The 57,671-nt window shown below is 70.1% G+C and carries 49 protein-coding genes and 1 pseudogene (1 of these 50 running past the window's edge); 14 read left to right on the forward strand and 36 right to left on the reverse strand.

The window, feature by feature from the left end; translation table 11 throughout:
• Together AB0H50_RS18055 and AB0H50_RS18060 are read left to right on the forward strand one after the other, a co-directional pair.
• On the forward strand, nt 1-899 hold an 899-nt coding region (locus AB0H50_RS18055), incomplete at its 5' end, for an AMP-binding protein (RefSeq protein ID WP_357453534.1).
• A gap of 465 nt (nt 900-1,364) precedes the next feature.
• Nucleotides 1,365-1,793 (forward strand): Rieske (2Fe-2S) protein, encoded by a 429-nt coding sequence (locus tag AB0H50_RS18060; protein WP_357453536.1) that lies wholly within the window; start codon nt 1,365-1,367, stop codon nt 1,791-1,793.
• Between the two features lie 2 nt (nt 1,794-1,795).
• Here the strand turns inward: AB0H50_RS18060 and AB0H50_RS18065 are convergent, their stop codons facing one another.
• The 3 genes from AB0H50_RS18065 to AB0H50_RS18075 all read right to left on the reverse strand — a co-directional run bounded on the left by AB0H50_RS18065 (nt 1,796) and on the right by AB0H50_RS18075 (nt 4,012).
• Nucleotides 1,796-2,263 carry a VOC family protein gene (locus AB0H50_RS18065; protein ID WP_357453538.1) on the reverse strand — a complete coding sequence of 156 codons (468 nt, stop codon included), beginning with the start codon at nt 2,261-2,263 and terminating at the stop codon, nt 1,796-1,798.
• Nucleotides 2,264-2,354: 91 nt separating this feature from the next.
• Entirely contained in the window at nt 2,355-3,068 is a 714-nt protein-coding gene (locus AB0H50_RS18070; RefSeq protein WP_357453540.1) for a hypothetical protein, read from the reverse strand.
• Nucleotides 3,065-4,012, reverse strand: a complete 948-nt coding sequence (locus AB0H50_RS18075; RefSeq protein ID WP_357453543.1) for a hypothetical protein — start codon at nt 4,010-4,012, stop codon at nt 3,065-3,067. The genes AB0H50_RS18070 and AB0H50_RS18075 overlap by 4 nt, the downstream gene beginning before the upstream one ends.
• 117 nt (nt 4,013-4,129) lie before the next feature.
• On the opposite strand from AB0H50_RS18075, the gene lspA reads away from it, so the two are divergent.
• The 3 genes from lspA to AB0H50_RS18090 all read left to right on the forward strand — a co-directional run bounded on the left by lspA (nt 4,130) and on the right by AB0H50_RS18090 (nt 6,598).
• Entirely contained in the window at nt 4,130-4,804 is a 675-nt protein-coding gene (lspA, locus tag AB0H50_RS18080; RefSeq protein ID WP_357453546.1) for a signal peptidase II, read from the forward strand.
• Nucleotides 4,801-5,727, forward strand: a complete 927-nt coding sequence (locus AB0H50_RS18085; protein WP_357453549.1) for an RluA family pseudouridine synthase — start codon at nt 4,801-4,803, stop codon at nt 5,725-5,727. Before lspA ends, AB0H50_RS18085 begins: the two co-directional genes overlap by 4 nt.
• 211 nt (nt 5,728-5,938) lie before the next feature.
• Nucleotides 5,939-6,598, forward strand: a complete 660-nt coding sequence (locus tag AB0H50_RS18090; RefSeq protein WP_357453552.1) for a hypothetical protein — start codon at nt 5,939-5,941, stop codon at nt 6,596-6,598.
• A 308-nt stretch (nt 6,599-6,906) separates the two neighbouring features.
• Here the strand turns inward: AB0H50_RS18090 and AB0H50_RS18095 are convergent, their stop codons facing one another.
• The gene (locus AB0H50_RS18095) at nt 6,907-7,563 is read right to left on the reverse strand and encodes a response regulator transcription factor (RefSeq protein ID WP_357453555.1); all 657 of its coding nucleotides are present in this window, start codon (nt 7,561-7,563) and stop codon (nt 6,907-6,909) included.
• Nucleotides 7,560-8,921, reverse strand: coding sequence for a sensor histidine kinase (locus AB0H50_RS18100; protein WP_357453558.1), 1,362 nt, complete (start codon nt 8,919-8,921; stop codon nt 7,560-7,562). The genes AB0H50_RS18095 and AB0H50_RS18100 overlap by 4 nt, the downstream gene beginning before the upstream one ends.
• Nucleotides 8,922-9,054: 133 nt before the next feature.
• Here AB0H50_RS18100 and AB0H50_RS18105 point away from each other — a divergent pair, with 133 nt between their 5' ends.
• Nucleotides 9,055-11,115, forward strand: coding sequence for an MMPL family transporter (locus AB0H50_RS18105; protein ID WP_357453560.1), 2,061 nt, complete (start codon nt 9,055-9,057; stop codon nt 11,113-11,115).
• A gap of 112 nt (nt 11,116-11,227) precedes the next feature.
• Here the strand turns inward: AB0H50_RS18105 and AB0H50_RS18110 are convergent, their stop codons facing one another.
• A complete protein-coding gene (locus AB0H50_RS18110) occupies nt 11,228-12,046 on the reverse strand; it encodes a PhzF family phenazine biosynthesis protein (RefSeq protein WP_357453563.1) in 819 nt (272 codons plus the stop codon).
• A 78-nt stretch (nt 12,047-12,124) separates the two neighbouring features.
• Nucleotides 12,125-14,548, reverse strand: a complete 2,424-nt coding sequence (locus AB0H50_RS18115) for a cation-translocating P-type ATPase (RefSeq protein WP_357453566.1) — start codon at nt 14,546-14,548, stop codon at nt 12,125-12,127.
• Nucleotides 14,549-14,646: 98 nt separating this feature from the next.
• On the opposite strand from AB0H50_RS18115, the gene rarD reads away from it, so the two are divergent.
• A complete protein-coding gene (gene rarD, locus AB0H50_RS18120; RefSeq protein WP_357453569.1) occupies nt 14,647-15,567 on the forward strand; it encodes an EamA family transporter RarD in 921 nt (306 codons plus the stop codon).
• A 10-nt stretch (nt 15,568-15,577) separates the two neighbouring features.
• Here rarD and AB0H50_RS18125 read toward each other — a convergent pair whose 3' ends face one another.
• The 3 genes from AB0H50_RS18125 to AB0H50_RS18135 all read right to left on the reverse strand — a co-directional run bounded on the left by AB0H50_RS18125 (nt 15,578) and on the right by AB0H50_RS18135 (nt 21,000).
• Nucleotides 15,578-18,844, reverse strand: coding sequence for an arabinosyltransferase domain-containing protein (locus AB0H50_RS18125; RefSeq protein ID WP_357453572.1), 3,267 nt, complete (start codon nt 18,842-18,844; stop codon nt 15,578-15,580).
• Between the two features lie 176 nt (nt 18,845-19,020).
• On the reverse strand, nt 19,021-19,518 hold the full coding sequence (locus AB0H50_RS18130) for a hypothetical protein (protein WP_357453575.1): 498 nt from the start codon (nt 19,516-19,518) through the stop codon (nt 19,021-19,023).
• A 93-nt stretch (nt 19,519-19,611) separates the two neighbouring features.
• Nucleotides 19,612-21,000 (reverse strand): DNA polymerase IV, encoded by a 1,389-nt coding sequence (locus tag AB0H50_RS18135; RefSeq protein ID WP_357453577.1) that lies wholly within the window; start codon nt 20,998-21,000, stop codon nt 19,612-19,614.
• Nucleotides 21,001-21,232: 232 nt separating this feature from the next.
• On the opposite strand from AB0H50_RS18135, the gene AB0H50_RS18140 reads away from it, so the two are divergent.
• Nucleotides 21,233-22,120 (forward strand): UTP--glucose-1-phosphate uridylyltransferase, encoded by an 888-nt coding sequence (locus AB0H50_RS18140; RefSeq protein ID WP_357453579.1) that lies wholly within the window; start codon nt 21,233-21,235, stop codon nt 22,118-22,120.
• Nucleotides 22,121-22,141: 21 nt separating this feature from the next.
• On the opposite strand, the gene AB0H50_RS18145 is transcribed toward AB0H50_RS18140, so the two are convergent.
• From AB0H50_RS18145 to AB0H50_RS18255, 23 genes are all read right to left on the reverse strand, one after another.
• Entirely contained in the window at nt 22,142-22,645 is a 504-nt protein-coding gene (locus tag AB0H50_RS18145) for an NlpC/P60 family protein (protein ID WP_357453582.1), read from the reverse strand.
• Between the two features lie 442 nt (nt 22,646-23,087).
• The gene (gene ileS, locus AB0H50_RS18150) at nt 23,088-26,216 is read right to left on the reverse strand and encodes an isoleucine--tRNA ligase (protein WP_357453585.1); all 3,129 of its coding nucleotides are present in this window, start codon (nt 26,214-26,216) and stop codon (nt 23,088-23,090) included.
• Between the two features lie 313 nt (nt 26,217-26,529).
• Nucleotides 26,530-26,730 (reverse strand): hypothetical protein, encoded by a 201-nt coding sequence (locus tag AB0H50_RS18155; protein ID WP_357453588.1) that lies wholly within the window; start codon nt 26,728-26,730, stop codon nt 26,530-26,532.
• 168 nt (nt 26,731-26,898) lie between these two features.
• Nucleotides 26,899-27,750 carry a DivIVA domain-containing protein gene (locus AB0H50_RS18160; protein ID WP_357453591.1) on the reverse strand — a complete coding sequence of 284 codons (852 nt, stop codon included), beginning with the start codon at nt 27,748-27,750 and terminating at the stop codon, nt 26,899-26,901.
• A gap of 66 nt (nt 27,751-27,816) precedes the next feature.
• Nucleotides 27,817-28,119 (reverse strand): YggT family protein, encoded by a 303-nt coding sequence (locus tag AB0H50_RS18165; protein WP_067785731.1) that lies wholly within the window; start codon nt 28,117-28,119, stop codon nt 27,817-27,819.
• A gap of 89 nt (nt 28,120-28,208) precedes the next feature.
• The gene (locus tag AB0H50_RS18170) at nt 28,209-28,991 is read right to left on the reverse strand and encodes a cell division protein SepF (RefSeq protein WP_357453594.1); all 783 of its coding nucleotides are present in this window, start codon (nt 28,989-28,991) and stop codon (nt 28,209-28,211) included.
• A gap of 188 nt (nt 28,992-29,179) precedes the next feature.
• Entirely contained in the window at nt 29,180-29,929 is a 750-nt protein-coding gene (locus tag AB0H50_RS18175) for a YggS family pyridoxal phosphate-dependent enzyme (RefSeq protein ID WP_357453597.1), read from the reverse strand.
• A gap of 43 nt (nt 29,930-29,972) precedes the next feature.
• Complete coding sequence (gene pgeF / locus AB0H50_RS18180; RefSeq protein WP_357453600.1) at nt 29,973-30,701, reverse strand: peptidoglycan editing factor PgeF; 729 nt, start codon at nt 30,699-30,701, stop codon at nt 29,973-29,975.
• A gap of 216 nt (nt 30,702-30,917) precedes the next feature.
• Nucleotides 30,918-32,168 carry a cell division protein FtsZ gene (gene ftsZ, locus AB0H50_RS18185; protein WP_357453603.1) on the reverse strand — a complete coding sequence of 417 codons (1,251 nt, stop codon included), beginning with the start codon at nt 32,166-32,168 and terminating at the stop codon, nt 30,918-30,920.
• A 366-nt stretch (nt 32,169-32,534) separates the two neighbouring features.
• Nucleotides 32,535-33,287: an FtsQ-type POTRA domain-containing protein gene (locus AB0H50_RS18190; protein ID WP_357453606.1), complete on the reverse strand. Its 753-nt coding sequence runs from the start codon at nt 33,285-33,287 to the stop codon at nt 32,535-32,537.
• A 6-nt stretch (nt 33,288-33,293) separates the two neighbouring features.
• A complete protein-coding gene (gene murC / locus AB0H50_RS18195; RefSeq protein WP_357453609.1) occupies nt 33,294-34,781 on the reverse strand; it encodes a UDP-N-acetylmuramate--L-alanine ligase in 1,488 nt (495 codons plus the stop codon).
• Entirely contained in the window at nt 34,778-35,872 is a 1,095-nt protein-coding gene (murG, locus tag AB0H50_RS18200) for an undecaprenyldiphospho-muramoylpentapeptide beta-N-acetylglucosaminyltransferase (RefSeq protein ID WP_357455259.1), read from the reverse strand. The genes murC and murG overlap by 4 nt, the downstream gene beginning before the upstream one ends.
• A 107-nt stretch (nt 35,873-35,979) precedes the next feature.
• Nucleotides 35,980-37,488 (reverse strand): putative lipid II flippase FtsW, encoded by a 1,509-nt coding sequence (ftsW, locus tag AB0H50_RS18205; RefSeq protein WP_357453612.1) that lies wholly within the window; start codon nt 37,486-37,488, stop codon nt 35,980-35,982.
• Nucleotides 37,485-38,927, reverse strand: coding sequence for a UDP-N-acetylmuramoyl-L-alanine--D-glutamate ligase (gene murD, locus AB0H50_RS18210; RefSeq protein ID WP_357453614.1), 1,443 nt, complete (start codon nt 38,925-38,927; stop codon nt 37,485-37,487). The genes ftsW and murD overlap by 4 nt, the downstream gene beginning before the upstream one ends.
• 49 nt (nt 38,928-38,976) lie before the next feature.
• Nucleotides 38,977-40,053 (reverse strand): phospho-N-acetylmuramoyl-pentapeptide-transferase, encoded by a 1,077-nt coding sequence (gene mraY / locus AB0H50_RS18215; RefSeq protein ID WP_357453617.1) that lies wholly within the window; start codon nt 40,051-40,053, stop codon nt 38,977-38,979.
• A gap of 156 nt (nt 40,054-40,209) precedes the next feature.
• Nucleotides 40,210-41,802, reverse strand: a complete 1,593-nt coding sequence (gene murF / locus AB0H50_RS18220; RefSeq protein ID WP_357453620.1) for a UDP-N-acetylmuramoyl-tripeptide--D-alanyl-D-alanine ligase — start codon at nt 41,800-41,802, stop codon at nt 40,210-40,212.
• A 76-nt stretch (nt 41,803-41,878) separates the two neighbouring features.
• Nucleotides 41,879-43,453 (reverse strand): UDP-N-acetylmuramoyl-L-alanyl-D-glutamate--2,6-diaminopimelate ligase, encoded by a 1,575-nt coding sequence (locus AB0H50_RS18225; protein WP_357453623.1) that lies wholly within the window; start codon nt 43,451-43,453, stop codon nt 41,879-41,881.
• Between the two features lie 139 nt (nt 43,454-43,592).
• Complete coding sequence (locus AB0H50_RS18230) at nt 43,593-45,359, reverse strand: penicillin-binding protein 2 (RefSeq protein ID WP_357455262.1); 1,767 nt, start codon at nt 45,357-45,359, stop codon at nt 43,593-43,595.
• Between the two features lie 116 nt (nt 45,360-45,475).
• Entirely contained in the window at nt 45,476-46,372 is an 897-nt protein-coding gene (locus tag AB0H50_RS18235; RefSeq protein ID WP_357453626.1) for a hypothetical protein, read from the reverse strand.
• A gap of 199 nt (nt 46,373-46,571) precedes the next feature.
• The gene (rsmH, locus tag AB0H50_RS18240) at nt 46,572-47,546 is read right to left on the reverse strand and encodes a 16S rRNA (cytosine(1402)-N(4))-methyltransferase RsmH (RefSeq protein WP_357453628.1); all 975 of its coding nucleotides are present in this window, start codon (nt 47,544-47,546) and stop codon (nt 46,572-46,574) included.
• 231 nt (nt 47,547-47,777) lie between these two features.
• Nucleotides 47,778-48,209 carry a division/cell wall cluster transcriptional repressor MraZ gene (gene mraZ, locus AB0H50_RS18245; RefSeq protein WP_067785767.1) on the reverse strand — a complete coding sequence of 144 codons (432 nt, stop codon included), beginning with the start codon at nt 48,207-48,209 and terminating at the stop codon, nt 47,778-47,780.
• Nucleotides 48,210-48,618: 409 nt separating this feature from the next.
• A complete protein-coding gene (locus AB0H50_RS18250; RefSeq protein ID WP_357453631.1) occupies nt 48,619-49,044 on the reverse strand; it encodes a DUF3040 domain-containing protein in 426 nt (141 codons plus the stop codon).
• Nucleotides 49,045-49,170: 126 nt separating this feature from the next.
• The gene (locus AB0H50_RS18255; protein ID WP_357453634.1) at nt 49,171-49,608 is read right to left on the reverse strand and encodes an SAV_6107 family HEPN domain-containing protein; all 438 of its coding nucleotides are present in this window, start codon (nt 49,606-49,608) and stop codon (nt 49,171-49,173) included.
• A 140-nt stretch (nt 49,609-49,748) separates the two neighbouring features.
• Here AB0H50_RS18255 and AB0H50_RS18260 point away from each other — a divergent pair, with 140 nt between their 5' ends.
• The 3 genes from AB0H50_RS18260 (at nt 49,749) to AB0H50_RS18270 (ending at nt 52,841) form a co-directional block, all read left to right on the forward strand.
• Nucleotides 49,749-50,366: an N-acetyltransferase gene (locus tag AB0H50_RS18260; RefSeq protein WP_357453636.1), complete on the forward strand. Its 618-nt coding sequence runs from the start codon at nt 49,749-49,751 to the stop codon at nt 50,364-50,366.
• 61 nt (nt 50,367-50,427) lie between these two features.
• Nucleotides 50,428-51,996 carry an NAD(P)/FAD-dependent oxidoreductase gene (locus tag AB0H50_RS18265; RefSeq protein ID WP_357453639.1) on the forward strand — a complete coding sequence of 523 codons (1,569 nt, stop codon included), beginning with the start codon at nt 50,428-50,430 and terminating at the stop codon, nt 51,994-51,996.
• A 62-nt stretch (nt 51,997-52,058) separates the two neighbouring features.
• A complete protein-coding gene (locus tag AB0H50_RS18270; protein ID WP_357453641.1) occupies nt 52,059-52,841 on the forward strand; it encodes a carotenoid biosynthesis protein in 783 nt (260 codons plus the stop codon).
• Nucleotides 52,842-52,863: 22 nt separating this feature from the next.
• Here the strand turns inward: AB0H50_RS18270 and AB0H50_RS18275 are convergent, their stop codons facing one another.
• Nucleotides 52,864-53,457: a TetR/AcrR family transcriptional regulator gene (locus AB0H50_RS18275; protein WP_357453644.1), complete on the reverse strand. Its 594-nt coding sequence runs from the start codon at nt 53,455-53,457 to the stop codon at nt 52,864-52,866.
• Between the two features lie 314 nt (nt 53,458-53,771).
• On the opposite strand from AB0H50_RS18275, the gene AB0H50_RS18280 reads away from it, so the two are divergent.
• Nucleotides 53,772-54,455, forward strand: coding sequence for a DUF3153 domain-containing protein (locus tag AB0H50_RS18280; protein WP_357455265.1), 684 nt, complete (start codon nt 53,772-53,774; stop codon nt 54,453-54,455).
• Complete coding sequence (locus AB0H50_RS18285) at nt 54,428-55,582, forward strand: glycosyltransferase family A protein (protein ID WP_357453647.1); 1,155 nt, start codon at nt 54,428-54,430, stop codon at nt 55,580-55,582. The genes AB0H50_RS18280 and AB0H50_RS18285 overlap by 28 nt, the downstream gene beginning before the upstream one ends.
• A 65-nt stretch (nt 55,583-55,647) precedes the next feature.
• Here AB0H50_RS18285 and AB0H50_RS18290 read toward each other — a convergent pair whose 3' ends face one another.
• A complete protein-coding gene (locus AB0H50_RS18290; protein ID WP_357453650.1) occupies nt 55,648-56,361 on the reverse strand; it encodes a hypothetical protein in 714 nt (237 codons plus the stop codon).
• Between the two features lie 163 nt (nt 56,362-56,524).
• Between AB0H50_RS18290 and AB0H50_RS18295 the strand changes: the two are divergent.
• Nucleotides 56,525-56,683 (forward strand): annotated as a pseudogene (locus AB0H50_RS18295) (LLM class flavin-dependent oxidoreductase); the annotation flags it as partial.
• A 148-nt stretch (nt 56,684-56,831) separates the two neighbouring features.
• Here AB0H50_RS18295 and AB0H50_RS18300 read toward each other — a convergent pair.
• A protein-coding gene (locus tag AB0H50_RS18300; RefSeq protein ID WP_357453653.1) for a methylenetetrahydrofolate reductase crosses the window boundary here: on the reverse strand, nt 56,832-57,671 show its 3' portion. It continues 162 nt past the right edge of the window; the window shows 840 of its 1,002 coding nt (coding positions 163-1,002); its start codon lies beyond the right edge, outside the window; it ends in the stop codon at nt 56,832-56,834.

A 57,671-nucleotide genomic window follows, 5' to 3' on the forward strand; every position in this document is an offset into this window, starting at 1 on the left:
AAAAATACCGCGTCACCACCTATTACACCGCCCCCACCCTCGTCCGCACATTCATGAAATGGGGCCGGGAGATCCCCGCCGCGCACGACCTATCCTCGCTGCGGCTGCTCGGCAGCGTCGGTGAGCCGATCAATCCCGAGGCGTGGCGCTGGTACCGCGAGGTCGTCGGCGCGAACGCCACTCCCATCGTGGACACCTGGTGGCAGACCGAGACCGGCGCGATCATGATCTCCCCGCTCCCCGGAGTGACGGCGGCCAAGCCCGGCGCCGCCATGGCCCCGCTGCCGGGCATCTCGGCGGCGGTCGTCGACGACGACGGCGCCGTCCTCGATCGCGGCAACTCCGGGCTTCTGGTGCTCGACCAGCCGTGGCCGTCCATGCTGCGCGGCATCTGGGGCGACATGCAGCGCTTCCGCGAAACCTATTGGGCGCGTTTCGCCGCCGCCGGGTGGTACTTCGCCGGTGACGGCGCAAAGGTCGACGAGGACGGTGCGCTCTGGGTGCTCGGCCGGGTCGACGACGTCATGAACGTCTCCGGCCACCGCATCTCCACCGCCGAAGTCGAATCCGCCCTCGTCGGACACTCCGGCGTCGCCGAAGCCGCCGTCGTCGGCGCCACCGACACCACCACCGGCCAAGGCATCGTCGCCTTCGTCATCCTCACCGCCGAAGCCAAAAACACCGGCGACACACTCATCGACGAACTCAAAACCGAAGTCGCCCGCGAAATCAGCCCCATCGCCAAACCACGCGAAATCCACGTCGTCCCCGAACTCCCCAAAACCCGCAGCGGCAAAATCATGCGCCGCCTGCTCCGCGACGTCGCCGAAGGCCGCGAACTCGGCGACACCTCCACCCTCGTCGACCCGAAGGTCTTCGAGGCCATCGCGCGCGGCTGAACCCGGCGGCTGGGCGGCGTACCCGAGCACATGAGGGGCTCGGGTCCGCCGCCCAGCCGAACTCGTTGCCGTTCGGTCGAAGCGAATACCGGTCCGCCGTGGCGCGTCAGCGCCAGATCCAGCACCTCCCGGACACCGCGCCGCCAGCCGGGGAAATCCTGGAAGTCGCCTCGCAATTCCGGTGGCGTCATCCGATGCAGGCCGAAACCGACCACCGATCCCGTGCGCACGGATGGCCGCGGCGTCGCCCACAGCCCGCCGTCGCCCCGATCACACCCCGACGATTGAACCGTCGCCCGGTCCGTGACGTGATCAGTGCACAGCGATGTCGGGCGGCTCGACGCCCGGTATCGCTGCGGCAGCACCGAATTCGCCGCCGTCGACCGGAAATGCGCGGCCCGCGGGGACTTGCCCGCGGCGGCCGATTGTCGCGGGCCGACGGCGGCATCGTCCGAACGGAGCGACATGGACAACGACCTTCCGACGCTGGACCGCCGCACGATGATGGCGGGCGCCGGAGCACTGGCCGCCACCGCACTCGCGGCCTGCGGCACCGGAGGCGACAACGAATCCGCGGCGGCATCTGCCCGCACGCCCGCGGAGCAATCCGGCGGTCCGACCGTTCTCGCCAAGACGGCCGACGTACCCGTCGGCGGCGGCGTGATCGCCGGGGACACGGTGGTCACCCAGCCGAGCGCGGGCGTCTTCGTCGGCCTGGACAGCACCTGCACGCACGCGGGCTGCCGGGTCGGCGAAGTGGCGGGCGGCACCGTCAACTGTCGCTGCCACGGCAGCAAGTTCGGTCTCGACGGCTCGGTCGTCACCGGGCCGGCCCAACGGCCGCTGGCGTCCAGAACCGTTCGCGTGGAGGGTGATTCGGTCGTCGCCGGATGAACTCAGGCGTCGCCGAACATCTCCGCCATGCGCCGGTCCATCTCCTCGGGTGAGATGTCCTCCACGTGGGTGGCCACCGTCCAGCGGTGTCCCCACGGGTCTTCGAACGCACCGCTGCGGTCGCCGTAGAACTGGGTGGTCATCGGGGTGAGCTCCCTGGCTCCGCTCGCGAGCGCGGCGGCGAAGGCGGCGTCGGCGTCCTCGACGTAGACGTAGAGGTTGACGGGTGTGCCGCCGACCGTCTTGGGATCGAGGAAGTCCATGTCCGGCGCCGGATCGCCGAGCATGATGACCGAACCGCCGAGTATGAGCTCACAGTGCGCGATCTTGCCGTCGGGGCGCGGCATGCGCATCCGCTCCGTCGCGCCGAACACCTGCTTGTAGAAATCGATCGCGGCCGCGGCGCCGTCGATCGCCAGGCCCGGCGACACCGCCGGATATCCGTCGGGGATGGGCTTCACATCGGACATGGGAGACCTCCGGTCGAGGCGTTTTGTCGGACAGGGCGAGCCTATTCCCGAAAAGCACCCGAAATCGCCCGATCGGCCGGATGATCTTGTGTCACGGCCCGGCGACGCCACGCAACCTGGCCACCTGATCGGCCGTCAGATCGGTCAGCGCCGCGGGCTCGACGGATTCCGGCGCGGTAATCGTGACCTGCGCCAATACCGGACCGACCTGAACGATCGAGACGATCGAGACGAGCGTGAACCCCGCGCTGGCGGTGCGCAGTTGGAACGCGGTCGATGCGTCGCCGACGGACGGTTGGTCCAGCGCGCCGAGCCGGTATTCGATCGCCGTCCCCTCCGCGTCGTTGCCGGAATATTCGGTGCATTCGCGCAATGTCTGCTGCACCGCGGAAAAGGCCGCCGATATTTTCTCCGGAGAATAACTCGCGGCATCGATATCGATGCTGGAGAAGTTCGGACCGTTGTAGGCGACGGTGTTCCAGGTCAGCGGTTCGGTGCCTTGTTCGGCCAGCGGCAGCAGCACGCGCGCGCACTGGGCCGGCCGCGTCTCGGCGATCGGGCCGGCCTGGTCCGGCTGCCCCGGACCGCGGGTATCGAGCACCGGCGTCATGCCGGGCAGATCGGCGGGACCGAGCAGACGCCGAGCCAGCTCCTCCGGATCGGTTGTCGGGGAACCGGTCACCGGCGCGGCCGCCACGACGGGACCCAGCGGCGGCAACGCGGGAAGGGACGGCTGCTCGTCTTCGGCACCGCAGCCCGCGACGACGGTCACGCCCGCCGCCGCCGACAGCAGCGCGCGTCTCACTCCGCCCACGAGACCTGCGTGGTGATGGTCTGCTGCAGCATGCTCGCGGTGCGCGGGTCACGGTAGGCCTGATGCCCGCCGACCGTGATGGACCCGGCCACCGGCAGCGGCAGGCCCAGGTCGACGGTGATGGTGCCGGTGCCCTGCATCACGTAGTCCTCGATGTCGAGGGTGCCCGCGTTGTTCGGCAGCGACCATTGCGCGGATTTCGGCGTCTGCGTCACGTTCAGCTGGATGGTGAGCCGGTCGCCGTCGCGCTCGGTCAGCGTCGCGGTGGTGACCTGGTCGAGCGTCACGCCGCCGGTCACCTCCTGGTGCACGGTCCACACCGCGCCCTCGCCGACCGGTTCGTCGGGGAACATGATCGAGCGGTACACGGCCTGGTAGAAGGCCTGCTCCAGGGCGGCGCGGGCGGCGTTGGAGGTGTCCGGCGACGGCGCGAGCCGCAGCGCGGTGATGGCGCCGTCGTCGCTGAAGTCGAAGCCAGCGTGCGAGCCGTCGGCGGCGGTGAGCGCCTTGTTCAGCAGCGGGTCGGGGGTGGACACGGCGCCGATGACGAGGTCGACCCCCTCGGTGCTTGTCTCCGCGGTCATCGGAATCGTCAGCGCGGGCGTCGAGAAGTCGCGCTTGGGCTGGTCGTTGATCTGCTGTTCGATGCGGTGATCGGTGCGCAAGGTCACCCGCTGGTCGGTCCCGACCACGAAATGCGGCCGCAGCACTTCGCGCGGCTCGGCGCCTGGCTCGATGAGCGTGGCGGCCGAGGCCGAGATCGGCACGGTCACTTCCTTGCCGATGCCGAGCGGCTCGGTGCCCTCGGTGGCAGCGGGCGCCTCGGCGTCGTCGCTGCACGCGACACCGAAGGCGGAAAGCCCCACCGCGAGCACGACGAGCAAGACGCTCGAGCGCGCGAACCGGGGCAGGTGAGAAGAAGACAACACCGTCACGAGCAACAGGGTACGACCGCTTCCTGAGTGTCAGCTGGGACATTCGCCGCGCGCGCCGCCGTGTGCGTTCGAACACGCCACGAGGAGGCGCGGCGCGGCGCGCCGGGCGCTCGAGAGATGATGATCGGCGTGAGTGACGACCGGCCGCCCGAGGACAACACCGCCGACCCGACGCAGCAGACGACCCAGCCGCTACGGCTGCGGACCCTGTTGATCATCGCCGCGGTGCTGTTCGGCCTCGACCTGCTCACCAAAACAATCGCGGTCGCCACGCTGGAGCCGGGCGAGCCGGTGTACCTCGTCGGCGATTTCGCCCGCTTCACCCTGGTGCGCAATCCGGGCGCGGCCTTCTCCATGGCCACCGGCATGACCTGGCTGCTGACGCTGGTCGCGGCGGCCGTGGTGATCGGCGTCATCCGCATCGGCCGCACGCTGCGCTCGCTGTGGTGGGCGATCGGCCTCGGCCTGGTGCTCGGCGGCGCGCTCGGCAACCTGATCGACCGGCTGTTCCGCGCGCCGGGTCCGTTGCAGGGTCACGTCGTCGACTTCGTCGCGATCGGCTGGTGGCCGGTGTTCAACGTGGCCGACTCGGCGATCGTCTGCGGCGCGATCCTGCTCGTGGTGCTGACGGTCTTCGGTTTCGAACCCGACGGCACCAGGACCGGGCGCGGCGCGGCGGACGAGGAGCGGGCCGCGACGGCGCAGGCCGATCCGCCCGCCGGGAACGAACCGAAGAACGAGGAGCCGAAGAAGGACACGTCCGGCGGCACCGGAGAGGAGAACGCGGCATGAGAGAGACCAGGACCATGCCGGTGCCCGACGGGCTCGACGGAATGCGAGTCGACGCGGGCCTCTCCCGGCTGCTCGGACTCTCGCGCACCGCGGTGGCGGCGCTCACCGCCGAGGGCTCGGTGCAGCTGGACGGCATACCCGCGGGCAAGTCCGACCGGCTCGTCGGGGGGGCTTGGCTGGAGGTCGAATTCCCCGAGCCCAAGCGCGAACTCACCATCGAGGCCGAGCCGGTGGAGGGCATGAAGATCCTCTACGCCGACGACGACATCGTCGCGGTGGACAAGCCGGTCGGCGTCGCGGCGCACACCGGCGTCGGCTGGACCGGCCCGACCGTGGTCGGCGGGCTGGCCGCCGCCGGGTACCGGATCTCCACCTCCGGAGCGCACGAACGCCAGGGCATCGTGCACCGGCTCGACGTCGGCACCTCAGGTGTGATGGTGGTCGCCCAGTCCGAGCACGCCTACACCGTGCTCAAGCGGGCGTTCAAACAGCGCACCGTCGACAAGCGCTATCACGCACTGGTGCAGGGGCATCCGGATCCGAGCAGCGGCACCATCGACGCCCCCATCGGCCGCGCCAGGGGCAACGACTGGAAGTTCGCGGTCACCGCCGACGGAAGGCCCAGCGTCACCCACTACGACACCGTCGAGGCGTTCCAGGCCGCCAGCTTGCTCGACATCCATTTGGAAACCGGCCGCACCCACCAGATTCGCGTGCACTTCTCGGCGATCCGGCATCCCTGCTGCGGCGACCTCACCTACGGCGCCGATCCGCGTCTCGCCGAACGCCTCGGCCTGGCGCGGCAGTGGCTGCACGCCCGCTCCCTTGGCTTCCACCATCCCGCGGACGGACGCTGGGTGGAGATCACCAGCGAGTACCCGGACGATCTGAAGAACGCGCTGGACGTCCTGCGCAATGCGTGAGCGGTCCGGGTCCGGTGCGGAACGTCGCGAGGGCGACGACTCCGACGGACCCGAATACTCCGCCGTCGGAGGCCATCCCGCGCGAGGGACGGACCCTGATGGCGAGAGCGATCCTGGGCACCCCGGCCCAGCGGAGTCCCAGGGACGCCCGGCAACGGATCACGCGGACGTCGAGGTGGCGGACCGCGGACGCGGGCGACGGACACGGATCGTGCGCGCCGCGCTGGCTGGAGTCTTGGCGGTCGGCGTCATCGCGTTCATGGCCGTGCTCGGTGCCATGAATCCGCCGCGCGAGCTCGGCGTCGGCACCGACCGGCTCGGCCCGGATCGCGCCGAACCGGTCGCCGATTACCTTGCCCGCGCCGGGGATTCGCTCTCCGGCACCGATGCCGACCGGCACTGGGCGCTGGTCTCGTTCACCGAACCGATTGCCCCACCGGCGATCCCCGCGCACAGCGGTGGACTGCGCATCGGGCAAGTGCTGCACCGCGTTCCGATACCTGGCGTGCAGACGCCGCTGGTCGCGGTGCAGGTCCCCGCGGGCGCTGCGGTGGCCGTGGCGTCCGCCGACGCGGCCGCGTGGCAGGTGCAAGATCAGCTGGCGAACACCGGTCCGATCGACGAGCGCTATACCCGGATCATGACGGTCTCCATATCTCGCCTGCGGGCCGGATGTGCCTGCGCGGTCGGCCTGGTCGTCCGCGGCACCCTGCCGGAACTCCGAGACCTCGCCTCGGCCAACGGCATCCGCGCGGTCGAAGCGCTGCCCGCCGACGCCGTGGCAGGCCACTTCGCAGTGAGCCCGCTGTTGCCTGAGCACACCGAGACCGTCATCCCTGGACCGGACAACGCCCCGGTCCCCGATTCCTGACGGGCCGCCACCTGGAGATCGCCGCACCGCCCCCGCGGTGATCGCACCGAAGACCCCTACCTCGTCGCTTCCCGGCGCGCTGTCGCGCATCCGCGACCTCGTCACCACCCGGCAAAGCGGTAGCGTGCCGTGGCGCCGCCCCGCGACCTCGTCACCACCCGGTGAGGCGGTAGCCGCTGTGGCGCCGCCTGCGGCCTCGTCGCCGCCCGGTGAGGCGGTAGCCGCTGTGGCGCCGCCTGCGGCCTCGTCGCCGCCCGGCAGGGCCCGGCGAGGCGGTCGCCGCTGTGGTGCCGTCCGTAGCCGATGCCTCAGGTGGCGGGCGTGACGAGTCCCGCCTCGTAAGCCGCAATGACGAGCTGAACACGGTCGCGGGCAAGCAGTTTCGCCAGGATCCGGCTGACATGCGTCTTCACGGTCAGCGGGCTGAGCACGAGCGTCTCGGCGATCTCGGCGTTGGTCAGACCGCGCGCCACGAGGACGAGCACATCGAGCTCGCGATCGGTGAGTGCGCCGAGCGCCGGGCGCGGCGCGGGATCCGGCGCGGATCGGACCCGCGCGATGACCGCGGCGGTCGCGCTCGGCGAGAGCAGCGCCTCCCCCGCCGCCACCGTGCGGATCGCGTCCAGCAGCGCGGCGGGCTTGGTGTCCTTGATCAGGAATCCGCTCGCACCCGCGCGCAGGGCGGCCAGCACGTTGTCGTCGGTGTCGTAGGTGGTGAGCACCAGCACTCGGACGCCCGCGAGGTTCTCGTCGGCGGCGATCGACGTGGTCGCGGCGATGCCGTCCAGATCGGGCATACGGATGTCCATCACCACCACGTCGGCTCGTTCGGTACGAGCCAGCTCCACCGCCTCGCGCCCGGTCGCCGCCTCCCCCACCACGGTCATATCGGGCGCGGAAGCGACCAGCAGCGCGAACGCGCCGCGCACCAAGGCTTGGTCATCGGCGAGCAGCACCCGAATCACGAAGCGACTCCGGCGGTCTCGCTCCGATCGCCGCCGCGCAAACCGAGCCCACCGCCACCCGCGATGCCGCGCACCCTCCCGCTGCCGCCGTCCCCGTCGTCACCCGTCCCGCCTCGGCCTGCGTCCCCGTCATCGGATCGGCTGCGGTCGCCTGGCGGTACCTGCGTGCCGCCTCGCCGCGCCTCGTCCGACGGTCGCGGCGAATCAACCACCGCTCCAACTTCTTCCGGCGCCTCGGGAATCGGCAGCTCGGCGGTGACGGCGAAACCATCTCCCGTGCCGAGCGTCCGGAGCGAACCCCCGACCGCTTCGGCCCGCTCGACCATGCCGCGGATACCGAAACCCGGTGCGCCATAGGTGGTTCCGCAGCCGTCATCGATGACCCGCACGATCAGCCGATCGGCCCCGTAGTCCAGGCGCACCGCCGCGCGGGTGGCCCGCGAGTGCTTGGCGACATTGGTGAGCGCCTCCTGCACGATCCGGTAGGCGACCATCTCGACGGTCGGCGCGAGCGGACGCACCTTGCCCAGCGTCTCGAACTCGACCACGACGCCCGCCGCCTCGGCCGGTTCCGCCAGCGCGGACAGCTGCGCCAGCGCGGGCAGCGGGCCGCGCGGTTCCCCGCCCGGGGTGCGCAGCAAGCCAACGGTCGCGGCCAATTCGGCACGCGCGTCGGCACATGCGTCCGCGATGGTGTCGAGGGCGGCGACGACCGTGGCCTGTTCGGCCCGGCCTTCGGTGAGCAGGTGCGCGGCCACCCCCGCCTGCACCTGGATCACCGTGATGGTGTGGGCGAGCAGGTCGTGCAGATCCCTGGCAATGCGCAGCCGTTCCTCCGCCACCTGTCTGCGGGCCTCGTCGTCGCGCGAGCGTTCGGCGCGCTCGGCCCGGTCCAGCACCTCGGCGATGTAGGCGCGGTGCAACCGCACGGCCTCGCCCGCCACGCAGGCCAGCACGATCCAGCCGATGGCGCCGAATGCCTGGAGCGCGGTGTTCTCGTTTTCGGTGCGCGACAGCAAGATTCCACCGACGCCGAACAGGAGAACCCCCGCGATCACCAGCGCCGTGCGCGCCCGGTTGCCGTACCTGGACACCGTGTAGAGCGCCACGATGGTCGCGGGGATGATGGCCTCGTGCGGAAATTCGTTGGCGTGGTACGGAATCGCCACCGCCAGGTGCGCGAGCAATACCCCGATCGGACAGGTGCGGCGCGCCACCAGCACCGCCGTCGCCAGCGTGAGCAGCACCGCGCCGAAGGCGTCCAGCGGGCGCGGATCCGCGAGCGGCCCCGCGGCGATCAGCTCGACGATCAGCAGCGCACCGGCCAGCGCGCCGTCGGCCACCCACCGTCTGTTCATCCCGTCATTGTCGTGCAGCCGGCCGGGACCTGCGTACTCCGCGCGGCGTATCTCCAACAGCCTTCCCCGGGCGGACGCTTCGGGCCCGCGTTCCCGCGACGCTGCTTGCCATGTCCGAAACGAGGAGACAGTGATGGGAACGAAGAGCAGAGCGTGGTTGCTCATCGGCCTGTGGATCGCGGTGCTCGCCGCGCTGACACCGTGGGCGGGCGCGCTGGACGACGTGAAATCCGACCGGGAGACCGACTACCTCCCGGCCTCGGCGCAGTCGACGATGGCGGCCGAACTGGAAGCGGGTCTGCCCGGCGGCGTCGAGAACGTGTTCGTGGTGGTGTATCACCGCGCGAGCGGCATCACCGAGACCGACCGAGCCACCGCCGCCGCCCACTACGCCGCGCTGCGCGCGAAATACGGCGCGCAGGGCGGACCCGAGCGACCGCTGCCATCGGATGACGGGCAGGCGCTGATGTATCCGGTCGCGGTCGGCGAATCCCACGGAGAGTCGGCGGAATACATCGCGGAGTTCCGCGCGATGGTCACCGAGCATCCCGCCGGACTCACCGTGCAGGTCACCGGACCCGGTGCGCTGCAAGCGGATTTCGAGGGCGCGTTCGAGGGCGTCGACGAGCGGCTGCTGCTGGTGACGGCCCTGGTGGTGACCGTGATTCTGCTGCTGACCTACCGCAGCCCGCTGCTGTGGCTGGTGCCCTTGATCGCGGTCGCCGGGGCGAACGTGCTGTCCATGGCCGCGGTCTACGGGCTGGCCGAGACGTTCGACGTCACCGTCAACGACCAGAGCGCCGCGGTACTCACCATTCTGGTGTTCGGCGTCGGCACCGATTACGCGCTGCTGATCGTGGCGCGCTACCGCGAGGAACTGCACCAGCGCGCCGACGTGGCCGAGGCGATGCTTGCCGCGCTGCGGCGCTCGGTGCCCGCCATCGCGGCCTCGGCGGCCACCGTCAGCCTCGGTCTGCTGTGCCTGCTCGCCGCCGACATGAACAACGCCGCTGGCATGGGCCCGGTTGGCGCGGCGGGCATCGTGTGCACGCTCGCGGTGCTGGTGACGCTGTTCCCTGCGCTGCTCGTCGTGTGCGGGCGGTGGATCTTCTGGCCGCGAATCCCGCGGGTGCGGACCGAGACGACTGCGGCGCCGACGCTCTGGGACCGGATCGGCGCGACCATCGCGCGCAAACCGGTGGTGTCGGCGCTGGCCTCCGTCGCGGTGCTGGCGCTGCTGAGCCTGGGCCTGCTCGGCAACACCGCCGCGCTCGGCCGGGCCGACCAGTTCGTGAACGCCCCGGAGTCGGTCAGCGGACAGACACTGGTCGCCGCGCACTTCCCGGATCGCGCGGGCACGCCGCTGTTGATCTTCGCGCCCAACGACGTTCGCGACGCCGCGCTGCGAGCGGTGGCCGAGGACCCCGGCATCGGCGCGGTCGAAGCGGGCCGGTCCGGGACCGCCGTCGGCGAGATCACCGCGATCCCGCGCGACCCGGCCGATTCCGCCGCCGAGTACGCGACCATCGAGCGGCTGCGCGACACCCTCGGCGAGGTCGCGCCCGGCACGGTGGTCGGCGGACCGAGCGCGGCGAACCACGACACCGCCGAGGCCTCCGCCCGCGACCGCGTCCTGGTGATCCCGCTGGTGCTGCTCGTGGTCACCGCGGTACTCGGCCTGCTGCTGCGGTCGCTGGCCGCACCGGTCGGGCTGGTGCTCACCGTGGTGCTGTCGTTCGGATCGGCGCTCGGCGCAAGCGTTTTCGCCTTCGAGCACCTGTTCGGATTCCGCGGTCTCGATTCCGGGCTGATCCTGCTCGCCTTCCTGTTCCTCGTCGCCCTCGGCGTGGACTACAACATCTTCCTGGTCAGCAGGGCGCGGGAGGAGGCCGTGCGGCACGGCACCGGGCAGGGCATGCTGCGCAGCCTCTCGGTCACCGGCGGGGTGATCACCTCCGCGGGCGTCGTGCTGGCCGCCACCTTCGCGGTTCTGGTGACGCTACCGCTGGTCTCGCTGGCCCAGCTCGGGTTCGCGGTGGCCTTCGGCGTCCTGTTGGACACCCTGCTGGTCCGTTCCGTCTTGGTCCCCGCGCTCACGCTGATCGCGGGAGACCGGGTGTGGTGGCCATCCCGGATGTCGCGTCCGGCCGTCGCGCCGCCGCCCAGGCAGCCGGAAACGGTGTCAGCACGGTAGATCCCGTCCGCGGTGGCTCTCGTCGCGGCGAGAGCCGGGCGGACCGCAGTCCGTTGTCAGTCCGCGCATGGCAGGAGCGTAGGCGGAGGTCCGCCCACCGCGGCACGACCGGTCAGTCGGGCAGGGTCACCACGCCGTCGAGGTAGCGGCGGCAGCGGCCGAACAGCAGGACGCGATCGTCGACCAGCGCGCAGCGCAGGGAGCCGCCGCGGCGGGACAGCTGACGGGCCAGCAGCTCGGTGCGACCGAGCTCGGCGGCCCACAGCGGAACCAATTGGGCGTGGGCCGATCCGGTGACCGGATCCTCCGGCACGCCGAGGCCTGGCGCAAAAACCCGTGAGACGAAATCGACTTCCGCGCCGGGGGCGGTGAGGACGGCCGCCCTCGGCAGCGGTGGAAAGGCGCTCAGCAGCGGACGAGCGCGACGGACTTCGTCTTCGGAGGCCAGCACGACGACCTCGTCGGTGCCCGAGAAGGCGCGCACCGGCGCCACGCCGAGCGCCGCCACCAGCGCCGGGTCCGGCTCGACCTCGACGGACGTCACCGTCGGCAGGTCCAGCACGTACTCGTCGTCGTCGGTGCGATCCACGTGCAGCCAACCGCTCCTGGTGAAGAAGCTCACCCGGTCGGCGCCGGGATGCATGTCCTCGAGAACCTGGGCCGCGGCGGCGAGGGTCGCGTGCCCGCACAGGTCGACCTCCGCCGCGGGGGTGAACCAGCGCAGGTGGAACGCCGGGTGATCCCCGGGCGGCCCGACCGCCTCCGCGGGTAACTGCGAGGTGTAGAAGGCGGTTTCGGCGAGGTTGTTCTCCTCGGCCAGGTTTTGCAGCAGCTCATCCGGCAACCACGACGTCAGCGGCATCACGGCCGCCGGATTACCCGAGAACGGTGCGTCGGCGAACGCGTCGATCTGGTGCAGCAGTACCTCCATAGTCGGAGAAGGTACTCCAACTCCGAATGACCGCTTCGCACAAGGCATCTCGGGATGCTGCCGGACAGGTCTACCGAGTCATGCGCTGCCGCCGGGCGAGGCGGGAATGAGCCTGCGCTGCTCGCCGTGCAGTGCGGCGCTGATCCACCAGATCGCCTCCACAAACACGATGCCGACCGCGCCGCAGACGAACGCCGCCGTGGTGAGCGCCGCGTTGGACGGGTCCAGTTTGAAGAACTCGCGGGTGAACGGCACGGTGAACAACACGACGTAGGCCGCCATGGACGCCCCGATCAACACCACCTTCCACCACACGTACGGGCGGGCAACGATGGCAAGCACCCACATCGCGATCATGATCAGGGTGATGAGCGCGGTGGTGCCCGCCTGCTCCTTCTGCGTCTCGGTGGCTTCCGGACCCGCGTAGGCGATCAGGTACGCCACGAACGTCGCGACGCCGATCACCACGCCGGACGGAATCGCCAAACGCATGACGCGCGAGACGAATCCGGTGCGGGCGCGTTCGTTGTTCGGGGCCAGCGACAGGATGAACGCCGGAATGCCGATGGTGAACCAGGCGGCGATGGTGACGTGGCGCGGCAGGAACGGATAGCCGATCGGGTCATAGTCGAAGATCTGCGAGCCGACGCCCGCCAGACCGACCAGGAACGCGAGCAGCACCGAGTACACGGTCTTGGTGAGGAACAGATTCGAGACGCGCTCGATGTTGCCGATCACCCGCCTGCCCTCACCGACGACGTACGGCAGCGTCGCGAACTTGTTGTCCAGCAACACGATCTGCGCCACCGCGCGGGTCGCCGGGCTGCCCGCGCCCATGGCAACGCCGATATCGGAATCCTTCAGCGCCAGCACGTCGTTCACGCCGTCGCCGGTCATCGCGACGGTGTGCCCGCGCGACTGGAGCGCACCGACCATGGCGCGCTTCTGATCCGGACGGACCCGGCCGAAGGTGGTCTCGTGGTCGAGCACGTCGGCGAGTTGTTCAGGGTCCTCGGGCAATCGGCGCGCGTCGACGGCGTGCTCGCCGCCGGGCAGGTCGAGCGAGGAGGCCACCGCGCCCACCGAGACGGCGTTGTCGCCGGAGATCACCTTGATCGAAACGTCCTGACTGGCAAAGTAGTCGAGCGTCTCCCGAGCGTCGGGGCGGATCTTCTGCTCCAGCACGACCAGCGCGGCGGGACTCACCCTGCCCGGCGCGTCCGGCGCGTCCACCGGGCGGTCGCTCTGCGCGAGCAGCAGAACGCGCAGGCCCGAGGAGCCCAGCTCCTCGGCCATGCGCGCGTCCTCGGAATCCGGGTCGAGCAGCACGTCCGGCGCGCCCAGCAGCCAGTCGCCGTGCTCACCATAGGAGAAGCCGCTCCACTTCTTGGCCGAGGAGAACGGCGCGACCGCGGTGTACTGCCACCCGGGCCGGTCGGTCAGCTCCTCGGCGATGGCCTGCACGCTCGCATTCGGGCGCGGGTCGTCGCCCGCCATCGCGGCCAGCGCGCGGCGCACCGCGCCGTCGTCGAAGCCGTCCAGGATCTTGATGTCCGACAGCCGCATGCCGTTCTCGGTCAGCGTGCCGGTCTTGTCCGCGCACACCACGTCGACGCGGGCCAAGCCCTCGATCGCGGGCAGCTCTTGGACCAGGCACTGGCGGCGGCCGAGCCGCACCACGCCCACCGCGAACGCGATGGAGGTCATCAGCACCAGGCCCTCGGGCACCATCGGCACCAGCGCGGCCACCATGCCGGTCACCGCGGGCCGCCAGCTCTCACCGCTGGAGAACAGCTGGTTGTAGATGCTGAGCAGACCGGCCGGGATCAGCAGGTAGGTGATGAACTTCAGGATCTTGTCGATGCCGCTGCGCAATTCGGAGTGCACCAGGGTGAACTTGCTCGCCTCCTCGGCAAGCTTCGCGGCGTATGCGTCGCGTCCCACCTTGGTGGCCCGGTACGCGCCGGAGCCGGACACCACGTAGCTACCCGACATCACCTCGGCGCCGACGGCCTTGTCGATCGGGTCGGCCTCGCCGGTGAGCAGCGATTCGTCGATCTCCAGCAGGGCGGACTCCGCGACGACGCCGTCGACCACGATCTGGTCGCCGGGACCGAGCTCGATGAGGTCGTCGAGCACCACGTCCTTCGGCGCCACCTGCTGCGCGACGCCGTCGCGGCGCACCGTCGGCTTGGCCTGACTGACGATGGCCAGCTGGTCCAGCGTCCGTTTGGCCCGGATCTCCTGAATGATGCCGACGGCGCTGTTGGCCACGATCAGCAAGCCGAACATGCCGTCGATGATCGAACCGGTCGAGAGCACCAGAACGAACAGCACACCGAGGATCGCGTTGATCCTGGTGAAGACGTTGGCGCGGACGATCTCGCGGACCGAACGGCTGGCTCGGTCCGGTACGTCGTTGGTGAGCCCGTCGCGGCATCGCTGCTCGACCTCCGCCCCGGTGAGTCCGGTCGCGCCCGATGCCTGCACGGTTATCGACATGGTGGCCAGCCTAACTAGACTGCGCACGGCCGGAGCACGGGCGGACGTTCGCCGGTCATTCATCCCATGAACAGCGGCCGCCCGTTAGCCTGGCACGGGTGCGGCGAAACAGATCCATCCCCGGTGTTGCCTTCGGCACCAGTGCCTATCTGATCTGGGGATTGTTTCCCGCGTTCTTCGGTTTGCTCGCCTTCGCCAGTGCGGTGGAAGTGCTCGCGCAGCGGATCCTTTGGACGTTGGCGGTAGCGCTCGTCGCGCTGGTGGTCACCGGACGCCTGCGCGAGATGGCGGGCATCGACGCCCGGACCTGGCGGCTGGCCGCGCTGGCCTCGGCGGCGATCTCGATCAACTGGGGCGTTTACGTCTACGGCGTCACCTCGGGGCACGTGGTGGAGTGCGCGCTCGGGTATTTCGTCAATCCGCTGGTGACCGTCTGCTTCGGCGTGATCATCTTCCGCGAGCGGCTGCGGCCCGCGCAGTGGGCGGCGCTCGGGCTCGGCGCGGCCGCGGTCGCGGTGCTCACCGTCGACTACGGCAGGCCGCCGGTGATCGCGCTCGCGCTGGCCTGCTCGTTCGCGCTGTACGGGCTGGTGAAGAAGGTCATCCCGCTCGACGCGCTGCGCGGCATCGCCGCCGAGGGCCTCGTCGCCGCGCCGTTCGCACTCGCCTTCGTCGTCGTGCTGCTCGTCACCGGCCGCAGCGCGTTCACCTCCGGCGCCGGGCACGCCGGGCTGCTGATGTCGACCGGACCTGTCACGCTGGTGCCGCTGCTGCTGTTCGCCATTGCGGCGCAGCGGGTTCCGCTGTCCACCATGGGTCTGCTGCAATACCTGACCCCGGCGCTGCAAATGGCGTGGGGCGTCGCCGTCGTGCACGAGCCGATGCCCGCCTCCCGCTGGGCCGGTTTCGCGCTCATCTGGGCGGCGCTCGCGATCTTCACTACCGACGCCCTGCTGCGCACCCGGCACGGTCGGCGCACCCGGGTTCCGATTACGCCCAGCGACGTCTCCGCCCCCTGAGTCGGCGACCTCAGTAGTTCGTGTTGATCGGCCCCGGGCTCCACAGCCCGGAATGATCGCGCTGGGTGATCGCGGGCTCGGCCGGAACGGCGCTGTCGTCGATGCGCGTGAGCACCTGGAGATCGCCCCAGTCACGGTCCCAGTCCTCGTTCAGGTAGGTAGCCAATGTCCTTGCGCGCAAAAGCATTCCGGTCCAGCCGAGCGGCCCGCCGCTGTCGTGGCTCTGCCACAGGTTGGTGACGGCGGCGCCGGGGCGGTCCGGCAGGATGCGGTAGCCGGGGATCTCCGCGATACCGTCTCGGTGATCGAACGGGCGCTGGTTCGGGAATTGCAGGCTCACCATCCAGTCCACCAGTGCGGGCGTGGCGCCCACCACTTCGTTCAGCGTCTTGGTCCGTGGCACCCGAGGCGGCGTCAGAGCCAGCCACTGCTTCGGGTTGCGGTCACGGTCGACCGCGACGACACGGATCACGTCGGCCTGCGCCGGGATCTCGGCGAACGGCACCCGCAGGTTCCGCCACGACGGCGCCGGACCGATGTCGATCGGCACGATCCGGCCCATCGGCTGTGCGGTGGACCCGGAATCGGTTGCGCCGTATTCGATCTGCACCGACTGGCCAGGTGTCACGACACCGTCGGCGTCCACCGACCAGATCCGGCCCGCGGCGCTGAGCGCGATGATCCCGGCCCGGTCGCGCGGGTCGGGCAGCCGGTACCAGCCGGTGGTCAGCTCGGCGGGGCCCGCGTCGCCGGAGCGGTGACTGCCGAGCACCGGCACCCTGGCCGGATCGAGACCGAACGGCAGTGCGGCGGTGGCGGTTCCTGCCTCGTCCTCGGAAGAGGACTTGGTGCTCAGCGCGTCGGCGATGCTGCCGGTGGAGCTGCTGCCCTCGTCGTCCGGTCGCAGGTCCTCGGCCACGCCGCCGTGCGTGAAACCGGTCGCACTGCCCGCGAACGTGCTCTGCGCGTCGCCGGTGAGGGGCGCGAGCATGCCCTCGTTCGGATCGGTCTCGACCAGGACGTGCCCAGCCAACCCGTACGGCTTGCCCGTCACCGCTTCGATATTCGAGCGCGCCAGCGAGAACGACTGGCCCTGCGCCACCGCGGCCTTCGCGAAGGACCCGAGGTCCCACACCACGAGCAGCGCCAGCGCGATGGTCAACGGAGGCAGCAGCGAAACCCGCCATCCGAATCGCGAAACACGCTGCGGGGTACCGGGTCTCGGCGCGCGCACGTGCCACCAGGCGGCGACGGCCAACAGCGTGAAGGCGACGAGGCGCAACAGCTCGTTCAGCATCACCCCGGCGATCGTCGGCGGCTTGTCCCACCAGGGCATGCCCCAGGACGAGACGTACCACCACCCGTTGGGCCCGGAGAACACCAGCGCCAGCAGGAACGCGATCAAGGCGGCGAACAGCGCGCGGTTGCGCGGCGACCGCAGCACCGTTGGCCCGACCGCCATCGCGGTCAGCACCGCGACGCACCCGGCGACACCGGCGTAGACGCCGAAGTGGTGGGTCCACTTGGTGGGCGTGACCATGATCATCAGCAGCGCGCCGACCGTGGTACCCAGGATGCGCCGGGACGGTCCCGCGGCAGTCAGCGGGATGCGCCCGCCCTTGCGCAGCAGCACGGCCACGCACACCAGGATGCCGATCAGCATCGCGAGGATGCCGATCCGGCGGCCGACCGAACCGTCGATCTCACCCTGGAACAGGTACTGGTAGCGCAGGTACTCCTGGAACCACGGCACGTCGGGACCGATGGCGTGGTGCACCCGCTGCATCTCGAAGGCGGCGGTGAGCGGCTGGTCGGCGAACGCGATCGCCAGCACGACCACACCGGCCGCGCCGAGCGGGGCGAGCAGCGTCGCGTAGCCGAGCAGGCGCTGCCGAACGCTCCCCGCCGCGCCCACCTTGTCCATCACTATGTGCGCCACCGGGCGCAGGCCGGACAGCAGCGCGGCGATGCAGATGAGACCGGACGGACCCGCCGTCACGGTGAACGCCGCGATCAGAATCGCCAGCGCGGCGGGCAGCAGCCGCCGGGTGGCGATCGCCCGCTCCACCGAACACCAGGTGAGCAGCAGCCCCAGCGCGACAGGGGGTTCGGGGCGCAGGCCGTTGTCATACGGCAGCCACACCGCGAGGAAGCCGAGCGCGCCGGTCCACAGGGCGACCTTGTCGTTCCGCACCGCGACCCCGAGCCGCGGCACCACCTCGCGGCTCAGCAGCAGCCACAGCAGCACGCCCGCCGCCAACGCGGGCAGGCGCACCCACGGGCTGGCGGTCGTCACCTCGCTCATGATTCGGATGAGGTCGTAATACGGTGTGCCGATGGGGTTTTCGGGCACACCGAAGTAGGCGAAGTAGTTGGCCATGTAGCCCGCCGTGCCGGACGCGCGCGCCATACCGAACTGATAGCCGTCGTCGGAGGTGGTGGCGCCGATGAAATGCCAGAGCACCAGCACGCCGAGCACCACGCCGTCCAGCACCGAGAACGTCCACCAACGTTGCGGCAGCAGGCGGCGGGCACGCCTGCCGTCCTCGCGGTCGATTCGGTAGAGAGCGACGAGGCCGACGAGGGTGGCCAGCACCGCGAGCCAGATGGCGACCCGCTTGACGGGGGTCGGAGCAGAGGAGAAGCGGGTGTCCAGTTCCGCGGTGACCGTCGCGCCGTCGGCGGCGGCCAGGTCGCTGTAGATGCCGACCACCTGCGGGCGGTAGTCACCGGTCAGCGTCACGGGGAAGCCGGGGGCCTCGAATCCGGCCATGGTCGCTGTGGCCGTGGTGGTGTCGGCGTGCACGATGAGCTCGCAGCCGGGCGGCAGCTGATCGACCGGCGTGCTGAGCAGCGCCTGATTGCGCAGGATGACGTCGAGCCGGGCCGGCGCGTCGGCGGTGGGTGTGGTCACCCGGGCGAGGAAGCCGTAGCGCTCGTGGTCGGGCGCGCCGTTGGGCGCGGTGGCGGCGAGGGTGCCGCCCTTGACGGCCAGCTGGCCAATGGCCGCGCACGGCAGGGTCGCATCGAAGGTCAGCGGCGTGTACGCCACCAGCGGCGCCTCCACGCTGCGCGCCGAGCCCGCCTGCGGCCACGAGAGCGTCGCCGCGTCCACCCGCACCGGGAGCAGAGGCACCGCGACCGCGCACAGTGCGCCGACCAGCGCCGCGATCAACGCGACGGGTCGCGCCCATCGTCCGCTCGTATTCCGTTGTGCCGTCCCAGGTCTGGAATTCTCGACGGACGGCTGCCCCGCCCACACCATCGTGTCAGCCACGACGCCAGATACTAACGATCGAATCTGAGAACGAAACCCATTGGCCGCGCCCCGGTATCGGGATCACCTCGAAAAACCCGTCTGGCCTGGCGTTTCTCACTTGCGAAGCGGCCCGCAGGGCCGGGCGGCATCGGGATGTCGCGGCCCGGATCCGGTCCGAGCCGCGACGACGCGAATCAGGCGCAGGCGGTCGACTGCTGGCCCAGCGCGGTCAGCATCTGGCAGGCCCACGCCTTCTGGACCTTCCACTTGCCGTTCTCGGCGACGAACGGCACGTCCGCGATGTTCTCCTGGTTGTTCAGCACGATCTTGGCCTTGGCGTTGATGGTGTCGCCGAAGGCGGTCACCTCGGTCACCTGGACGGAGGCGCCGCTCTGCTTGTACGCCTCGGCCAGCCGGCCAGGCAGCTCGGGGTCGGCCTCGGCGCCCTGCACCATCTCCAGCTTCTCCGAGGCCGGTACCGCCGGGTCGAGCGCCTTCTGCAGCTGTGCGTTCAGCTCCGCCGCGGTCGGGACCGCGGGCAGGTTCGCCGCGGCGGTGGCCTTGGCGCTGGTCGTCGTCTTGGCCGGCTTGGCGGGTTCGCTCGAGTCGTCGCCACCGCAGGCGGTCATGCCCAGGCTGGCGACGATGGCGAGGCCAGCGATCGCGATGCGTCCAGTCGTACGAAGCTTCAACTGCTCGTCCTTTGCGTTCGAGGAGGGTCCGTGTCGTAACCGCGGCAGCGTCCACCGAGCGCGGCGGCACTGCCCGAGGCATCAGGCTACCGGTCAGTGCAGACTGCCGAGCGGGTCCGCCCGGGACAGACTGATGTCGTCGGCGCTGAAGGTACGCGCCGGGCCCGGCCCTGTCGAGCTGGTCTCGAACCGCACGGTGACCACGCCGTGTCCCGCGCCCTGCACCCATCCGTGCCCGTGATCCGGGTGCGACACATCCATTCCCGGAAACCAGAGGCGCGCCGACGGGCTCGAATCGGCGGCGGGCGCCGCGAGTGCGGCGGCCTCGCTCGATTCCCACTCGGTGTCGAGCGTGTCGTCCGCCGGGCTTTGATCCAGCTCCGGGAACAGCGACTCCTGCCGCACGGTCGACAGCCCGCCGAAACCCACGCCCACCAGGCGGATCGGGCCGAGTTCGGCCGGATCGATCGCGGACCGCTTGGCGGCCGTGGTGAGCGTGGCCAGATCGGTGGTGGCGTAGGGCAGGGTGAACGAGCGCGTCACCACGCTCATATCCGACTTCCTGAGTTTGAGCACCACGGTGCGCGCGGCCCTGCCGTCCTTGCCCAGCCTGGCGTGCGCGGCCGCCGCCATGGTCTCGATCGCGGGCCGCAGCTGGGCCAGCGTGACGATGTCGGTCTCGTAGGTGTTCTCGGCGCTGATCTGCTTGGCCTCGGCGCGCTCGGCAACCGGCCGGTCGTCGATGCCGCGGGCCAGTCGATGCAGCGCGGCGCCGACACTACCGCCGAGCAGCGAGACGGCCTCCGATTCGGGCAGCGCGGCGAACGCGCCGACGGTCTCGATGCCGACCGAACGCAGCCTGCCCTCGGCCACCGGCCCGATCCCCCACAGCTTGCGTACCGGGAGACCCGCGAGCAGGCTCTGCTGTTCGCCCGGCGAGATGACGCGGATGCCGTCGGGTTTGGCCAGGGCGGAGGCGATTTTGGCGAGCTGTTTGCCGCTGCCCGCGCCGACCGAGGCGACCAGGCCGGTGCGTTCGCGCACCAGCGCGCGCAGCTCAGCGCAGAATTCGTAGACCCGATCCGCGTCGGCGCCCGCCAATTCCTCCGGTTCGCCGAACGCCTCGTCGAACGAGAGCGTCTCCAGCACCGGAATGCGGCTGCGCAGCGCCTCGAACACTCGCCCGCTGACCACTCCGTAGACCGTGCCGCGCGGCGGCACCACCACGGCCGTCACCCCGACCAGGCGTTTCGCCTGGTGCATCGGCATCGCCGAGCGCGCGCCGAACACCCTCGCCTCGTAACTCGCGCCCGCGACCACGCCACGCCCGCCGGTCCCGCCGACGAGCACCGGACGGCCGCGCAGCGTCGGACGGGTCAGCTGTTCGACCGAGGCGAAGAACGCGTCCATATCGATATGCAGCACCCAACGCCGGGAGGTGCGGCCGATCGCCGCTTGCTCCGTCGCTCGATCGGTCCGCACGACCGGGAATCTACGCCACCCCTCCGACAGGTCCGCCCCGGCGGCAACCGTGCGGTGGCTCTCGGATTGCTGTCGATCTGCTGTGCGCCCGTACCGCTCGGCACCCCGGGCGACCGCACCGCTTCGGCGGCCGTGACCAGGGCCGATACCTCGCGCACCAGCTATTTCCGACACGACGCCGAAGAGCGGGGATCGCGCGTTGCCTATCGGTTCGTATGTGATGATCGGACTCATGAAGATCCGCAAGGCAGTCATCCCGGCGGCCGGTATCGGCTCCCGGTTGCTCCCGCTGACCAAGGCCATCCCCAAGGAGATGCTGCCGGTCGGCGACAAGCCGGTCATCGAGCACACAGTCCGTGAGCTGGTCGCCTCGGGCATCACCGACATCACCATCGTCGTCAGCGGCGGAAAGTCGTTGATCCAGGATCACTTCCGGCCCAACCCGGCCCTGGTCGCGCAGTTGCGCGCGGACGGAAAGACCGCCTACGCCGACGCCGTCGCCGAGGTCGGAGAGCTGTCCCGCCTCGGCCACATCACCTACCTCGACCAGCATGGCCCCTACGGCAACGGCACCCCCGTCCTCAACGCCGCCCGCAACGCGGGGGACGAGCCCATGCTCGTGCTCTGGCCCGACGACGTGTTCGTCGCCGAGGTGCCGCGCGCCCAGCAGCTCATCGACGCCTACGAGGCCACCGCCGCGCCGGTGCTCGCGCTGATGCCGATGAACCCGGCCGAGTCCAAGCGCTACGGCGTCCCGGTCGTCGCCGACGACCAGGGCAACGGCCTGCTGCGCATCACCGGGCTCATGGAGAAGCCCAAGCCCGAGGACGCGCCGTCGGCCTACGCCGCCATCGGCGGCTACGTGGTGACCCCGGGGATCATCGACGAACTGCGCCGCCAGACCGCCGCCTGGTACGAGCACCGGACCGGCGAGGTCTACCTGACCGATGCCATCAACGTGCACGCCTCGGACAATCCGGTGTTCGGCCAGGTGATCCGCGGTCGCTGGTACGACACCGGCAACCCCGGCGACTACCTGGTCGCGCAGTTCGCCTCGGCGCTCGCGCATCCGGAGTACGGTCCGCTGCTTCGCGGGCTGGCCACCGACCATCTCGCCTGACCCGCAACATTTTTCCCGCCGTCAGAACCGCCGGACGGCGTAGATCGCGAACTGCCGGAGCGGCGTGAAACCGACTGGCACCCCGCGTCCGTAGGCGTTGAAGACCTTCCCGGATCCGGCGTAGATGCCGACGTGCGAGCCGTCGTTGTTCAGCACGACGACGTCGCCCGGCGCCATCGCGCTGACCGGCACCGGAGCGCCCGCGGTCGCCTGCTGCCAGGTCGTCCTCGGCATGTTCACGCCGACCATCCGGAACGCCCACTGGACGAGCCCGGAGCAGTCCCAGCTGTTCGGGCCGGTGCCGCCCCATTCGTAGGGCTTGCCGGTCTGGGTCATGGCGATGGCGAGCGCGGCGAGACCGCGCGGGCTCGGCACGCCAAGCGCCACCGAGCCGGTGGCGCTGCCCGTCGAGCCGCTCCCTGTGAAGCTGCGGGTGTCGGACCAGGCGGGCCCGGCGAGCAGCAAAGTGGCGAAGGTACCGACTACGAACCCGATCAATATCCGGCGCAACGGTTTACTGGTCATGAATGCACCCCTCCTGTTCGGTCCGGCAAACAGGCCGCAGCGAGCGGCCCTGCTAATGTGCGGCGCCGGCCTCGTCATCGGGGGTGGAGCCGCAGACCACCGCGCATACCCGGCCACACAACAGGCCGACCAGCGCGCATCAGGTAGAACATGCCTCACGGAACATTACTGCGGCACCACTGCTCTCTCCGTGCACCAACAGCAACAGGCCCGATTGTGCCTCGCCGTGCCGGAAATCGGACAGGGTTCCAGCAAATTCTCAGCGTGTGATCTATATCACCAACACTGGAAAGTGAATATGAATATAACGGCCGAAAATCGCCGAGATCACGGGATGGCGGCGATATCGCGCAGCGGTATACCCGCCAGCCGCGGCCGATATCTGATGAAACAGGAGGAGGGGCCGTCGGGGTGAGCGCTGACGCCCACCCCGACGACTTCGTCAGGCCTTCGTCACCGTGGCTTTGACGCCGCCCACGAGTTCGGCGGAGTCGGCGCTCGCGGGACCGAATTCGAGAGCGGTGGCGAGGATTTCGCCCGCGATCAGGTCGCGGTGGGTCTGCGCCCATGTCAGCCGCTCGGCGGGAACGTCGAGGATCACGGTGATGCGGTCGGAGACATCGAGGCCCAGCGACTTGCGGGTCTCCTGGAGGTCGCGGATCAGGTCGCGGGCCCAGCCCTCGGCCTCCAGTTCCTCGGTGACCATCGAGTTCAGCACCACCAGGCCCGCGTTACCGGGCAGCGCCGCGGTGGACTCGGGCTCGGCGGCGACCAGCCGCTGGGTGTACTCCTCGGGGAGCAACGTGATGCCGGCGGCGCTGACGACACCGTCGGCGTCCTCGGCCCATTCCCCCGCCTTGACCGCCTTGATCACCGTCTGCACGTCCTTGCCGAGGCGCGGGCCCGCCGCACGGGCGTTCACGGCCAGCTCGAAGCGTCCGTGCACGGCGACGTCGGTGGTCAGATCGACCTTCTTGACATTGACCTCGTCGGCGATGATGTCGGCGTACGGGCGCAGCCGCTCGGCGTCGCCCGCCGCGATGGTCACCTCGGCCAGCGGCAGCCGCACTCGCAGGTTCTGGGCCTTGCGCAGGCTCAGCACCGTCGAGCAGACCGTGCGCACCTCGTCCATGGCGGCGACCAGCTCCGGATCCTCCGGCAGCTCACCCTCCTTCGGCCAGTCGGCCAGGTGCACCGAGCGGTCGCCGGTGAGCCCACGCCAGATCACCTCGGCGATCAGCGGCAGCAGCGGCGCCGCCAGCCTGGCGACCACCTCGAGCACGGTGTGCAGGGTGTCCACCGCGTCCCGATCCTCCGACCAGAAGCGCGAACGCGACCGGCGCACATACCAATTCGTCAACGCGTCGGCGAAGGAACGCAACTCCTCGCACGCGCCGGCGATGTCGTAGACCTCCAGCGCGTCGGTCATCGAGTCGCGGGTTTGCGCCAGCTTCGCCAGGATGTAGCGGTCGAGCACGTTCGGCGAATCGGTGCGCCACTCACCGGGCTTCGAGGCGTACAGCTGCAGGAAGGTCCACGCGTTCCACAGCGGACGCAGCGCGTGGCTGACGCCCTCCCTGATACCGCGCTCGGTGACGATGAGATTGCCGCCGCGCAGGATCGGCGAGCTCATCAGAAACCAGCGCATCGCGTCGGAGCCGTCCCGGTGGAACACCTCGTTCACGTCCGGGTAGTTGCCCTTCGACTTGCTCATCTTCAGCCCGTCGTCACCGAGCACGATGCCGTGCGCGGCAACGGTTTTGAAGGCCGGGCTGTCGAACAGCGCGGTCGAGAGGACGTGCAGGGTGTAGAACCAGCCGCGGGTCTGCCCGTTGTACTCGACGATGAAGTCGCCCGGGAAGTGTCCGTCGAACCAGTCCTTGTTCTCGAACGGGTAGTGCACCTGCGCGTACGGCATCGAGCCGGACTCGAACCAGCAGTCCAACACCTCCGGCACCCGGCGCATGGTCGACCTGCCGGTCGGATCGTCCGGGTTCGGCCTGGTCAGCTCGTCGATCATCGGACGGTGCAGATCGGTCGGGCGCACGCCGAAGTCGCGCTCCAGCTCGTCCAGCGAGCCGTACACGTCGACGCGCGGGTAGGCCGGATCGTCGGACACCCACACCGGGATCGGGCTGCCCCAGTAGCGGTTGCGGCTGATGTTCCAGTCGCGCGCGCCCTCCAGCCACTTGCCGAACTGGCCGTCGCGGATGTGCTCGGGCACCCAGGTGATCTGCTTGTTCAGCTCCACCATGCGGTCGCGGAACTTGGTCACCGCGACGAACCAGGACGGCACCGCCATGTAGATCAGCGGCTGCCCGGAGCGCCAGCTGTGCGGGTAGGAGTGCTCGATCGTCTCGTGCCGCAACAGCTTTCCCGCGGCCTTGAGGTCCTTGATGATCACCGGGTTGGCGTCGAAGACCATCAGGCCCTCGTACGGCGGCACCATCGAGGTGAACTTGCCGCCCGGATCCAGCGGCTGCACGATCTCGATGCCGTTGGCCGAGGCGACCTCCATGTCCTCCTCACCGAAGGCGGGAGCCAGGTGCACGATGCCGGTGCCGGAATCGGTGGTCACGTAGTCGGCGGTGAGCACACGGTGCGCGTTCGGGTGGCCGACGAAGAAGTCGAACGGCGGCGCGTACGACAGGCCTGCCAGCGCCGCGCCGTCGAACTCGCCGAGGACATCCTGCTCCTCGCCGAACTCGCGCGCGTAGTGCGAGACCCGTTCGGCAGCAAGCAGATAGCGCTTGCCGTCGGCGCCGCGCACATGCACGTAGCGCACGTTCGGGTGCACGGCGACCGCCAGGTTGGACGGCAGCGTCCAGGGCGTGGTGGTCCAGACGAGGGCGTTGGCGCCGTCGAGTTCGTGCAGCGGGTGATCGGCGGGCACGCGCAGCGCCATGTCGACGGTGACGGCCGGGTCCTGACGCATCTTGTAGGCGTCGTCCAGGCGGGTCTCCTGGTTCGACAGCGGTGTCTGCTCGTACCAGCTGTAGGGCAGCACACGGAAGCCCTGGTAGATCAGCCCCTTGTCGTAGAGCGACTTGAACGCCCACATCACCGACTCCATGAAGTCGAGATCGAGGGTCTTGTAGTCGTTGTCGAAGTCGACCCAGCGGGCCTGGCGGGTCACGTAGTCGCGCCATTCCCCGGTGTAGCGCAGCACCGAGGATTTGCACGCGGCATTGAATTCCGCCAACCCCATCGCGTCGATCTGTGATTTGTCCGTGATACCGAGCTGCTTTTCCGCTTCGATTTCCGCGGGCAGTCCGTGACAGTCCCATCCGAAACGCCGATCGACGCGGTTGCCGCGCATCGTCTGGAAACGTGGGACCAAATCCTTCACATAGCCCGTGAGCAAATGTCCATAATGCGGGAGACCATTGGCAAAGGGCGGACCGTCGTAGAAGACGAACTCCGCTGCACCGGAACGGTTCTCGATGCTCGCGCGGAAGGTGTCGTCGGCCGCCCATGCGTCGAGCACGCGTTCTTCCAGCTCGGGGAAGCTCGCCCCGGAGCCTGCGCCCAGATCCACGCGGGGATATGCGCTCTTGCTGTCGTCCGCCATCGCGGATGCGTCTCCTCGTGCCACCGCGCCGCAGGCGCGTATCAGTGTTGGCACGGGGACGACCTCGGCGCCCGGTGCGCCGAAACCGCGGTACCACCCCGTTTGTCCTGGCCAGCCCCGCCAGGGGCCGCCGGACCGCTCGTTGCGAGCTGTGACGGGCTCACCCGTTCGGTTCTACTGAGCGCGCCGCGCGCTCCTCACGCGGGAGGCGGGGCGACGCCGTTCTTCCGAAGGCTCCCCGGTGATGGCCGGATCGACGCCGTTCTGTCTCGATTCTAACCAGCCAGGGCAAACGATATTCTCGCGCCCGGCCTCAGCGTTTGGCGTGCCGCCCTGGCGGGGGCGGTGCGTCGTTGCCCGGCCTGCGCATGGAAAGGGCGCTCACCAGCAACAGCACCGCGCCGATGACGCACACGACGATGCACCCCCACGCCCACAGCACCGACCCGGTGGTCAGCGCGGTGACGAGCAGGGCAAAGCCGATCGCCGCGAGAACGAGCGTCAGGACGAGCATGATGACCCCCTCGGCGTCCCTCTGCCTTCGGTCCGGCCACGCGCGGACTGTCGATCGACTTCGTCCGGCTCGGTCCGTCAGGCATGCCAGGCGATTCGACTGTACCTCTGGCTACTCGAACAACGACTTCGGCGACCAGCCGCGGCCCGGGGGCCGCGCAGGGCGGAATTACTTGCCGCCCTTGGCGAACGACGCAGGCGCGAGGTTGTTCGCGGTGTTCGCGTCGGCGAAGGCCTCGCCACCGTCCACCGGGACAGCGGAGCCGCGGTTCTCGAGCTCCTCGAGCTGCGACTCCAGGTACGACTTCAGCCGCACGCGGTATTCGCGCTCGAAGGTCTTGAGCTGCTCGATCCGGCTCTCCAGCACGCTGCGCTGCTGGGTGATGGTCGCCATGATCTCGGTGTGCTTGCGCTCGGCGTCGGCCTGCAGTGCGTCGGCCTTCTCCTTGGCCTGGCGCAGCTGGTTGTCCGAGCGGGTCTGTGCGTCCGACAGCATCGCATCGGACTTCTGGCGAGCATCCGCGATCATCGCCTCGGAACGGGTCCTGGCATCGCCGACCAGTCGCTCGGAGTTCGCCCGCGCGTTGGAGAGCAGGTTCTCCGCCTCGGTCTTCGCGTCGCTGGTCAGCCGGTCCGCCATCTCCTGGGCGAGGCTGAGCACCTTCGCGGCCTGCAGATTCGCGTCGGCGCCAGGGGCGTCCTTGGGCACTGGCGCAGCCACGGGCATCGGCGCGGGCGGAGGTGCGGGCACCGGGGGTTTGATCGGTTCCGGCGGCGGGGCCTGCTGTACCGGGGCCTTGACGGTCGCCGGGGCCGCCTGCCGGTTCTTCTTGGCGTCGGCCAGTTCCGCATCGAGTTCGCCGACCCGCTGGCGCAGGTCGGCGTTCTCCTCGATCAGACGCGAGAGCTCCTGTTCCACGAGATCCAGGAAGGCATCTACCTCGTCCTCGTTGTAGCCGCGCTTCCCGATCGGCGGTTTGCTGAACGCGACGTTGTGCACATCAGCTGGGGTCAGCGGCATGGAAGGATCCCTTCACGCGTCTTTTGGAGATCTAGCAGATCTAGCAAGGTATCTTGGCCCATTCTGTCACACCGGAGCTACCGGTTGGCCGAGCCTGCTCACGATCGACATCAGGATGAAGACGATGAATAGCAGGACCATAATCGACAGGTCCAGGCGAATTCCCCCCAGGGACACCGGTGGTATCAACCGTCTCAGTAGTTTCACCGGAGGGTCGGTGATCGTGAAGATCACCTCCAGGATGACGACAACGACACCGGTCGGTCGCCAGTCACGAGCGAAGCTACGAACGAACTCGACGATCACCCGGCTGATCAGCAACAGCCAGAAGATGAACAGTACGAAGTACAGCACCGCGAACAAGGCCACGACTTCACTCTGCCCGAAAAACGGCGTTGCGCAAAATGACCACACCGCCCCGCGCGCGACAAGAACGCCGACCCCCCCGGATCACACCGCTATTTCTGGTTGTAGAAGCCGGTTTCGGCGATCCTGCGTCGTTCCTCGGCCGATACGTCGACGTCCGCCGGTGAGAGCAGGAACACTTTGGTCGCTACCTTGTCGAACGAACCGCGCAACGCGAAGGCTAGTCCGGCCGCGAAGTCGACCAGCCGCTTGGCATCGGCATTGCTCAGATCGACCAGGTCCATGATCACCGGGTTGCCCTCACGGAAACGCTCGCCGATGATGCGGGCCTCGCTGTAATCGCGCGGACGCAGCGTCGTGATCTTGGACAAGGGACCTCCGTCCTCGAAGATCCCTGGCCGGCGAACGGCCGCGGGCTCGGGGCGCACGCGCTCCTCCAGCCGCCGCTCCTCGGCGTCGGGATCGACGGCGAGCGCACCCCTGGTGGCTCCCCGCAACATGCCTGCGCCACCGCCCGCACGGAACCGGCCCGTCGACGGGGCCGCCTCGATACGAGTAGGTCGCCGCGACGACTCGTAGCGATCGTCGCCGTAGGGCTCGTCGGCGTACTCGTCACGACGCGCCGCCGGGTAGCCCGCCTGGTACGGCGACTTGTAGGCGGGCTCGGGGTAGTCGGCGTCCTCGTCGAAACGGTCTGCGCCGTAACGATCTTCGGCATACCGATCGGCGCCGTAGCCGGGCCGGTCGGGGTAGGAACGCCCACGCGCGCCACCGCGCTCGTTCGCGCGCGGTGCGCGATCGTCGACGTAGTCGTCTTCGTAATCCTCGAGCGGAACCATGCCGAAGTAAGCCTTGAACTTGTGCAGCGTGCTCATGATTGCACCCCGCTACCGCGCGGCACCGTCATGACCACGATGGTGGCTACGTCGAGTCCTCGCTCGCTGCGCTCGCTCATTCTGGTCGACCTTCCTTCGGCCCCGGTGGCGGCCGGGTGTTGAAGTCTTGCTCAGCCCTCTTCTGTCCCAATCTTATGTGTCAAATGTGACTGATGAGGTTTCTTTTGCTAGCCCGAGGTTATCGGTCGAGTGCCCATCAAGGCGGTACCGACACGCACAACAGTCGAACCGTGTTCGATCGCTGATTCCAGATCACCCGACATTCCTGCAGAAAGTTCGGTTGCGCCGGGGTGTCTGGCGAGTAGCAGCGTGTGCAATGTCGCAAGCCGCGCGAATGCGCTATCAGGGTCGGCGTCGAGTGGCGGAATCGCCATCAAGCCCCCGAGCTGCAATCCTCCGGCGGAGGCGACCTGGTCCGCGAGCCGATCGAGATCATTCTGGCCGACACCGCCCCGTTCCGGGTCCTCGTCCAGGCTCACCTGGAGCAGCACGCGCAGCGGTTCGGTGCGCTCACCTGCGTCCAGCGCGGCAAGCGCTCCCTTGTCAAGAGCCGTTGCCAGCCGTTCGCTGTCCACCGAATGCACGGTGTGCGCCCAGCGCGCGACCACCCTGGCCTTGTTGCGCTGCAAGCGGCCGATCATGTGCCACCGAATGTCTCGACGTTCGTCCAGTTCCGCGACCTTCGCGGTGGCCTCCTGCTCACGCGACTCGCCGAACTCGCGGCGACCGAGGCCGTACAGGATCGCCACATCCGCGGCCGGAAAGTACTTCGTCACCGGCAGCAGCCGCACCGAGCCCGGCTCCCGGCCCGCCGCCCGGCAGGCGGCGTCGATCCGCCCGAGCAGCACGTCCAGCTTGCCCGCCAGCTCCGCGGTGCGCGCGTCGGCTTGTGCCACAACGGTTTCCGAGTCGGTCATCGCCCGCTACCCGCGCCGAGCCATGTCTCCGAACCGGACCTTGTCATTTCGGGCCCTCGATCCAGATCACTCCCGCCATGCGTCCGGTCGGTGCGCCGCGGCGATGGCTGAACAGCGTCTTGTCCTCGATGGTGCAGCGCGGGTCCTCCGCGATCGCCGCGACGCCCGCCTCGGTGAGCTGCCTGCGGATTCCGGCGCGCAGGTCGAGCGCCGGGGTGCCACGGACGGTGGTGGTCGCGCTGCCGGGCAGGTGCTTCTCGACATCGGCGCGCATGGCGGCGGGAACCTCGTACTGCCTGCCCGAGGCGGCCGGACCGAGGAACGCGCCGACGCGGTCCAGCCTGGCGCCGACGGACACCATCGCGTCAAGCACGCGCGGGACGATGCCGATGCGCGCGCCGATCCGGCCCGCGTGCACGGCGGCGATGACGCCCGCCTCGTCGTCGGAGAGCAGGATCGGGACGCAGTCCGCGCTGAGCACGACCAGCGCGAGATTCGGCACGGTGGTGACGAGGGCGTCGGTGGCGGGCACCGGCTCGGGACGCGGCCCGTCGACGATTTCGACGGCGCGCCCGTGGATCTGCTCCATCCACACCAGCCGGTCCGGTGTCAGGCCGATGCCCTCGGCGAGGCGGTCGCGGTTGCGGCGCACCGCCACCGGATCGTCGCCCACATGGTCGCCGAGGTTGAACGAGTCGTAGGGCGGCGCGGAGAAGCCGCCCGCCCTGGTCGTCGTGACCCGTCGGACGGTGAGAGTGTGGGCAGCAGTCATGCACTCGAGCCTAGTAGGCGAACCGGAGCTTCGAAGGCCGCCGCCGCGGCTCGGAGACCGAACGGCGAGCCGTGCCATCGGCGAATCATCCTGGACGGTCGGCTGATTCGCGTCCGAGAGTCCTCGTGGCACGGCACGCCGTGCGGCGAACCTCACCTCGGGCGACGACAAGTGCCCTCGTCCCGGAGCAATTCCGGGACGATCGGACGGACCGGGTCAGCGACGCATGAAGGACGGCACGTCGACGTCGTCATCGTCGTCGCCACCGTCCGGCGGCTGGATGTGAGACCGGCTGTTGTGCGAGACCGTCGGCTCGGCGAGCCGGGCGCGCTCGCTCTCCCGGTAGCTCGGCACGGCGCCGCGGGTCGCCCCGGCGGCGGAGCCGCTCGTGGTGGACTCGGTGCCGCGCGCGGCCGACCCGGTGATCTCGCTCGTCCTGCTGGTCTGGCCGATCTCGCCCGCGCGTCCCGAGCCGATCGCGCCGCGCGTGGTCGCGGGGTCGAAGGTGCGCCGGGCAGGGCCGCCGCCGTCGAACCCGGCCGCGATGACGGTCACGCGCACTTCGTCGCCGAGCGAATCGTCGATGACGGTACCGAAGATGATGTTGGCCTCGATGTGCGCGGCTTCCTGCACCAGCGAGGCGGCCTCGTTGATCTCGAACAGACCGAGGTCGGACCCGCCCGCGATGGAAAGCAGCACGCCGTGCGCGCCATCCATCGACGCCTCGAGCAGCGGCGAGTTGATCGCCGCCTCGGCCGCCTTCACCGACCGGCCCTCGCCGCGCGCCGAGCCGATGCCCATGAGCGCGCTGCCCGCGCCGGACATGACGCTCTTGACGTCGGCGAAGTCGACGTTGATCAGGCCGGGGGTGGTGATCAGGTCGGTGATGCCCTGAACACCGTTGAGCAGTACCTCGTCGGCGGAGCGGAAGGCGTCCATCAGGCTGACCGCGGCGTCGCCGAGCTGCAGCAGCCGGTCGTTCGGGATGACGATGAGGGTGTCGCAGGACTCGCGCAGCAGATTGATGCCCACCTCGGCCTGGTTGCCGCGGCGCTTGCCCTCGAACGAGAACGGCCGGGTGACCACGCCGATGGTCAGCGCGCCGAGCTTACGCGCGATGCTCGCCACGACCGGAGCGCCGCCGGTGCCGGTGCCGCCGCCCTCACCCGCGGTCACGAAGACCATGTCGGCGCCCTTGAGCACCTCTTCGATCTCGTCCTTGTGGTCCTCGGCGGCCTTCCGGCCGACCTCGGGGTCGGCGCCCGCGCCCAGACCGCGCGTGAGCTCGCGGCCGACGTCGAGCTTGACGTCGGCGTCGCTCATCAGCAGCGCCTGCGCGTCGGTGTTGACCGCGATGAACTCGACTCCCTTGAGTCCCTGTTCGATCATCCGGTTGACGGCATTCACGCCGCCGCCGCCGATACCGACGACCTTGATCACCGCAAGGTAGTTGTGCGGGGGCGTCATGGGCTCTCGCCTTCCTTCGATCTAAAGCCTGTCATTTTCGGATTCAGGACATTGCGCTATGGCGCACCCTCGGCTGTTTTGCCCGGGACCGTTTCACTCCACGATCCGCGGCCGGGCAAACCCTAAACCTCAACCACAGGGTTAGCGTTATGTCAAGTATCCGACTGGTGCGGAACGCTATTCGCAGCCGCCGCGATACGGGCGCAGGCGCGCCGACACGAGTGACAGAATCTTGTGTGATCCCTCTCGTTCGCCACTCCACACACCGTATGGTTGGACGGTTGCCCCCCGAGCCCCATCCCGGCGGCGGCCCTGCGCCTTCTGGCAGAGCGCCCCCGAAAATTCGCTGGGCACAATGGGTGTCGATCACTTTACCGTGACCAGATTCGGACTCGAAACGTCGAACACCGTTCCCTCCCGGGTCAACAGCGGCAACACCACCGCCGCCTTGCGTTCGGCATCGTTCGCACTGCCCCAGAGTACCGTGCGCCCGTCGTGCAGTTCGAGCGAGATATCCGAAATCGACCGTGCGACAACCTCGCTCACCTGGATATTCAGGGCGGGCGGCAATACGGTCAGCACCGCGACCGCGGCGCGGGTGACCGGATCAGCGCCGCCGGGCCTTTCGGTGACCAACATCGGCACCCCGATGGGCGCGGCTTCGATGGCGAATTCGACGCTTTCGGCATCCACCAGATGCGCGCCTTCCTCGCTCTCGAAGTACAGCACCGGCGTCCGCTCGACGACGGTCACCCGGACGGTGGACGGATACACCCGCTGCACCCGCGCGGAGTGCACTTTCGGAATACTCGCCACCCGCCGCGCCATGGCGTCGGTATCGATGCGCAGCATCGAGCGGTCCGAGGGTATTTCGAGGCGCGCGCGCACCTGATCTTCCTGCACCGCGGACAGGCCGTCGATATCGACGGTGCGCACCGAAAGCACAGGCGTGAACCAGAAAACGAGCAGCGCGACAGTGAGCGCACACCCGCCGAGCAATCCCCACAGCCGCACCCGGCGCAGCCGGGCCGGACCGCCGGGCCGCCGCAGCAGATCGAACCGATCGAGCCAGCCCGGGGCCCGCCGCTCGCGCCCGCGCCGCTCACCCCCCGGCCGCATCGCGGCTCACCGCCCGTACTGGGGACGCGCCCGTAGCCCGTCGAGAATCTGGCTGCCGAGCATGGTGACGTCGCCCGCCCCCATGGTGATCACCACGTCGCCGGGCCGCGCGAGCCCGGCCACCTGGCGGCCGACCCGCGACATATCCGGTTGGTAGTGCACGGGTTTGGTGACGGACTGGGCCACCAGCGCACCGTTCACGCCGGGCAGCGGCTTCTCGCGCGCGCCGTACACGTCGAGCACGACGACCTCGTCGGCCAGGCTCAGCGCCACGCCGAAGTCCTCGGCGAAGGTCGCGGTGCGGCTGTACAGGTGCGGCTGGAAGACCACGATCACCCGGCCCTGACGCGAGCGCGCGCCGTCGCGCGCCTCCTGCTGGACCAGTTCGGCCGCCGCGCCGAGCACCGCGCGGACCTCGGTGGGATGGTGCGCGTAGTCGTCGAAGACACGGACGCCGTTCTCCCTGCCGACGAACTGGAAACGCCGGTGCACACCACCGAAACCTTCCAGCCCCTGGACGATCTCGTCCACGTCGGCGCCCGCGGCGCGCGCGGCGAGCAGCGCGGCCAGCGCGTTGAGCGCCATGTGCCGCCCCGGCACCGAGAGCCGCAGGGTGCGCGGCGCGGTTTCGTCCGCCAGCTGGAACTGGGCGAGCCCGCCCACGTCGCGTGGCTCCCAGCTGTGCAGCCGCACGCCGACGGGGACCGGCGCGTCGGCGAGTTCGCCTGAGCCGTAGCCGAGTACCCGGACGCCCTTGTCCGCCAAGCGGGGACCGACCCGCTCGGCCAGCGCCCGCGAGCCCGGATCGTCCAGGCACACCACCAGCAGCCCGCCCGCGGCGAGCCGGTCGGCGAAGTCGTCGAACACCTGCACGTAGGCGGCGTCGGAGCCGAAGAAGTCGAGGTGATCGGACTCGATGTTGGTGACCACCGCGACGTCGGGGTCGTACTGCAGCAGCGAACCGTCGCTCTCGTCGGCCTCGGCCACGAAGGTGTCGCCGGTGCCGTGGTGGGCGTTGGTGCCCGCCTCGTTCAGCTCACCGCCGACCGCGAAGGACGGATCGAGGCCGCAGTGCTGCAGCGAGACGATCAGCATCGAGGTCGTCGAGGTCTTGCCGTGGGTGCCCGAGACGAGCAGTGTGCGGTGCCCGCGCATCAGCGAGGCCAGCACGGCGGGGCGGAGCAGCACCGGGATGTCGCGACGATTCGCTTCCACCAGTTCGGGATTGGTCTTCGGAATAGCCGCGTAGGTGGTCACCACCGCGGTCGGGCCGCCGGGCAGCAGATCGAGCGCGCCCGCGTCGTGGCCGATGCGGACCTGCGCGCCGCGAGCACGCAGCGCGAGCACGCCGCGGCTCTCCTTGGCATCCGAACCCGACACCGCGCCGCCGCGGGAGAGCAGGATGCGGGCGATACCGGACATCCCGGCCCCGCCGATGCCGACCATGTGCACCCGCTCCAGTTCGGGCGGGAGCGCCGAACGCTCGTCGGTCATCGGCCCCGCCCCAATTCCACCACGATCCGCGCCACGTGGTCGGCGGCGTCGCGGTGCCCGGCGCCTGCCGCGGCGCGGCCCATCTCGGTCAACCGTGCGGAGTCCATGAGCAGCGGTATCACCTCGTCGATCACGTACTTCGGGGACAGTTCGGCGTCGGGGACAATTCTGCCACCGCCCTGCGCGACCACGGGGCGGGCGTTGAATTCCTGTTCGCCATTGCCGTGCGGCAGCGGCACGTAGAAGGCGGGCAGGCCGACGGCGGACACCTCGGCGACCGTCATCGCGCCCGATCGGCACACCACCGCGTCGGCGGCGGCGTAGGCCAGATCCATCCTGGACAGATACGGCACCGCCACATAGCGGGCCGCGCCGTCGCCCTCGGCGACCTCCAAGGTGTTCTTCGGGCCGTGCGCGTGCAGCACCGAGATGCCGGCCGCCGCCAGCTGCGGCGCGGCTGCCGATACCGCCTCGTTCAGGCTGCGCGCGCCCTGCGAGCCGCCGAACACCAGCAGCACCGGCCCCTCGGCGGGCAGCCCGAAGTGCGCGCGAGCTTCGGCGCGCAACGCGGCGCGGTCCAGCGTGGTGATCGCGGCGCGCACCGGAATGCCGACGACCTCGGCGTGCGGCAGCCCGGAATCGGGCACCGCAGCGAGCACGCGCGCGGCGCGGCGGGCGCCCACTTTGTTCGCGATGCCCGCCTTGGCGTTGGCCTCGTGCACCACGACCGGCACCGCGCGCCTGCGCCGCAGCACTCCGCGGCCGGCGGCCAAGTAGGCGGGCAGCGCGACGTAGCCGCCGAAGCCGATGATCACATCGGCCTGCACCGCGTCGACGACGGCTCGCGTCCTGGCCACCGCGGCGCGCACCCGGCCTGGCAGCCGCAGCAGATCCGCGGTCGGCTTGCGCGGCAACGGAACCGGTGGGATCAGTTCGAGGGGGTAGCCGCGCTCGGGCACCAGCCTGGTCTCCAGGCCGCGTTCGGTGCCGAGCGCCGTGACCCGGATCGAATCGTCGAGGCGCCGCAGCGCGTCGGCGACGGCCAGGGCCGGTTCGACATGTCCCGCCGTGCCACCGCCCGCGACGATCACCGAAAGTCCGGATCCCTTCGCGGGCCGCTGTACTGGATTCGCGGCACTCCCCGGTCCCTCCGTGGTCACGCTGCTGCTCCGGGCCTGTTGCTCGCGCCGCGGTGCACTCACCTGGATCTTCCCCGTTCTCTTGCATGTGGCATCGGATAGTTCGGCTCCCAGGCCCTGGTGGCACGCAGTGAACTGGTGCCCCTGCTCTCCGGCGAGCGGCGCCGAGCCGGTGCGCCGGATTGCCCGCGCCGCGGCAACGCCTGGCGCGACCGGTCGGATTGCCTGGATCGTTCGGTGCGGGCCCGCTGCGCCGCGGCCTTGGCGGCGCTGCGCGCCCTGGCGGCCTCCGCCTTGGCGGGCGAGTAGATCTCGGGTTTGGGCAGTCGCAGCAGGCGGCTGAACCGCCCGTCCTGCCCGGCCTGCAGCGCCGACACCGCCTCCGGCTCGTGCCTCGCGGCGTTGGCGATGACGCCGAACATGAACAACGTGATGGCCAGCGAGGAACCGCCCGCCGAGACCAGCGGCAGCTGCAGACCGGTCACCGGGAGCAGGCCGACCACGTATCCGACGTTGATCAGCGCCTGCGCGGTGATCCAGGTGGTCGCCGTCGCGGTCAGCAACCGCAGGAACGGGTCCACCGAACGGCTCGCGATGCGCAGGCCGGTGTAGACGAACAGCGCGAAAAGCCCGAGCACCAGCGCGCAACCGAGGAAACCGAGTTCCTCCCCGATGATGGCGAAGATGAAGTCGTTGTGCGAGTTCGGCAGATAGCTCCACTTGGCCCTGCTCTGTCCGAGCCCGCGGCCCCAGATGCCGCCGTCGGCCAGCGAGTACTGCGCCTGGCGCGCCTGGTAGCCGATGCCCTGCGGGTCCTCGCCGGGATTGAAGAAGGCGCGCATGCGATCCGAGCGGTAGCCGGCGGAGAGCGCGAGCACCCCCGCGGCGACCACACCGGACACCGCGATGGTGACGAACAGCCGCACCGGCAGCCCGCCGAACCACAGCAGCGCGGCCAGCACGATGCCGAGCGCGATGGTGGTGGACAGGTTGGGCTCGAGCACCACGAGCAGACACACCAGCATGCCCGCTGGAACCAGCGGCACCAGAATGTCTTTCAGCGTCGCCTTCTCCGACCGGCGCGAGGCCAGCAGGTGCGCGCCCCACACCACGAACGTCACCTTGACGATCTCGGAGGGCTGCACCGACACCGGCCCGAGGTCGAACCAGCGCCGCGAGCCCTGCACCTCGCTGCCGATGCCGGGAATGAGCACCAGCACCAGCGCGAGCACCGACAGCGCGAACACCGGGAACGACCACTGCCGCAGCCTGCGAATCGGAATGCGCAGCGCGAGATAGAACAGCACGCAGCCGAGCGCGGCGAACATGGCCTGCTGGACGAACAACGAGTAGGCCGAACCGCGCTCGGCGTATGCCTCGACGCTGGACGCGGAGAGCACCATCACCAGCCCGAGCACGGTGAGCAGCGTCGCGATGGTGACGATCAGATGGAACGACGCGAGCGGGCGCGCCAGCCAGGCCACGAACCGGGCCGCCGGCGCCTGCGCGCCGCGCGAACCCTTCGGCTCGGTCTTGGCGCCGCGCAGCCGCCGCGTCGTCTCCGTCATAGCTGCCGCCCGATGTCACCGTCTTCCAGCGTGTGCACCGCGGTGGCGAAACTGCGTCCGCGGTGGGTGTAGTCGGCGAACATGTCGAGGGAGGCGGCCGCGGGCGCCAGCAGCACGGTGTCTCCCGAGCGGGCGAATCCGGCGGCGACACGCACGGCCTGCGCCATGACGGCGTCGGCTTTGTCGGATCTGGACGGGTCGTCGGCCATCACAGCATCGTCCCCCGCGCGCACCTCGACGACGGGGACCTCGGGCGCGTGTCGCGCCAACGCGGCCGCGAGCACCGGCGCGTCGGACCCGATCAGCACCGCGGCGACGAGCCGGTCGGCGACCTCCTCGATCAGGTCTTCCACGCCCGCGCCCTTGAGCTGGCCGCCCGCAAGCCAGATGACCTGCGGGTGCGCCAGGATCGATGACCGCGCGGCGTGCGGATTGGTGGCCTTGGAGTCGTCGACGAATTCGACACCTGCCAGCTCGCGCACGAAGGCCGCCCGGTGCGGGCCGACCCTGTGCTCCTGCAGACCCTCCTTGACGAACTGCGGCGCCACATCGATAGCCCTGGTCAGCGCGGCCGCGGCGAGCGCGTCGGCGATTCCGGCTGGCCCCTGCGGGCTGATGTCGCCGACCTCGGCCAGGATCGCCGCCTTGGTGAACGCCCGGTCGAGCAGTTTGCCGTCCACCACGCCCAGCTCGCCGTCGGCGGGCACGCCGATGCGGAAGCCGACGGTGCGGCGGGCCTTGGAGCGACGGGCCAGCGAGGCCGCCACCGGGTCGTCCAGACCGACCACGCCGACCCGGCCGACCAGCGCCCGCGCCTTGGCGGCCGCGTACGCATCCAGACCGCCGTGCCAATCCAGGTGATCCTCGGCGACATTCAGCACCACGCCCGCCTCCGGCCGGACCGAGGGCGCCCAATGCAGCTGGAACGAGGACAGTTCCACGGCGAGCACCTGCGGGCCGGGATTGCGGCGCAGCGCGTCCAGGATCGGGGTGCCGATATTGCCGCAGGCGACGCTGGCGATGCCCGCGGCGCGCAGGATCGAATGGGTCATCTGGGTGGTGGTGGTCTTGCCGTTGGTGCCGGTCACCACCAGCCATTTGCGCACCGGGCCGTAGATCCTGGCCTGGTCGACCCACCAGGCGAATTCGACGTCGCCCCACACCGGGATGCCCTCGGTGACCGCGGAGACCAGCACCGGCGAATCCGGCCGCCAGCCCGGGCTGGTGATGACCAGCGCGAAGCGGCTCAGGTCGGCGGATTCCAGCTCCACGCAGGTGGCCACTTCCAGGCCGAGTTCGGCGGCCTCGGCGAGCGCCTTGGCGCCCGCGTCGGTGACCACCGGATGCGCGCCGATATCGCGCAGCGGTTCCACCAGCGAGCGACCGGAGACGCCCCAGCCCGCGACGAGCACGTCACGGCCACGCAGGAATTCGAGCATGGGCCCCGGAGATCGGAGGGCCCGCGGAGAATGTTCGACCATCGCTAGTTCACCCGACCGCGGAGAGGTATTCGCTGTAGAACAGACCGAGGCCGACTGCCGAGGCCATGGCGGCCAAGAGCCAGAACCGAATGATCACAGTCGTCTCGGCCCATTTGCTGAGCTCGAAGTGGTGATGGAACGGCGCCATCTTGAACAATCGGTTGCGGGTGGTGCGGAAGACCGCAACCTGCAACACCACCGACACGCCCTCGGCCACGAACAGGGCGCCCATCACGATCATGAGCAGCTCGGTCCTGGTGGTGATGGAGATGCCCGCGAGCAGACCGCCGAGCGCGAGCGATCCGGTGTCGCCCATGAAGATCTTGGCTGGCGCGGCGTTCCACCACAGGAAGCCGATGCACGCCGCGGCGCCCGCCGCGCAGACCAGCGCCAGGTCCAGCGGATCGCGCACGTTGTAGCAACCGGTCTCGGGCTTGGTCGCGCACGCGTGGTAGTACTGCCAGAACGTGATGATCACGTAGCCGCCGAGCACCAGGCTCATCGATCCGGCGGCCAGTCCGTCCAGGCCGTCGGTGAGGTTCACGACGTTGGACCAGGCGACGACCACGAAGCAGACGAACGCCAGGAAGATGATCACACCGGCCGACACCGTGTTGATGTCGCGTACGTAGGACAGGTGGCGGCTGGCGGGCGTCAGGCCGTTCTCGCCACGGAACTGGAGCGCGAGCACACCGAAGATCACCGCCGAGGTGAGCTGTCCGATGTACTTGCCCGCAGCGGTGAGGCCGAGATTGCGCTGCTTGCGCAGTTTGATGAAGTCGTCGGTGAAGCCGACCGCGCCCAGCGCGGTGGCCAATCCGAGGACGAGCATGCCCGACGCGGTCGGTCCCTCGGCGTCGTAGCCGATGCCGATCAGATGCGAGCCGAGGTAACCGGCCCACATGCCGATCAGGATGGCGACGCCACCCATGGTCGGCGTGCCGCGCTTGGCCTGGTGGCTGGCCGGGCCGTCGACCCGGATCTCCTGGCCGAAGCCCTGCTTGGCGAAGAACTGGATCAGCAGCGGGGTCAACAGAATCGACACCGCGAGGGCGATAGCCGCCGCGAATAGAATCTGCCTCACGCCTCCACCTCGCTGACGCTCGGCGCAGTCGTTCGGCCGATAGCCGCTGTGCCCATGGCTCGCTCGCTCCGCTCGCTCACGCCTCCACCTCGCTGACGATCGACACAGCCGTACGGCCGATAGCCGGTGTCCCCATGGCTCGCTCGCTCCGCTCGCTCACTGCCCTGCCTCCGCGTTGCCGTCGCGTCCCGCGGCACGTTCCGCGCCGGTCAAGTGTTCGGCGACCGCCCAGAGGCCGACCGACTTCGACGCCTTGACCAGCACCACATCGCCCGCCTCGACCTCGTCGTCGAGCAGCGCGATGGCCGCGCCGATATCGGGCACGAGGACCGACTCCTCGCCCCATGAGCCTTCCATCACCGCTCCCTGGTGCATCGCGCGGGAGGGCCTTCCGGTGCCGACGACGACGAGGCGGTCCACGTCGAGACGCACCGCGAGCCTGCCGATGCCGTCGTGCTCGACCACGGATTCCGCACCCAGCTCGGCCATTTCGCCGAGTACAGCCCAGCTGCGCCGCGGCGTCTCGCCCGCGCGCGACATCGTCACCAGCGCCTTGAGCGCGGCGCGCACCGAATCCGGGTTGGCGTTGTAGGAGTCGTTGACGACGGTGACGCCGTCCGCGGTGGTGCGCACGTCCATCCGGCGCTCCGACACCCGCTCTGCGCCGGAGAGCGCCCGCGCGATGGTGGCCAGATCGGCGCCGCAGGCCAGCGCGACCGCGGCGGCGGCGAGCGCGTTGCCCACCTGATGCTCGCCGTGCACGGCGAGCTGAACCGGCGTGCTGCCCGCCGGGGTGTGCAGCGTGAACCCGGCGCGCGCCTCGGCGTCCAGCCGGATGTCGCTCGCCCTGATGTCGGCATTGCCCGCCTGGCCGACCCGCACCACCTTGGCGCTAGTACGTGCGGCCATCGCGGCAACCTGCGGGTCGTCGGCGTTGAGCACGGCGAGACCGGTCGCGGGCAGCGCCTCGACGAGTTCGCCCTTGGTCTGCGCGATGGCCTCGCGGCTGCCGAACTCGCCGAGATGCGCCGTGCCGACATTGAGCACGACGCCGATGCTCGGCGGCGCCACCGCGGCGAGCGCGGCGATGTGGCCGGGGCCGCGCGCGGAGAGCTCCAGTACCAGGAAGCGCGTCTTCTCGTCGGCGCGCAGCGCGGTCCACGGATGGCCGAGTTCGTTGTTGAACGAACCGGGCGGCGCGACGACCGGGCCGAGCGGCGCGAGCACCGCGGCCAGCAGATCCTTGGTCGAGGTCTTGCCGGAGGACCCGGTGACCCCGACGACGGTGAGGCCACCGGCCGCGGTGTCCGATCGGCGGCGGTCGCGGGGCCCTGCGTGGTCACGCTGCGCTACCGCCTCCGGGCCCGTCGCTCCCGCCGCGGTGAGCCGCTCGACGCTGGCGCGGGCCAGGGCGGCAAGCGCGACCAGCACCGCGGCACCGGAGCCGTCCGAATCATGGATCAGCGCAACGGAAGTCGCGGGCACCTGGCCCGGGCTCGGCGTCACCACGATGGCGGGCACACCGACCGGGCGCGCGGCGAGCACCGCCACCGCGCCCGCGGCCACCGCGGCCGCCGCGTACTCGTGTCCGTCGGCCCGCTCGCCAGGGAGGGCGAGGAACAGATCACCGGAACCGATTCGGCGCGAATCGAATTCGACCGAACCGGTCACTCGAACCTCCGGGTCCGGTACATCGTGCAGCGTGCCGCCGACGACGTCCGCGATCTCCCGCAGTGTCATCTCGATCATGAAACCGTCAAGTCCTCCGCGTCCGTCCCGTGCGGACTTCGCTGTGCTCGCTGAACATGCTGTGCCGCCTGAAAGTTCATGCCCGCGCCTCCGCGGCTGCCTTGCGCGACAAGGCGTCCGCCAGGACATCGCGGTCGTCGAATGGGTGTTTCACGCCCTGGATCTCCTGGCCCGCCTCGTGACCTTTGCCCGCGACCAGCACCGCGTCGCCGGGCCCTGCCCAGTCCACCGCGGCGGCGATGGCCGCGGCGCGGTCGCCGATCTCCCGGACCTCACCGCGCTCGCCCGCGGGCACGGCCAGCGCGCCCGCGGCGATCGCGGCCCTGATCTCGGCCGGCGCCTCGGAGCGCGGGTTGTCGTCGGTGATGATCAGCAGGTCCGCTCCCCTGGCCGCGACCTCGCCCATCAGCGGACGCTTGACCGCGTCGCGGTCGCCGCCCGCGCCGACTACCACGGCCAAGCGACCGGGCGCGACCGGATTGTCGGCGGCCAGGTGGACGCGCAGCGTGGCGATCACCGATTCCAGCGCGGCGGGCTTGTGCGCGTAGTCGACCACGGCGAGGAAATCTTGGCCGCGCTCGACGCGCTGCATCCGGCCCGGCACGTCGACGGCAGCCAGCGCGGGCGCGGCGACGGCGGGATCGACGCCCGCCGCGGCGCACACGGCCACCGCGAGCAGCGCGTTGGCGACGTTGTAGCGGCCGGGAAGACGCAGTCGCACATCGACATTCGCGTCGGGGCCCGCGGCGGTGAACCGCTGCTCGCCGCCGTGCGCGGCGACCGCGCCCGCCACGTGCCAGTCCGCGGGCCCGGTGGTCGCGACGGTGGTCGGCGCGGCCAGGCTCGCGGCCAGACGGCGGCCCCAGTCGTCGTCGACGCAGATCACCGAGGTACCGGCAGCGACGGCCGACGCCGGGTCGAAAAGCCTGCGCTTGGCGCCGAAGTAGTCCTCGAAATCGGCGTGGAAGTCCAGGTGGTCCTGGGACAAGTTGGTGAACGCGCCCACCGCGAAGCGCACGCCGTCGACCCGGCCGAGCGCCAGCGCGTGGCTGGACACCTCCATCACCACCGCGTCCACACCCTGCTCGACCATGAGCGCGAACATCGCGTGCAGCTGCGGCGCCTCGGGGGTGGTCAGCGCGCTCGGCACCCGGCGGCCGCCGATCCTGGTCTCGATGGTGCCGATCAGTGCGGTGGTCAGACCGGAGGCGGCCAGCCCGGCCTCCACCAGATACGAGGTGGTGGTCTTGCCCGAGGTGCCGGTGATGCCGACGATGCGCAGCCGCTGCGAAGGGTTGCCGTACAGCGCCGCGGAGAGCTCGCCGAGCACCTCGCGCGGCCGCTCGCGCACCAGCACCGGCACGCCCAGCTCCCCGGCCAGCCGCGCGCCCTCGGCGTCGGTGAACACGGCCACCGCGCCGCGCTCGACGGCGTCGCGGGCGAAGCGCGCGCCGTGCGACTGCGAGCCGGGCAGTGCGGCGAACAGATCGCCGGCACACACCGCGTTCGAACGCTGCTCGATTCCGGTGACCACCAAATCGCCGGGCATCGTCGCCGACGGACGGGCGCCGGTCAACTCCAGCACGGTGGTCAGCGGTGTCGACGGCGGGTCGACCGGCCGCAACGCGGGCGGGCTGGACTGCGCGGGCACCTCGCTCCTCTCGGACAGAGCATTGGACAGCACGGACTATGGTGACGAGTCAGGTTACCGACGCGGGCTCACCGGGGAACAACGCGGCTCGGTGTTGCCGCGCCGGGGCGCGGAAATACGACGATTCGACAAGCCGGAATCACACACCAGCCTGCAGGACGAACGTCTGTGCCGGGGCGGTCGTCGGCGGGATCCGATCGCGCTGCAGCGCCCACGACGCGATGCTGTGGAACAGCGGCGCGGCCGACTGACCGCCGGTGCCGTCGGAGCTGCGCACCGGGTTGTCCAGCATCAAGCCGATTACGTATCGCGGGTTGTCGGCAGGCGCCATGCCAGCGAAGGTGATCCAGTAGCTGGAGCTCGAGTAGCACTTGCAGCCCGGATCGATCTTCTGCGCGGTGCCCGTCTTGCCCGCGATCCGGTAGCCCTCGATCGCGGCCGGCCAGCCGGTGCCGTTCTGTTCGGCGTTCATCGGATCGCGCTGCACCACCGCCTGGAACATTTGGCGCAACGTCTGCGCGGTCTGCGTGCTCACCACCCGGATGCCGTCCGGCTGCGGCTCCTCGGTGCGCGCGCCGTCCGGCGAGATCTTGGCCTTCACGATGCGCGGTGGGATACGCAGGCCGTCGTTGGCGATGGCCTGATACATTCCCGTCATCTGCAAGGTGGACATCGAAAGGCCCTGTCCGATCGGCAGATTGGCGAAGGTGCCACCGGACCACTGGTCGCGCGACGGCACCTGACCGGCGGACTCGCCCGGCAGGCCGACACCGGTGCGCTGCCCGAGACCGAAGCGGTTCAGCATGTCCGCGTAGCGGTCCTCGCCGACGCGCTGGGCCAGCATCAGGGTGCCGACGTTGGACGACTTCGCGAAGATGCCGGTGGTCGTGAAGGGCACGACGCCGTGGTTCCAGGCGTCGCCGACGGTGACGCCAGCCATCCGGATCGAGCCGGGAACCTGGAGCACCTCGTCGGGAGTGGTGAGCCCGTATTCGACGGCCGCGGCCGCGGTGACGATCTTGTTCACCGAACCGGGTTCGAACGGGTCGCTCACCGACGGGTTGCTGGTCTTGGCCGAGCCCCAGTTCTGTGGGCCCAGCGTCGGATTGAAGGTGCTGTCGTTGGCCATGGCGAGCACCTGGCCGGTCCTGGCGTCCAGCACCACGGCCGAGGTGCCCTGCGCGCCGGACTGCTGCCTGGCCTGCTGCACCTGCTGCTGCACGTAGTACTGCAGGTCGGAGTCGAGGGTGAGTTCGACGCCGTTGCCGTTCACGGCGGGCTGCTTGTCGCGCCAGCTGCCGGGAATGACGGCGCCGTCGGAACCGCGATCGTAGGTGTGCGAGCCGTCGGTGCCCGCGAGCACCGAGTCCAGCGAGGATTCCAGGCCGATCAGCCCGTGCCCGTCCCATCCGGTCGCGCCGATCATGTTGGCGGCCAGCGATCCGCCCGGGTATTCGCGCACGTCCTGGCGCTCGGCGCCGACCTCGGGGAAATCCACGGTGATCTCGGCGGCGATCCGCGGGTCCACATTGCGCGCGAGATAGACGAAGGTCTCCTCGCTGCGCAGCTTGGCGAGCAGGTCCGCCTCGCTGGGCGCCTTCTTGCCCAGCTTGTCGTGGATCGTCTTCGCGATCGCCTCGAGCCGCTCGTCCGGATCGGGCGCCTTCGCGCTCTCGGCGCGGGCGGCCTCGAGATCCTTGCGCACCTGAACGGGCTGGAAGTGCAGCGATTTCGCGGACACCGTGAAGGCCAGCGACTTGCCGTTGCGATCGGTGATCGGGCCGCGGGTGGCCTCGTCGGTCAGCCGGACGGTGCGCTGGCTGGCCGCTTGCGCGGACAGTCCGGGCGCGGAAATGCTCTGGATATACAGCAATTGGACCGCGACGACGGCCAGCGCGACCAGCATGACGATCCGGCCGACCCCCAGCCGCAACCGCGCCGGACGCTCGGCGGCGGCGCGCGATCTCGCGGTCCCCGATACCACCGGCCCGCGCCGCTTGCGCGGCGCGGGCCTGGTCCGGTTCATCGGATGCCCCCCTGCTGGTCGAGCGGCTCGGGCGGCGGTGCCACCTGCGCCTCGGGCGGTGCGGCCAGCTGGTCGGCGGGTACCTGCGCCACAGGCTGCGGTGCGGCAGGGTTCTGTGCCGCTTCGGGTCCCGGTGCCTGCCCAGCCGGTCCTTGCGCCTGTGCCGCGGGATCCGCTGCCGCCACCGGATTCTGGGCCGCAGGCTGCGGCGTCTCGGCGGGCGACGGGACCGGGGACGGCGGAGGAGGCGGCGCGGCGGGCATCGGGCTCGGCGCGTTCGCCTGCGCACCGTTGGCCTGCGTGCCGTTGGCCTGCGTGCCGTTCGCCTGCGTGCCGTTCGCCTGCCCGGCGGCAGGCCTGCCTGCGGGCGGCGTGGTCGAGACCGGCACGACGCGCTCGCCCTGCGCCTGCGCGTGCCCTGGCTGGGTGGTCGACGGCTTGGGCGGCACGTTCAACGGCGGCGCGGGCGCGCCCTGCGCGGGAGCCTCCGTGCCGATCACCGTCACCGTGCCATCCGGCTCGATCACCAGCCGGGCCGGGTCATTCGCCGGAATCATGCCCAGTTCGCGGGCGCGGGCCGCGAGTTCGGGGGCGGAATCGGCGGCCTCGACCTCGCGCTGCAGACCGGCACGCTCCTCGGAGAGCTTCCTGTTGAGCTCCCTGGCGTCGCTGAGCTGGTAACTGTCCTCGGCCGCCCTGGTGGTGAGCAACAGGGTGAGCGCGAGACCGCAGCCGAGCATCGCGATGATCGCCGCGACGAACGGGATCCGCGCGGCCATCACCGACCTGCGGGTCGGCAGCAGTGCGGTGTCGGTCCGGTGTTCGGCGCGCGTCTTGCGCTTGGCGTAAGCCCGCTGCGCCGCACCGGATTTCACCCGTTCGGCGGCTTGCACTCGACGAGCGACTCGACCTGGCGACTCGACCGTACGCGTTCGGATACTCATGGTGTCGTCGCCTCCTCTGTTCCGCAAGAACACCCCCACCCCGTCGACGTGCGATCCGCGACGATCGGGCCGCGCGAGGCGGCTCCGGTCGTGGACGGACGTCCGATGAGCACGACGGCAGCCGAGCTGCAGCTCGATGTCGTCACACTCATCCCTTCTCCTGAATCCGTTCGGCCGCCCGCATACGCACCGGCGCGGCCCGCGGGTTCTCTTCGACTTCCCGCTCGGTCGCCTTCTCGGCGCCGCGGGTGAGCATCCGGAATTCCGGTCCCATACCGGGCAATTCGACCGGTAGGTCCACCGGGGTGCGGGAGGTGATCCGCGGCGCCAGCTCCTGCTTGACGACCCGGTCCTCCAGCGACTGGTAGGACATGACGACGATCCGGCCGCCCATCCGCAACGCGTCCAGCGCGGCGGGCAGCGCGGCGCGCAGCGAGTCGAGCTCGCCGTTGACCTCCACCCGAAGCGCCTGGAAGGTGCGCTTGGCGGGATGCCCGCCGGTCCGCCTTGCGGCGGCCGGGATGGTCGCGTAGAGCAGTTCGACGAGCTCGGCGCTCGTGGTGAACGGCCGCTGCTGACGGCGGCGCACCACCTCCGAGGCGATCTTGCCCGCGAAGCGCTCCTCGCCGTAGGTCTTCAGCACCCTGGCGAGATCGCCGTGACTGTAGGTGTTGAGCACGTCGGCGGCGGTGATCCCGGTCGTCGGGTCCATCCGCATGTCCAGCGGGGCGTCGACGGAGTAGGCGAAGCCGCGTTCGGCCTCGTCCAGTTGCATCGAGGAGACGCCGAGGTCCATCAGGATGCCGCTCACCGAATCCACCGGATCCAGCCCGGCCTGCGTCAGCGCGTCGGCGATACCGTCATAGGTGGTGTGCACCAATGTGATTCGGTCGGCGAAGGGACGCAGCCGCGCTTCGGCCAGGCGGAGCGCGTTCGTGTCCCTGTCGAGCCCGACCAGTCGCAGTCCGGGATAGGTGCGCAGGAAATGTTCGGCGTGACCGCCGAGACCGAGGGTCGCGTCGACGTAGACGGCGCCCGGCTCGGTGAGCGCCGGGCCCAGCAGTTCGTCGGCGCGGCCGAGCAGAACCGGAACATGCCGGGGGCCGTGCTGTTCACGGTTCACCTCGACCTCCCGGATTCTCGCTCGTCGTTTGCACCGGACGGCGAGCGTCTCGATCGTCGAACGTTCGACCATCGCACACGGGTCGCCTTGTTCCACAGTGCTTTTGGTAAAAGAAGCTGCTGTCGAAGACGAGTGCCCCGTGGTCTCTGACCGAACAACGGCACCTGGCGTCGGGGAAGTACGCCAGGGTCCGCGTCCGGGCAGAGGCCGCGTGGCACTCGTCCGCTCGGGCTAGAAGATTCCGCCCAGCGACTCGTCTCTCGCTTGCGCGTAATCCTCCTCGTGCTCGGCGAGGTAGGACTCCCACGCCTGCTTGTCCCATATCTCGAGGAAGTCGACCGAGCCGATCACCACGCAATCCCGGTCCAGGTTCGCGTAGCGCCGATGATCGGCCGACAACGTGATGCGGCCCTGTGCGTCCGGACGCTGTTCATCGGTTCCGGCCGCGAGTGCCCTGACGAATGCGCGGGCCTGCGGATTGCTGCGAGACGCGGCCGCGGCTCGCCGAGCGAGCGCGGTGAACTCTTCCTTGGGGTACACGGCAAGGCTGTGGTCCTGACCCTTCGTGACCATCAACCCTCCCGCCAGATCGTCTCGAAACTTCGCAGGCAACGTGAGTCGCCCTTTGTCATCCAGCCGAGGTGTGTAGGTACCGAGAAACAACTCGATACCTCCCTACCGGATCACCTCTCTGGATGGCCTCTCCTGTAGTGCGCGCTCCACATTACCCCACTTTCCCCCACTTTCAATCGAAAGTGGAGGTGATCTGGCTCCCCGCCGAGACGATTTCGCAGGTCATCCCAGCTATCACCGGGTGGGGAACTTTTTACGTGTTCTGCCGACACGCGGACATCGGCGCGTCGCTCCCCGAAAACATCCAGCAAACCGCCCTGGTAGCCAAGGCCCTCGAGCCGAAAGGGGGTGGTTCTGGGGGAAGGTGGGGAACGCCGTGGGGAGATGTGGGACCGACCTAGCGGGGGTCGAAAGTCCCGGAAACAGGAGCAGGCGACGCCGCACCCGTTGCTGGTGCGGCGTCGCCTGCTGTGATGAAGATTTTCAGGTTACAGCCGAGCTACTCCTGCTCGAACCGTCTCCGGAAGCGATCCTCCATGCGTTCGGAGAAACCACCGGACTTGCGCTGACGCCCAGGTCCGCTCGATCCGCCACCGCCCGGCCCGCTGGTGGGCGCCTCGCCGGAACGCGCGCCACGGGCGCCGCCCTTGGAGGTGCCGAGCAGCAGAAGCACGCCGGCGCCGAACATGACGATGAATCCGATCAGGCTGATGATCGGAAAGCCACCAGGCTTCACCGGAGCGGCGATACCGGCGACCAGTAGAAACAGACCGAGGACGAACAAGGCCGCGGCCTGGAGTCTGCGACGACTCGAGGTCGAGCGAAGGCGTCCGCCGCGGACGGACGAGGCGAACTTCGGATCCTCAGCATAGAGCGCGCTCTCGATCTGTTCGAGCATGCGCTGCTCGTGCTCGGAGAGTGGCACGGTACCTCCCCCGGCACTAGGACGTGGCTTGTCGCCTCCGGGTAGGCGACAGATAGCCGACCTTGGCGGCTATCTGTCACCAATGATACGAGTTCGATCAGGGCCGTACCACCTTCTCGGTGATAACTAAGCGGTCATGCCTCCGGTCCATCCCGGCGCGGGCCGTAACCGAGCGGCCGAGTTCAGCAGATCTTCCACGTCGTGCAGGAATGCGCCCACCCGCGAAGAGAACTCGTCGGCCTGCCGCTCGTCGACTTCGCGGTCCAGTCCGGCCTCCAGCGCGGCGCGCAATTCGGAGCGGGCGCTGAAGTAGTCGGCCCACATGACGAACTCGGGCGCGGCGCGCTGCAACAAGACCCACGCGTTGCGCGAGCGGGCGCGCGGCGCCGCGTCGGCGCCGGTGAACGCGAGCACCGCGCCCGCGCCGCGCAGCGCGGCCAGATACGAGGTGCGAAACCGCTCCCTCGGGTCGGTCTCCGCCGCTGCCTGCATCAGCAGTCCGTCGGCCTTCTTCAGCAGTTTCCCCGCTTTGCCGGGCTGCCCCGGCTGCTCGATCCGACTCATCGGCACGTCCCTCCGCCCTCGTACACCCACCGGTCCTCGTGCACCGCGCGGACCGAACAGGTATTCGAACGTTTGAATTGAGCTTGAATATAGAGACGCCCACCGACAACTTTCCGCGTCCGCGCGGTCCGACGAGAGCCATGACAGCCGTCAAGCCACACCACTCACCCGCACCCGCACCCGTCGTCGTCGACCTCTCGGTCGCGGACCTGCGCTACCGGCTGCACGACGCGCTAGCGGTCTATGTTGCCGCGATGGACTATCCACGCGGCACCGAGAATCACCGCGCGCCGATGTGGACCGAGCACACCACCCGCGCGGGCTGGCAGGCGGTCGCGGCGCTGCTGCCCGACGAGGACGGCCGCGTCGACCTGCGCACCTCGTCCATCGTCGCCATCGCCTACGGCTATCGCGGCGCGCCGCACCAGTGGTGGCACCAGCAGGTGCACAGCGGGATGCGCCGCTCCGGCTGGCCGGAACACTCTGCGCGCGAACTGCTTTCGGACTACTTCGAGCTGACCGAGCTACACGTGCACCCGAGCGCACAGGGTCGCGGCATCGGCGAGATCCTGCTGCGCAGGCTGCTCCAGAACCGGACGGAGAGCGCGGTGCTGCTGTCCACGCCCGAGGTGGCGGGCGAGGGGAACCGCGCGTGGCGGCTCTATCGCCGGGAGGGATTCGCCGACGTCATCCGGCATTTCGTGTTCGCGGGCGACAACCGGCCGTTCGCGATCCTCGGCAGGCGGCTGCCGCTGTGAGCGGACGCGGCCTCGGCGCGGCGGCGAGCGCGGCGCATGCCGACGGCGGTGAGGCACGGCCGTGCACGTCGTAGTCGTCGGTTCCGGGCACAACGCGCTGGTGGCGGCCTGCTACCTGGCGCGCGACGGACACCGGGTCGAGGTGCTGGAGCGGGACGAGGTGCTCGGCGGCGCGGTGTCGACGGTCGAGCGGTTCCCCGGACACCTGGTGGACCGGGGCTCCTCGGCACACATCATGATCCGGCACACCGGGATCATCGAGGAGCTGGAGCTGGATCGCTTCGGACTCCGTTATAGCGATTGCGATCCCTGGGGCTTCACCCCCGCCGACGCCGAGGGACGCCCGCCGCTCGTTTTCCATCGCGACCTCGAAGCGACCTGCGCGTCCATCGCCGCGGCGTGCGGGACGGCCGACGCCGACGCGTATCGGCGGTTCGTCGCGGTGTGGGGTCCGCGCAGCGCGCGGGTGATGCGCGCGTTCGGCGGCGCGCCGAAGCCCGGCCATCTGCTGCGCTCGTTCTGGGGACTGGACGCCAAGGCCGGCGGCAGCGCGCTGTCCAGGGAGTTCCTCCAGTCCGGGGACGCGCTGCTGGACACCTGGTTTCGCGACGAACGGCTCAAGGCGTCGCTGGCCTGGTTCGGCGCGCAGTCCGGTCCGCCGATGTCGGAACCGGGAACGGCCCCGATGGTCGGCTTCGCGGCGCTGATGCACACGCTGCCGCCGGGGCGGGCGGTCGGCGGCAGCGGCGCGTTGAGCGCGGCGCTGGTCACGCGGCTGCGTGCCGACGGTGCGACGGTGACGGCAGGCGACGCGGTCACCTCCATCGGACGCGTGGGTGACGGCTGGCTGGTGCGTACCGCGTCCGGGCGCGGCCTGCGCGCCGACGCGGTGATCGCGGGCGCGCACGTGCTCACCACCCTGGACCTGCTGCGCGCGGGCGGTTTCGACGGTGCCACGCTGGACGACTGGCAGCGGCGCATCCGGGTCGGGCCCGGCATCGGCATGGTGGTGCGGGTCGCGACGAGCGCGTTGCCCGGTTATCAGGGAGCCTCGGCGACGGAATCCGCGCGCGGCCTCCAGTTCCTGGTGTCCGATCGCGCCCAGCTGCGGCGCGCGCACGGCGCCGCGCTGGCGGGCGACCTGCCGCCGCGGCCGGTGGTGCTGGCGATGAGCTTCAGCGCGCTGGATCCGAGCATCGCCCCGCCCGGCGAGCATCAGCTGTCGCTGTGGGCGCAGTGGCATCCCTATCGGCTGGCCGACGGCAGCGACTGGGCCGCGCACGCCGAGCGCGAGGGTGACCGGATCGTCGCCGAAGTCGATTCCTACGCACCGGGTTTCGCGGCCACCGTGCGGCAGCGGTTCGTGCAGACGCCGGTCGACCTGGAGCGGGAGATGGGGCTGCGCGGCGGCAATGTCATGCACGTCGAGATGTCGCTGGACCAGATGATGCTGTGGCGGCCGCTGCCCGAGCTCTCGGGTCAGCGGGTGCCCGGCGCGCCCGGCCTGTATCTGACGGGCGCGTCCACCCATCCCGGCGGCGGCGTCTCCGGCGCGAGCGGGCGGACCGCGGCGCGGCTCGTCCTCCGCGACGCCGGCCGCAGGCGATTCCCCTTTCCGCGCAGACGATGACGGCCTCGGGGACGCGGGAACATCGGACGAGCGCGCGGCTGACGTGGTCGCGGGTGCGGTCGATGCGCCACCCCGCGCCCGCGCTGCTCGCGATCTTGCTCGTGCTCGCCCAGATCGGCTATCCGCTCACCGACGGCACCGCGCGCGACCGGATCACCGTGGTGATCGTGCTGCTCTCCGCTGGCACGGCGCTCGCGCACGCCGCCGCCACCCGCGGCACCCGTTACGCGATGGGCTTCCTGGTGATCGTCTCCGGCGTGGGCCTGCTCGCGGAGATGCTCGGGGTGGCGACCGGAATTCCGTTCGGCTGCTACGAGTACGCCGAGGACCGGATCGGGCCCGCGCTCGCGGGCGTACCGCTGCTGGTGCCGCTGGCCTGGACCGGCGGGATGTATCCGGTGTGGATCGTGGCGGGCATCGTGACCCGGCGGACCGCCGTGCGCGTCGCACTGACCACGATCGGCGCGGTGGGCTGGGACCTGTACCTCGATCCGCAGATGGTCGCCGACGGCCAATGGACCTGGTGCGACACCGATTCCGGGCTGCCGGGCCTCGCGGACATCCCGCTCACCAATTACCTCGGCTGGTGCTGTGTCGGCCTGCTGATGGCGCTGCTGCTCGCGGTCTGGGATCGCGCCGCTCCTGCGCCGACCCGGCCGCGTTCCGCCGCCTCCCCGGCCGTCCCCGTCGCGGTGTTCCTCTGGACCTGGCTGGGTTCCCTGGTCGCCCATGCCGTCTTCCTCGATCTCCCGTCCTCGGCCTGGTACGGCGCGCTCGGGATGAGTCCCCTCGGGGTGCCGCTGCTGATCCACCTGGCCCGGCATCGGTCCCGGCACGAGCAATAGCAACGGGATACGCCGGAGCGGGTCAGGCGAGCGCGGCGAGCAGGCGGCGGGTGCGCGCGGTCATCGCCTCGGCGGTCTCGCCCGGGTTCCGCAGCCACCAGCCGACCAGGGCCGTGACGGTTCCCATCCACACGGCCGCGAACGCGGACAGATCGTCGGGATCGGTGAGACCGCGACCGGCGAGGAACGCGGCGACCCCGCGATTCGCCTGCTCGGCGATGCGCCGCCGGGCGGCGCGGGCCGCGTCGGCGGCGGGTCCCTCGTCCGGGTGCGAACGGTCGAAGACGACGTGCCAATCGTGCGGTCGCGGCTCGAGCGCGCCGAAGATGCCCGCCAGCGTGCGTTCGGCCAGCTCCAGCGTCGCGGGCCCGTCGATCGCCGCGTCGATCGCGTCGCCCAGCGTGGTCGCCGCCCGGCGAACGCACGCCACGTACAGGCCGTCCTTGGTGTCGAAGTAGGCGTACACCAGCGGCTTGGAGACCCCCGCCTTGGCGGCCACCACCGCGGGCGACAGGCCCGCGTAGCCGACCCGGCTGATCTCGGCGGCCGCGACGTCGAGGATCTGCGCCTCACGCTCGGCGCGTGGCACTCCCTTGGTTCCAGCGGCTCCCGCCACGCCCGTCCCACCTTCCCCGAGCGCTGTCCACGCCCAATCGCAGACAAAATTTACCAAACAGTCAATTGTCCAGGCCCCGCTCGGCGGCGAGCGGGGCGGATGCGGGGCGAGCACGGTATACAGGGCGAGCCGGGGTACGGCGGCGTGCCGAAGGGGTGACGCGTGTCGTCGTGTCGCGGCTGCCGCGTGGCGATTCGGGCGTTCGGCCTGGCACGATGTGAGCCGTGCAACCGAGTCCCGCCCTTCCGCTGCCCGATGTCCCGGATCGACCGACGCCGCGCGCACCACGCACCCGGGTACGGGTAGCCGCTGCGGTGCTGCTCGCGGCGCTGTTGGCACCGGTACTGGCCGGGTGCCTGCGGGTGCAGGTGTCGATGGGCGTGTCGTCCAACGACCGGGTATCGGGACGAATCGTGGCCGCGGTGGTACCCGCGGGGCCCGACGACAAGGGGCCGCAGTTGAAGGCGCCCGAGTCGCTTGCGGCGAAGGTGCGCGTCGAGCCTTACAGCCAGGACGGATACGTAGGCAGCAAGGTGTTCTTCGAGGACCTGTCCTTCGGCGAGGTGCAGCAGCTCGGCCTGCTGTCCGAGCAGACGCAGGGCATGTTCCAGCTGCAGTTCCAGCGCACCGGTGACCTGGTCAGCCTGAACGGGCGCGTCGACCTGAAATCCGTCCCGCCGCACGGCTCCGACGTGCAGTTCACCATCGCGTTCCCGGCCAGGGTGGCCAAGACGAACGGCAACCGCGAAGGCGATTCCACCGTCTCGTGGAAGCTGCCGCCCGGTGATGTGTCCACGCTGCGCGCCGAAGTGAGCTACGCGGACCCGAACACCCGCTCCTTCGCCGGTTGGGCGGGCATCGTCGGCGGCATCACCCTCGCGGTCGCGGCCATCGTCGCCGCCATGGCGTACATGGATCGCAACCCGGCCGCGCCGGAGGTGCCCGAGCACCAGTTCTCCTGGCGGCGTTGGTGGCAGTCGGTCAAGCAGTTGCGCTGAGCGGGCGAGTGGGCGCGGCCGTCGCGCTCGCGGGATGCGCAATCGCGGCGGTCAACCGGTTCTCGATACCGCGCCTGGACGCGGAAGCCTCGTCGGCCGAACCGGTCACGGTCTGCGTGCCCGCCCGTGACGAGGCGGAGCGGCTGCCCGCGCTGATCGCCGACCTACGCGCCCAGACCGGACTGCCGGACCTGCGGGTGCTGGTCCTCGACGACGGCTCCACCGACGGCACGGCGAGCGTCGCGCGGGAAGCGATCGCGGGCGATCCCCGCTTCGAGGTGATCCGCTCGGAAACGGAGCCGCCGCCGGGCTGGACGGGTAAGGCCGCGGCGTGCGCCCGGCTGGCCGAACTCGCCGACGCGCCGATCCTGGTCTTCCTCGACGCCGATGTGCGGCTGGCCCCGCGTGCCGTCGCGGCGGCGGCGCGCGCGCTCCGGGATCGGCACACGGCCTTGGTCTCGCCGTGGCCCACCCAGCGGGCCGAGACCGTCGCCGAGGCGCTGGTGCAGCCGCTGCTCTGCTGGTCATGGGCGTCGACGCTGCCGATCGTGCTCGGCAACCGCGGCCACCGCCCCTCGACGGCCGTCGCCTGCGGCCAGTTCCTCGTTTTCGACGCCGCCGCCTACCGCGCGATAGGCGGTCACGCCGCGGTGGCAGGCAGCCCCACCGAGGATCTCGACATCGCGCGCGCCTTGCGTCGTGCGGGTCACACCACCCATGCCGTCGCCGCCGGATCGCTCGCCAGTACACGGATGTATCGCGGCGCGGCAGAGGTCGAGGCCGGCTACACCCGCTGGCTCTGGTCCGCCTACGGCGGCTCCCGCTCGGCCGCAGCGGCCGTGGGAACCGTACTGGCCCTTGGCTATTGGCTTCCCCCGCTGGCCGCCATTCTCGGCCGTGGAGCGACCCGCCGGGTCGGCGCGCTCGGCTACGCCGCCGCCGTCACCGGCCGCCTGCTGGCCCGTTCACTCGAATCCGGCGGTCCCCCACGCCTTTCCGACGCGTGCGCGGCGGCGGCGCACCCCTTCTCCATCGCCGCGTACCAGCGCCTCGTCCTGAAATCGCATCGCGCCCGACGCCGGGGCGTGCTGCGCTGGAAAGGCCGCGCGCTGATCGACGCGGGCTGAACAGACGACACCGGCCCGGTCCGAGGACCGAGCCGGTGTGCGATGAACCACGGCGCCGCTGAGCTTTACGGCACCGAGCTGATGCCGACCGTCGGCAGGAAGAAGCAGGTGCGTTCGCCGTTGTCGACGCTGCCGAAGACGGCGGCGAGGACGGTGCCCTTGCCCGTGTCGACGGGGACCGCGCGGATGCCGCCGACCGGGAGTGCGGCGAAGAAGACGTCCTGGATGGCACGTTCGGCCTGCGGGCGCAGGTCGGCGGGGACCGCGGCTGGCACCATCGCGCGGAAGATGTCGGCGAGGGGACCCATCTGGGCGATGCCGCCGCGTCCATTGCTCACATTCAGCCAGGCCACCTGCATGCCCGCGGTGTTGCGGCTCTCCGAGTCCAGGCCGTAGGGCACGAAGGTGAACATGGTCTGACCGGACTTCACCGCCGTCAGGTCGAGGCCAGGGATGGTGACCGTGGACTTGGGCCACGGTCCCGGCATCGCGCCTGCGACGGCGGGCACCAGACCGAAAGTGCTTCCGTTACCGCAGAACGCCGCGGCGGACGGGAACAGGAACGGTTCCATGCCGAAGCCGCGCAGCGCCTCGACGGTGGACTGATAGGCGCCGAGCAGATCGCCGGGCGCGGCAGCCTGCTGTGCGCCTGGCAGTTCGGCGGGGGCGGGCGCCGCCACGGCGGGGGCGCAGACGCCGAAGGCCAGTGCGACCGAACCGGTCGCGGCGGCGGCGAGAGTGGTGAAGCGGCGCAACAAAGTCACAGCGGTGCTCCTCATCGTCGGCACGGTGAGGACACGGTACTCCGGCAAACTCGCTCAGCAGCCGTTTCGTTGATCGGCTAGTTTTCGGCGCGTCGGCTTGCGCCCGTGCGCCGGGACGAGAAGCGCTCCGCGGTATCCGGTTCGAGCCGTGCCGACCGCGCAATGATCACACTCCGCGACGCCGAGCACGGTGGTGGAACGGCTCGCCGCCTTGCAGCGGGTCACGGGCGCGAACGAGTTGCTGATCACCAGCGTCGCCCACGACCACGCCGACCGGCTCGAATCCCATCGGCTGCTGGCCGAGGCGTGGGGGCTGGGAGCGGCACGCGCCGCCTGATGTGCGAATGCCCCGCCGGTCGTCGACCGGCGGGGCATTCGGCGCTGAATCATTCGGCGCGCAGGCGCGGGGGCGTCAGGCGATCACAGGTGCGCTTGCCACGCTGTCGTCGACGCTGTGTGCCGTCGGGCGCGCTGGCGTGCGGTCGTCAAGCGCTCATCGGCGCCGCGGTGACTCCGTAGCCGAGATTGGTCAGTACCTCGCTGGTCGCCTTGGCGAAATTCAGGGTGATGAAGTGCAGGCAGGGCGCGCCCTCGTCGATCAGCCGCTGCGCCATCTCCGTGGCGATCTCGATGCCGACCTCGCGCACCGCGGCGCGGTCCTCCTCCTGGCCGTCGCCCGCGGCCTTGCGCAGCCGCTCCAGCACCGCGGCGGGCAGCGGGCGGCCGCACAGCTCCTCGGCCCGCGCCACGGTGCGCAGCGAGGTGATCGGCATCAGCTCCGGGATGATCGGCTTGGCGCCCTCGATCGGATCCACTGCCGCGACCCGGTCGCGCAGGCGCAGGTAGTGCTCGACCTCGAAGAACATCTGGGTGATCGAATACTCCGCTCCGGCACGGAGTTTCGCGGCCAGGAAGGCGGTGTCGGAGTCCAGGTCGGGCGAGCGGTGATGGCCCTGCGGGAAGGAAGCGACGCCGACGTGGAAATCGCCGAGATCGCGAACGATGCGGACCAGTTCCTCGGCGTACTCCACGCCCTGCGGGTGCTTGTGCCACTCGCCGAGCGGGTCGCCTGGCGGGTCGCCGCGCAGCACCAGAATGTTGCGGATGCCGGAATCGGCGTACGCGCCGACCAGCGAGCGCAGCTCGGCCACGCTGTGCCCGACGGCGGTCAGGTGCGCCACCGGCAGCAGGGTGGTCTCCTTGGCCAGCTCACCGGTCACCCGCACGGTGCGGTCCTTGGTGGAACCACCCGCGCCGTAGGTCATCGATACGAACGCAGGATGCATGCGCTCGAACTCGCGCACCGCCCGCCAGAGCCGGGCCTC

It is taken from the genome of Nocardia sp. NPDC050793 (assembly GCF_040654065.1).
Classification (GTDB): domain Bacteria; phylum Actinomycetota; class Actinomycetes; order Mycobacteriales; family Mycobacteriaceae; genus Nocardia.

What these genes read in the sequence shown, in the direction of transcription:
- AB0H50_RS18190 (WP_357453606.1), bottom strand. Translation starts at nt 33,287, where the DNA reads ATGCGGCCGGGGGGTGAGCGGCGCGGGCGCGAGCGGCGGGCCCCGGGC.
- ileS (WP_357453585.1), bottom strand. Translation starts at nt 26,216, where the DNA reads ATGGCGGACGACAGCAAGAGCGCATATCCCCGCGTGGATCTGGGCGCA.
- murF (WP_357453620.1), bottom strand. Translation starts at nt 41,802, where the DNA reads ATGATCGAGATGACACTGCGGGAGATCGCGGACGTCGTCGGCGGCACG.
- lspA (WP_357453546.1), top strand. Translation starts at nt 4,130, where the DNA reads ATGATGATCGGCGTGAGTGACGACCGGCCGCCCGAGGACAACACCGCC.
- AB0H50_RS18105 (WP_357453560.1), top strand. Translation starts at nt 9,055, where the DNA reads ATGGGAACGAAGAGCAGAGCGTGGTTGCTCATCGGCCTGTGGATCGCG.
- ftsZ (WP_357453603.1), bottom strand. Translation starts at nt 32,168, where the DNA reads ATGACGCCCCCGCACAACTACCTTGCGGTGATCAAGGTCGTCGGTATC.
- AB0H50_RS18290 (WP_357453650.1), bottom strand. Translation starts at nt 56,361, where the DNA reads ATGAGGAGCACCGCTGTGACTTTGTTGCGCCGCTTCACCACTCTCGCC.
- AB0H50_RS18115 (WP_357453566.1), bottom strand. Translation starts at nt 14,548, where the DNA reads ATGTCGATAACCGTGCAGGCATCGGGCGCGACCGGACTCACCGGGGCG.
- AB0H50_RS18155 (WP_357453588.1), bottom strand. Translation starts at nt 26,730, where the DNA reads ATGCTCGTCCTGACGCTCGTTCTCGCGGCGATCGGCTTTGCCCTGCTC.
- AB0H50_RS18065 (WP_357453538.1), bottom strand. Translation starts at nt 2,263, where the DNA reads ATGTCCGATGTGAAGCCCATCCCCGACGGATATCCGGCGGTGTCGCCG.
- AB0H50_RS18270 (WP_357453641.1), top strand. Translation starts at nt 52,059, where the DNA reads ATGCGCCACCCCGCGCCCGCGCTGCTCGCGATCTTGCTCGTGCTCGCC.
- AB0H50_RS18160 (WP_357453591.1), bottom strand. Translation starts at nt 27,750, where the DNA reads ATGCCGCTGACCCCAGCTGATGTGCACAACGTCGCGTTCAGCAAACCG.
- pgeF (WP_357453600.1), bottom strand. Translation starts at nt 30,701, where the DNA reads ATGACTGCTGCCCACACTCTCACCGTCCGACGGGTCACGACGACCAGG.
- AB0H50_RS18085 (WP_357453549.1), top strand. Translation starts at nt 4,801, where the DNA reads ATGAGAGAGACCAGGACCATGCCGGTGCCCGACGGGCTCGACGGAATG.
- AB0H50_RS18170 (WP_357453594.1), bottom strand. Translation starts at nt 28,991, where the DNA reads ATGAGCACGCTGCACAAGTTCAAGGCTTACTTCGGCATGGTTCCGCTC.
- murD (WP_357453614.1), bottom strand. Translation starts at nt 38,927, where the DNA reads ATGCTCGAATTCCTGCGTGGCCGTGACGTGCTCGTCGCGGGCTGGGGC.
- AB0H50_RS18255 (WP_357453634.1), bottom strand. Translation starts at nt 49,608, where the DNA reads ATGAGTCGGATCGAGCAGCCGGGGCAGCCCGGCAAAGCGGGGAAACTG.
- AB0H50_RS18110 (WP_357453563.1), bottom strand. Translation starts at nt 12,046, where the DNA reads ATGGAGGTACTGCTGCACCAGATCGACGCGTTCGCCGACGCACCGTTC.
- ftsW (WP_357453612.1), bottom strand. Translation starts at nt 37,488, where the DNA reads ATGACGGAGACGACGCGGCGGCTGCGCGGCGCCAAGACCGAGCCGAAG.
- AB0H50_RS18100 (WP_357453558.1), bottom strand. Translation starts at nt 8,921, where the DNA reads ATGAACAGACGGTGGGTGGCCGACGGCGCGCTGGCCGGTGCGCTGCTG.
- murC (WP_357453609.1), bottom strand. Translation starts at nt 34,781, where the DNA reads ATGACCGACGAGCGTTCGGCGCTCCCGCCCGAACTGGAGCGGGTGCAC.
- AB0H50_RS18060 (WP_357453536.1), top strand. Translation starts at nt 1,365, where the DNA reads ATGGACAACGACCTTCCGACGCTGGACCGCCGCACGATGATGGCGGGC.
- AB0H50_RS18140 (WP_357453579.1), top strand. Translation starts at nt 21,233, where the DNA reads ATGAAGATCCGCAAGGCAGTCATCCCGGCGGCCGGTATCGGCTCCCGG.
- AB0H50_RS18230 (WP_357455262.1), bottom strand. Translation starts at nt 45,359, where the DNA reads ATGCTGGTCGCGCTGGCCGTCGTCGCGGTCCAATTGCTGTATATCCAG.
- AB0H50_RS18260 (WP_357453636.1), top strand. Translation starts at nt 49,749, where the DNA reads ATGACAGCCGTCAAGCCACACCACTCACCCGCACCCGCACCCGTCGTC.
- AB0H50_RS18175 (WP_357453597.1), bottom strand. Translation starts at nt 29,929, where the DNA reads ATGACCGACTCGGAAACCGTTGTGGCACAAGCCGACGCGCGCACCGCG.
- AB0H50_RS18145 (WP_357453582.1), bottom strand. Translation starts at nt 22,645, where the DNA reads ATGACCAGTAAACCGTTGCGCCGGATATTGATCGGGTTCGTAGTCGGT.